Source organism: Pseudocolwellia agarivorans, from assembly GCF_002000085.1.
Classification (GTDB): Bacteria; Pseudomonadota; Gammaproteobacteria; order Enterobacterales; family Alteromonadaceae; genus Pseudocolwellia; species Pseudocolwellia agarivorans.
Window position 1 is genome coordinate 230,687 of record NZ_MUZU01000002.1, and the last position, 57,671, is coordinate 288,357.

Consider the following 57,671-nt stretch of genomic DNA (forward strand, 5'->3'; position numbering starts at 1 on the left):
AATAGAGTTAGTTGTTATAAAAAAACAACCTTTCTTACCCAAACAATGCAATATAACACCTAAAACAAGATACCTAACAATCTTGTTCATATAAATAACTGTTTGAATAGCTTAGCAATATAAGAAAAAAATAATAATTACGTTATTGTAACACGTTTACCTGATCTAACTAAAATCGTTTGTAATAATGACCTTCAAAACCTATATGCTTTATTAATACGGTAAAGAAAAACACTAGTAAATTATCGAAGGAAAAGACAAGAAAACATTCAACAAAAAAACTACTTAGCGATTAAATGATTATAGAAAAAAGGAAGGAACTTATACGGAATTGGAAACGGTCTTGAATCGTTTTATGATTGAATTCGAAGACCGTTTTAAAGATATTTTAAACGAGGTAATTACACAAAATACATTACAGGGTAATCAAAACTTACCTTTCCCTGAAATTTAATACTCTAGTTAAAAACCAGTGAATTGATTATTATCTTCAATAATTACATTATCGCTGTATTGAACATTAAAGAATTCTTTGTCTATTTTTCGTTCTGGATATTCTGATGTTTTATTAATTTTATTGTTTTTAAACGTTAACCCATCCACAGAAAAAAGATTTAAAATTAAGCCTTTGTCATAAACATTAAACGTGTTGTTTTCAATCAAAATATTTTTGTTGTAACGCACCTTATCTCTATATTCTTCGGTGATCCCTGCAGCCACATCAATTACAGCTTTGCCCCACACACCAAAATTTGAATTATCGAAGGTATTATTTCTAATAATGGCATTACTTACACCACCTTGTTCAAACCAAAAAACTGCATCGCCTTCAAATAAAATAGCAGCACCTGGCGAACGGAAATAATTATCTTCAACAATCGTTTTTCCTCTACAGTTAAGCAGCATTCCTCTCGCACGATTACGTCGAATAGTATTTCCTTTGATCAACACCTCAGGATAATCTCTAACTTCAGCAACTGAGTCTCCAACCTTGAAACGTTCATCAATAACATTTTCAAAAGTCACTCGCGTAATTTCTTTACTTAAACGCTCAAAGCTTGCTACTTTATTTAGTCCATATGTCATCATACTTTCTCCATGAACTAATTCTAACGTACCACCTGCTTTGATAAATTCATAACCAAATTGATGTGGGTGTTGAAGCCTTATATCCACTGTTTTGTTATCCACAATATAATCTGCCATAGCATAAATACCGTGAATATTAGTCGCGTCATCTTTTTGGTTTTCAAATAGGTTATTAATTAACGATATTTTTCCCGTACAATTAACAAAATGAGTCGCATCAGCTGTTGTACTTATATATCGATCTTTTGAAGGAGTTACGGCACTATTTTGTACAGTAACATTATGACAATTTTCAGCTAAAATCCCCATAGCGCCTGAATGATGAATAGTTACATTATCAAATATAACGTCTTGACTTGAAGTAAGAATAAAACCCGCATAATCACGACGATCGGGTGCAAACGTCATAATATTTCCTACTTTACCTTGTAATTTAGGGTGTGTAATTCGAACATTTCCTTTACCTTTTATATGTTCAGCTGGTAATGCATTCCCAACCCATATATCAGGTGCCATATACTCAGTTTCACGACGCTCGGCGTTATATTCTAACAAGCTTTGATAACCGTATTTTTTTTCAACATCTTTACGACGCTCTAAGCGCTCAAATACAGGGTAGCCAGGAGGTAATTCACGTATTCCAATAAAGCTTAAAATACCCGCTGGTGTAATTTCATATGGAAATTGCTCACTAAAATGTAAATCCATATAACCTTTACCAACCGCTAATATTTTACCTTCTTGATGAAAAGGTCGTTCATAATCAATAGAGAAGTTTTTAAAGGAAACATTTTTTGAGTTTTGAACAACAAAGGGATTCATAAATCCATGAAAAATAAATTCTGAACCTTGACCATCAATTTCAAGCCCTTTTAATTCATTTAATGGAAAAGCGACGCGTTTTAATCCTTCATCATTATTACTAACAAACAAGTATTGCTCTTTAGCTCTTGTAGGGTAGAAATCATATCGTCCTTTCGGAAATACAATTTTAACTGCACCTGTTTTTTTTGCTTGTTCAATAAGCCTAATTATTTTTAATGTACTATCTGATTTATCATCTTTAGTAATACCGTACTCTTCGACATTAATAACTTTGTCGCCCAAAGAAGAGAGTGCAAAAGCATTTAAACTACACAAGATTGCGGAAAAAAACACGCAATTAGCAAGCTTAACAGGAATAATTTTTTTTAATTTTTTAACCAATTTCATAAAACATCTATCCAAAGAAATTTTTTAATATTCTTTAATATAAAAAGCTAGTTATTTAGCTAGCTTTTTATATACCTAATTGTAATGACAAGATAAAACTAAGGTGCCGAAACTTCGTATATAGCTAAGTTATCTATCAACACTTCTGATGTTGTTGATATTGCTGGAAATCCCCACTGTAACCAAATAACTTCGGTTGAATCCCATGGTTTATCTTGAATAGGATCAAATTCAATATATTGCCATTCACTACTTACAGCTACATCACCCAACAAATTTACAACATCAGAGTGCCATGAGCCAATCCAGCCTCTAGAAAATAAATTAATTTGTGTCGGATCGGTCCCTAAATTTTTCACCCAGAAGGAGACTTTGTAAAATTTCCCAGCGCCTTTACCTATTTCAGGTATCATAGGATTACTGCCAGCCCAATCTATAGCCTTAGTAATACCAACACTTCCGGCTTGAGACTTCATATATAAAGCATTTGAATTCCCAATCCCTTCAGCTGAATCCATCTTAGTTATTTTGTTACCACCATCCCATGGCCAAACTTTAACGCCAGCAAAATCAAAATTACTATTACCACCTAAATTACATGCAATATTTTTAACAACAGTAATACTAACTTGATCACTTAACCCTTGATCATTAGTCGCTGTTATCAATACCGAATCTGACGATTCTGCATCGACAAAACTAGTAAGAACACCGTCATTAGTAACTGAAACCTTTGTTTCATCAGAACTAGTCCAAGTAATAGGGTTAGTGAACCCGTTTACTAGTGGTAATTGATTAGCAGTTAATGGAAAACTTACACATGCAGGCAAGTCCATTGATGCACCAATGTCATTCCCTTTGATATCAACCAGAACCATACCTATTGGATCAGGGATATCAAATGTTACATTCACAGGAACAGTTATAGACACATCTGGATTATCAACTGATGTCGCTGTTAAATCAGTTACCCCTTCTACAAGTCCTGTTACGTTCCCATTTGCATCAACTGTTGCGTAGGTCGTGTTACTAATATTCCAATTTACCGATTTATCTGTGGCATAAACAGGAGCCAAATTAGCCGAAACAGGTAATTCAAACCCAGGAGGAACTCTAACTTCATTATGACTTAACGTTATCGATTCTACAGGGTCTTTAATACCATTAATGGTAATTGAAATATCACGAGAAATTTCATTACCTTCAGCATCTACAATTGCTCCACCGCCATTTTCAATAATATAACTATATTCAAAAGATAAAGATTCGCCAAAAGCGACTTCTCTTGCGAAAACATCTGTATCAATAGTTAACTCTGTTCCCTTAAATAGAACTGCATTTTCAGGAGGTTCTGCAGAGTCAATTTTACGATACACATTTCTCAAAATTATAGTTTCATCTGCACCAACCACAGCGCCAGATAGCAAGTCTTGTACAACCATCCCTGATTCTTCATTTACAGAAACAACAATAGGACCTTCATACTTTATTGGCTCTGAACCATTTAAACCTGTTGAAATTCCTTTGTCTGGGCCACCACAAGCCGTTAAAGTTAAACCTAAAACTAATGTAATTGGTAATTTTTTTAGTAAGTCAATATTCATCTTACTTCTCCAAATTTAATGAAACGGCTGATTAAAAATCAACCATTTAATATTAATCAAAATTAATGTAGTTATTAAAACTTAATACGTGCGCTTATACGGTAATTACGACCAGTTTTGTATTGAGAGAAAATTTTACTTTTATCAACACTACTGTCTTTCATCGGGTTCCCTTCATCTAATAAAAGAACCTCACCGTTTTGGCCTATATCTAAGCTTTTAGAGGTTACAAAACTCTTAGAAACTTCATCAGTCAAATTCAGAGCATGAAAACTAAAACTTACGTTTTTACTGTAATCGTAAGTACCACTAAAATCGAGACGACTAGAAGAATCCTGCCATCTATTCAAGGTTTTATCTTCAGAAATAAATTGAACACCGTTATATCTATGAGCTAAACGTAATTCAACTGAATCAAACTCCCAAAAAACAGTAGTATTAGCACTATGTCTAGGTGTATATGCTTGTGGTACTGGGGTAAAAAATGCTCCTGAGTTCTCTAAAACTTCAGCTTCATTTTCAGAGTCAGCAAAAGTATAATTTACATTTACACCTAAACCAGAGAAAACTCCTGGTAACGAGGTAAATACATCTGTATAGCCAATTTCAAAACCTTCAGTCGTCGTTTTTTTACCGTTACGCCAAATACCGACATTTAACTCATGGCAACCAAAATCAAATGCTTGTCGTGTTTGACTTTGTGTAAGTCTAACGGGCATACAGCCATCTGCTGGTGTTTGTCCATCAGGAGTAATTAGTAATTCATCTACTGTAATAGCTTTTAAATCATAATCTTCTCTTATATCTTTCCAATAAAAAACATCATTAATTCTTTGTAAAAAATTACTCATGTCTTTTTTAAAGTAAGTAAAAGATAACATCCCAGCTTTATCAAAATACCATTCTATCGCTAAATCTAAATTTTTAGATTCAAGAGGTTTCAAACTAGCACTACCTGCTGAGCCAAAACCACGATCTCCCCAAATACTTTCATTTATTGAGGCGCCTGGAGTTAAAGCGTTAAAGTTAGGTCGAGCCATAGTTTTAGACATAGCAAAACGTGCAATAACTTCGTCATTAACTGCGTAATTTAAATTGAAACTTGGTAGAAAAACATCATTCGTTGAAGAGCCTGAAGTAGCAAAATTACGTTGCCAGTTTTGAGATACAGTAGCTCCCGTATGTTTATTAGAACCAGGAACATCGACTTTATTCGTTGTGTTATCTGCCCAACGTCTTAAACGCCAAGGTGCACGAGGCGAACTATAATCTTCAAAATCTGGATGTAATTGTAAAGCGTCATTACGTGCAATGCCTGATACGTTACCATTCGCATCGTACATAACTTGAAGCATATGCTCTGAACTCCCCGGATTAGTTAAAATACCGTTAGCGTCCCAAACCGGTTGCCAATGTACGGGATCAGTTGCAGTGAAATTATCATCCCATAAGTGAGTTAATCTCTCTTCGTAACATCCACCATTTTTAATAACATCGCTAGATAATTCTTCTCCTGCTACCAAACCAAAATCACAATCAGGAAGTGATGTGTTGGCTAGTCCTTTACGATAAATAAGATCATAAGGAGTAAGATTATTATTACTGTCGTTAAACTTAACAGAAGTATAAGAGCTTGCTTCAATATCTGTTTCAACATAACGCACACCAATATTACCCGTTAGGCGTGAATCCATTAGCTCAAAATTCACTTTCGCATAAGCTGATTGATTATCTTGCTTGATGTTTTTAGTACCTGCTGGATTTGGTATTAATGCAACATTTTTATTACCTTTAAAAGAAACTTCTAATGCTTTTTCAGGGTCAATTAATCCCCAACCGCTACCTAAAGGAAAATCGCCAGAAACAACACCATCCATAAAGTTATTTACAGGAAATGCATCACTACTTAAAAATTCAGTGATACGAATATCTTTAGGATCTGTACCACTTAATATTTCTCGTCCATTTTCATCAAATACAGGAATACTTGTTCCTGATAATTCTTGTTTATCAATGAGTACATCTTTCTCTCTAGATGAATACTTAAAGCCAAACTCCAATTTAGTAATAGGCCCAAACTCTACATCCCAATCAAAATCTAAAAATAAAGATTTATTGGTATCTTCGTTGGTATTGTTGTACATATTTAAAGAACCTAAATGATGCACAGGTAAATCAAATGGGTTAAATGTAGTATTGGTTAGATAGTTTGATCGCTCTTCATTTGTGCCTGGAGGTAATGAAGCGATTGATGAACCAAAAACAAAATTACACTTATCAGTGCCCGCAGTACAGTCATAACCAACTGGTTCAACATTAGCACCATCAATAGTATCAAGGTTACCTGCTAGCGTATTCCATGTCGCTGTAGTTGCATCAATATTTCGAATACTCTCATCAGTCGTTTTTGAAAAACCAGCAGTAAAATCAATAACAAAATTATCAGTTACTTGTTGATTAATTTTTAAAGTTACAACATTAGTAGTAACTTCCTTACCACCTGTAGCGCGTTTCATTGATCCCTTCGTTGAGCGAGAAGTATTTTTAAGTAACACGTTATTACTACTATCAACGGTATACCAATCGTATTCAGGATCAGTTAATAAATTTTCAGTACCACTACTAGAAATATTAGTATTGAAACTTATGCTATGTTTATCTTCAGTAATTTCTTGTTTTGCGTGACTTAGATCTAATTGAATATCCGTTGAATCAAAAGGTAAAAACTGGATACCTAATGTAGCTGTTGTTCGATCGCGTTTGTTAAGGTTTAAGCTATAACTGTTGAACGTTTTATGAAAAAACTTTGTATCTTCAGCAAGTAATTCGCCTGTAGCAACGTCAAACGCTCGACCTGCTTTTATATTAGCGGCATTGTTACTATTCCAAGTAGACCATGCTGAATCATTTCGCACGTTTTGTGTTTCTTGAGCTGCCGTAAAAATGAATCCTAAATTGTCATCTAAAAAGTTATTGGAAAATGAAACACTTGCTTTACCATCGCCTTTTTCAGAATAATCGTTATACCTTCCTTGAAGTGTAACGGATCTAATTGGTTCTTTTATTGTTAAAGGTTTTACAGTACGTAATATTACATTAGCACCTAACGACCCTTCATCATGATCTGCAGATGGTGTTTTAATTACGTCAATTGACGATAATATATCTGAAGAAAAAGAGCTTAAATCTACACTTTGATCAAAACCTGCTTCGCCATTACTGCCACTTAACCCACTCGTTAATGCAACACCGTTCAACGATATTTGGTTTAAATGTGAAGCTGCACCACGCACAGAAATACGAGTACCTTCACCATCTTGTTCTTGAACAGTAACACCTGTTATGCGCGATAGCGCATCACCAATATTTTGATCGGTAGATTTACCAATATCTTCAGCATGGATTGTATCCATAACGTTTTCTGAAAATCGTTTTTGATTGATAGATTTTCTTAAACTACCGATAAAGCCTGTTACTTCGATAACTTCAATGCTATCTGTTTTTTCAATTTTTTGTTCAATCTCTTTTTTTTCTTCTTGGGCGTACGCCCCCATTGATACTGATGTTAATACTGCAAGTGCTATAGCACTTTTTTTAAAACTTATGGTCATAATATCTCCCCACGTTTTAGTTGTGTGACAACATAGATGTGAAAATTAATTCTTATTATTGTAATCGTTTACCAAAACATCAACTTCAACAAAGTCGAGTAGAGTGGTTTTAAATCACTTTTATATAAGCTATTTTTTTGTATGGTAAATATATAAAAGCCAAACATAAGGTACACGTTTACCTAAATAAAATAAAGTTTTTTAACACAAGAAGAGTGAAAATATTTTTAAATACTTATTTAACAAAAACATATAAAAAAATAAAACAAAGAAAACGATTAACCAAAAGAACTAAGAACAAGGATCAACTGCGTATTTATTGTATGTATACCCGTTACCAATCAAGAGGCTATTTCAGAGCATCTTGAATGATTACGGGTATATAAATTACGAAACACTTAGTAAGTCATCTGAACTCTGGTCAAACTATTTTTCAGTAATGTTATTTAAGCCTCTATCGCGTTATCTGAATGGATGCCGACAGTTGGTTTTATTGGGAATAAAACTATGTTTTCACTTACCTCAAATTCAGGTTAAATAGTTACTACTGTATGAGTAAAAGAGTAAATTGATATTGGTAATTACCCACAGGTATACGGTATTGCGGCAACGGTTCAGCCCGTTGGCTCCATGAATCAGATCCCCCGACTCCTGCTTGTACAAGATCTATATTTACGGTAAGTTCCTCAGCTTCAATTAAATCACTTGTATATTTGCTGCTTTCAAGTGCCTTAGCGCTCCATGGCCAAACAGATAAGCTTAGTGGCTTATCTCCAATAATTTTCAATCCAGAATGATTATCAGCAAGTAAACTAAGCCAATAAACATTGGTATGATTTCCGTTTTCCTGCGGTTTTACATACTGATGGATAAAGTCATTAACTACACCGGAATAAACATCTACTTCAGCACTGTTGTTTCGATCACTGTAGTTTTCATAAGGGCCTTTACCGTAAAATGACATTTTCTGAAGGTTTTTATTTACTTTAGCTTGCAAACCAATGCGTAATAATTCGGGTAATGACTGTGCTGCACGAAAGTCCATATTAACTTGAATAGAACCATTGCCTGATATTTTATACTGTAAAGCTATTGTTAGCTTATTTTGGTAGTAATAATTAGCGGTAAGCATCACAACATTGGACGATAATTGCTTAATATTAAAAGACTTAAAGGTTAGATTTTCGGGCATATTTTTCCATATACCTAATTTTTTATCCGTCCCCCAACCGCCTTTATCATTGTCTGTTGCTGGTCGCCAAAAATTAGGTAATAACGAGGTCAATAACTCTTCGTTTTTAGCATTTTTTAATGACAATATATGACCTGATTTTTTTTCAAAAACCGTTGAAAAAATATCATTTTTAATAGTTACGCTGGTTAACTCATCAAGTATAGACAAATCGGCTAATTGGTTACTTTGTTCTTGCTCTTCTTGATAAAAAGGTAGCTGAAATTGCTGTTTTGCTAATTCATGCCCAGCTTTTGACCATAAGTTATCTTCTTGTGTTTGTAGACTTAAACGTAGCCAATAGCGAGCACCCGGTTTTATAGTAGGTTTAGTAAACGGCACGGTTAACGCTACGGAATCATTTGGCATAACCGATGGTGTTTTTAGGATCCCTGACTCAATTACCCTACCATCTTCTGATAATTCCCAGCTTAATTTATACTTGGCTAAATCAGTAAAAAAGTAACGATTTTGTAGCGATATTTGTCCTTTTGCTAAATTAACACTAATAAATTTAGCGGGTTGAAAAATATATTTAGCTTCATGTAGTGCTGGTTTAGGCTTGCCGTATGAGTCAACGACACCATTAATACAAAAGTTACTGTCGTTAGGGGTATCACCAAAATAACCGCCATACACTAAAAACGGCTTTCCATTTTCATCTTTTTGCTCTATTCCTTGGTCAACCCAATCCCAAATAAAGCCTCCAATTAGATTGTCGCGTTGCCAAATTAAATCCCAATACTCAGTAACATTACCAAATGAATTTCCCATGGCATGGGCATATTCGCACATTAAAATAGGTCTTTTAATATAAGGACTATCTGATAGGTCACGTAATTCGTCAATTGATGGATACATACGGCTTAACATATCAACCCACGGGCGATCTGTAGGGTTAGCGGCTTGTGCCATTTTTAGTTCTGGGTTTTCAACATGTTCCCATCGATTAATTACAGGTAAATACTGTGGATGTTCTGGATCCCCCTGTGCACCTTCATAATGAATTAACCGAGTTGGATCAAAGTCTTTTACCCAACCAGACATTGAAGCAAAATTAGGCCCTGTTCCCGCTTCATTACCAAACGACCATGAAACAATTGATGGGTGATTTTTATCACGTTCAACCATACGAATAACACGGTCTGTCATCGAGTAGTGCCACTGCGATAATTTAGCCTGTAAACCACCTACAGTATGAGTTTCAATGTTAGCTTCATCCATTACAAACAAGCCATATTCGTCACATAGATCATAAAAATACGGGTCGTTAGGATAATGTGATGTACGCACGGCATTAATGTTAAATTGTTTCATTAATACGACATCACGACGCATGTCTTCTCGAGAAACAACTTTACCTTCTAGCGCATCATGATCATGTCTATTTACCCCAATAAATTTAATGCTTTGACCATTAACTAAGACCTGCCCTTTGTTATTAGTTTTAATATCTCGAAAGCCAACGCGCGTGCTCCGACTTTCAATCAGCTTATTGTTATCATCAATTAACGATAACGTCAGTGTATATAAATAAGGGGACTCTGGTGACCAAAGCTTTGGGGAATCTATATTTGCTTCAATTAACTGAAAAGGAAAAGCATCACGTTGTGGTTGAATAAAACGACTTAATAGCCTGCCACTAACCGTTGCAGGTTTGTTAAGTAGCGCTTCACCTTGTGCGTTATATAATTGTGCGGCCACTGACCAATTTTTAATGTCTGTTCTATTTATATTAGAAAGTATAGGGTTTATCTGTAATTTGGCTGATTGGTAATTGTCGGTTAAACGTGTTCTTACCGCAAAGTCATTAATCGCGACTTTAGGTTGTGCAAGTAATAATACTTCACGATGAATACCGCTCATACGCCAGTTATCTTGATCTTCTAAATAACTGCCATCACTCCATCTAAATACTTGAACCGCTAGGGTATTTTTACCTGCTTGTAAATGCTGAGTAATATCAAACTCTGATGGCAAACGAGAGCCTTGGCTGTAGGCAATATTTTTTCCATTGATCCATAAATAAAAAGCAGAGCTAACACCACCAAAATGCAAAATAATTTGTTGATTGTCCCAATCACTCGGTACTTCAAAACTCTTAATGTAACTGCCTACAGGGTTAACCCGCGTAATATTAGGCATATCCTTGTCTATATTGGTTAGGTCATCTAAAAAAGGGTAAGTTTTATTGCTATAAATGGGCGTTCCGTAACCTTTCATTTCCCAATTAGATGGTACTTCTATATTGCCCCATGACTCGCTATTAAAATGAGTTTGATAAAAGTTGGTAGGTCTACTTTTTGAATCTTCACTGAACTTAAATTTCCATTGGCCATTTAAACTCACAACTTTTGCTTGATCACGATTATACGTTTTAGCTTTTTCTTCGGTATCGAAAGAATATGATGTAGCGCGAGCGGGTAGTTTATTAATGGCAATTACTGCAGGGTTTTCCCAATCATTTAACCGCCATTCATTCGTAAGGATTTCAGTTTGGGTGTTCTTATTTTCTTGACACCCCAAAAGACAAAGTAAACAAATCAACCAAGTAATGGTTAAATTAGAAGGGTTACTAACAAACATATTTGAACCTTATATATTCAAATTTAATTTCACGAAGATTTAGATAAAAAGTGAGAGCGTTCAAATGGGGGATATAAACGCTCTCACAGGACTTTCGTCCGAAAAATAAAGATTACACTTAAAGGTTATTGAAAAGATTAACCTTTATGGAATGTAAGCTTTCTATACCTACTACAGTACCTATTTACTTAGTAATTTTAATGTTTGAGGCAATATTCCTTCACCTGAAATTTCTACCTTTATATCTCCAGCAACATCAGTTGCTTGTACTAAAACCATCAATTTACCATTAAATGCTTTTTTATCGTTTGCACGACTATTTGTAAGATCTAAAATATCACCACTGTCTGTGCCTATTATTTTTGCTGGACCTAACACTTTAATAGTTAAACGATTATCAGCTCTTGGCACAAAGTTGCCATTAACATCCACTACATCAACAGTAATATGTGCAACATCAGTTTGATTTGCAGACAGAGTGGTTTTATCTGCGGATAAAAGAACAGTTTTTGGTTTACCTGCTGTTTTAATTGTTTGTGTTTTAACAATATTCCCTTTACGAGCAACAACTTTTAATTCACCTGCTTTATAAGGTACTAGCCAAACAATTTGCATATCGTTGGTCATTTTTTTACGACCTAATGATTTGCCATCTAAGTAAAGTTCAGCTTCATCTAAATTGGTATACACAACGACAGGGATCTCTACACCCTCTTTGCCAGGATGCGTCCAATGAGGCAGCATATGTACCATAGGTTTATCTGACCATTGGCTTTGATATAAGTAATATGCATCTTTTTCAAAACCTGCTAAATCAATAACACCAAAGTTACCCGCACGTGTTGGCCAACCAGATAACGCCTCACCTAAATAATCAAATGCTGTCCAGCGGAATGTTCCTAAAAGGTAAGGTAATCTATTCGCCATTTTAATTTCGTCACGAATACTCATACGAACAATTTCATTATCGTATGAAGAAGAATAGCGAGGACTTTCGTTCTTAAAAACTTCTTCTTGTGTTAAATCTGGCACCATATTTACTTGGTCTTTAATACGATTCCAAATTCCCTCAGGGTCATGCATTTCCCAAGGAGCTGGGTTATCTTTCGCACGATAAGAGCTCTTTGTTCGATAAATACCGCGTGTTTGCATTGTGTGTGTAATTTCAGTGCCTACAAGTGTTTTTGTTGGATGTTTTTTATGGTAGTCCTCAAGATAACCTTTATATTCGCCATGACCGTTAAATCCAGATATATCATCATGACCAAGCATATAGCCACGACCTTGTGTAACAGGTCGGGTGTTGTCTAGAGACTTAACTAAATCGACTAACTTCTTTTGAGTTTCAGGCGTTTTTTCCTCAACTTCATTACCTATACTCCAAATAACAACACTTGGGTGGTTTCTATCTCGTTTAATAATGGAAGTTAAATCAGTTTCCCACCACTGTTCAAAATGTAATCCATAATCAAATAATGCTTTTTCATCTTCCCAACCGTCAAAAGCTTCATTCATAATGACAAACCCCATTTCATCAGCTAAGTGATAAAATATAGGAGAAAATGGAGTGTGTGCAGGTCGTAATGCATTCATTCCCATTTCTTTTAATTGTACTAATCGACGTCGCCACATATCATCAGGCACAGCAGAGCCAACAGGCCCACCATCATGATGAAATGACATACCTTTTAACTCTATTTCTTTATTATTTAATAAGAAACCTTGGGTAACATTGTAATCAATGGTTCTAATACCCACATTGGTCAGAACAGTATCAACAGTTTTACCATTTTTAATAATTTCAGTTTTTAATGTATATAAGTAAGGATCATCTGTAGACCATAATTTAGCATTATTAATCTCAAACTTGCTTTTTGTAACTTTTTTATCACTCGAAACATTATGGCTTATTTTAGCCACTGTCTTTTTATTTTTATCAACTAATGAGTGAACTAAGCTAACTTTTTCATTCGATTTTTTACTTACATTAAGACCAGTAACTTCAGTGTCGACTAAAACAACAGCATTATTATTACGAAAGTTTACACTGTCTGTTCGAACAAAAATCCCATCGGTAGGAACATGCGTTTGATCAACAACATCCAACCAAACATGGCGATAAATACCTGATCCCGTATACCAACGCCCTGTTGGTGCCATAGAATGATCAACACGAACAGCAATAACCGTATCTTTAATTAATCTACCTTTACGATGTACTTCATTTGTAATGTCGTATTCAAAACTTACATAACCATTGGGTCTATGACCAACATGTTGACCATTTACCCATACATCAGAATTTAAATAAACACCATCAAACTTCAAGATTACACGTTTACCTTTCCACTCAGGTTTTAATGACAAATCTTTACGATACCAACCAATACCCGTAGGTAAATATGCACCATGCCAACCAGAAGGTGCATGTTCATCATATTTACCTTCGATACTAAAATCATGCGGGAGATTTAATGTTCGCCACCCATCATCGTTAAAACCAGGAGAGATAGCTTTAGTTTCATCCCCTAAAAAAAATTTCCAATTAAAATCGATATTTAAGTTACGTTCCGTAGCAAAAACAACTTTTTGACACAATATAAATGAAAAAACAATCATTAAAAAATCAATCATAACCTTAGTAATTAAGGGCCTATTTTTTATAAACATACTACAACCTTATAATAAAAACCAAACTTCATATTGGCAAAATTAACATAACCAAAGCATTAGAGCAAACGTTTGCTTAAATAATACATTTAATATATATTTTATGGCCTGTAGTTTATAAATATAATAGGTTAAGACTAAAGTAAAAAAAGCTATACATTTGACTATCACCTAACAACTAAAAAGATTAAAACATGACGATAAAAAGGCAAAAACAACACATGAAATGGATACTAAATATAAATACTATTTATATAGCAATATTAATATTGCTATCCCCTATCGCTATTGGCAATGAAGTTAATACCGCAACATTAATCAAACAATTACAGGTACAACTATCGATTGCTAAAAGTAAAAACATAGATACAACCAGAGAAGAAATGACCCTACATACCGCTAACTTATTTTTATCATGGGCAAAATGGGATGAAGTAAACGTAGAACAAAATAAAAAATATTATTTAAAACATAAACTTTATAAGAATAAAGCCGCTTTATTAGCTAAATCACTGCCTGAATACGAACGACAATCAGTTGCTGAACTATTAAAGAGTTCGATAAAAGAATTAACACTAGTTAACCAAGGGAAAATAACGAGAAAACCAATTCCTACTTTAGATTATGCCAAAATCAACATTAGTAACGGTCAATTTAAAGTAGATGATGATCCTGTATTTATAGCTGACTACACATGGAAGCATGATGATGAAATATTAAATAAATATTTTGGTGAAACAAATAGCGCCTATATCGCACCATCGCATGTTATAAACGAAAGTGGCGATATTGATAAGAATAACCTAAATAAAATAATTGAAAGCAAATCTAAAAATATTGGTCAAACTTTTATTTCTCATAATAATATTCCTACATGGATAACGGATAAACATCACGATTTTACTGACGGTAGACGTCATTACGGGGTGTATGATATTGATCACCCTGCGGCAAAAACTTTATACAGTGACTTGTTTAAAGCCTTTGTTCCTATATTAAAAAACACTAGAGCAACCGACTTGGGTTATATGCTATTTAATGAACCAAGTTTTTTCACTGAAAAAGGTGTATGGAATTCAGGAATTGTTTCACGTTATACCCATGAAAAGTTTAGACAGTGGCTGCCTTCTCAACATAAAAATATTAATTCGTTAAATAAATTATGGAATACTCGTTTTTCTGACTTTTCCGATATTACTATTGATATTCCGATGGAAGGAAAACTAAGAGGATCAGCAATATGGTATGACTGGATGCGTTTTAATCAAGTACGAATATCTGAATGGTTTCAATTTCTAAAAAATGAAATTACTAAATATGATGCATCAGCAAAAACCCATATAAAATTAATGCCTTGGTTATGGAATGAAAACAAGAGAGATCACGGCATGGATTTCGAAGCGTTATTAGAACAAGGTGATATTATAGGTTTTGACGCAAAGTCTCAATATAACAGCTTACGAAATAAAAAAATGGACTGGCCTTTAAAACGTAGCTTCGACTGGCAAGGTACAGCAATGAGTTTTGATTTTTTTACTTCGGTGCAACCTAACCAAGTGTTGTGGGACAGTGAAAACCATTTTTTTACCAATGTTGACTTTATGGAGAAAGACATCAATGTAGATTATGTTGGGGCTATATATTGGTTAGCAGCATCTCACGGTTTATCTGGAAGTAAAACATGGGTTTGGGGGCGTGAAAAAGACGGTAGCGTACTCTCTCGTGACATAGACGCTTCGTATATTGTTGATGTAACTCATCAACCTAAAGGGCTTCATAAAATAACCAGAACCTTTATGGAACTAAACGCACATGCTCATGATGTAGTTGCCTTACAAAAACAAACAAAACCTATTCGAATATTTTATTCTGAAACCTCAGCAATTAACCTACCTAATTATTTAACTAAAGTACGAGAGTCATATGAGTCTCTTTATTTTGAAGGTATTCCACTTGGTTTTTCTACAAAAAACATTATTAACAAACAAGTTAATTCGTGGCCAATAACTGTAATAAAAGGCACATCGCATGTTAAAGCAGACGAAATAGAGGCATTACAACGTTACATTAATCAAGGTGGAATAGTACTTATTGATGAACACAGTCTTAAATTCAATCAATACGGTGAGCCTCAAAAATCACGATTAACAGGAACAGCAACTAACCTAATAACTTTTTCTACAAAAGAAGAATTAACAAATAAAGTATTATCTATTGCAAAAGAAAAGCATCTTTCACCAAACATTCAAGTTATTGAAAATAAAAAACAGTCATATAAAAATGTTGCGTGGCGTATTGCTAAAATATCAAATAATAGTTACACACTGTTATTAACAAATACAGGTAAAACACCTGCAGAAATTGAAATTGTTGGCGATAAAAAGTTAAATATTATTGATAATTTCACCAGCAATAAACTATCACCTAAAATAACATTACCTGTATATGGCAGTAAATTTTTAACGATTAACACAAAACATTAATGATAATCTCCTAGAACATACTATACCCGTTACCAATCAAGAGGCTATTTCAGAGCACTTGTGAATGGTTACGGGTATATACGTATTAATTGAAAGCCAGCTACCTTTGTAGTTGGCTTTTTTATACCTAGTTGATTTGTTCTCATAACTTATTTTACTGCTAGTTTACGGGATAACGTCAAACTAATAGTTACGTTTATTTTGTGGGTACGAAAGCTCAAAAAGGTCTAAATATCCAATATAAAATTGAATATCACTTTGTTTGGGTAACGGGTAGTGTTATAGGTATGAACAGACGATATATACCCGTTACCACTCAAGATGCGTATTTCAGAGTATCTTGAGTGGTAACGGGTATAGATTTAAAAGATAGGAGGTTTCAAAATAATTAACTAAAGAAGCAAGCAAAGAGTATTTGAAATATCACTTTGAACACCACTTTATTAGAGCTATTCTTCCAATCAAAGGGCTATAAACCACCGCCTAAAGGCGGTAGTTGTATATTGGTACAAGACTTCATTTAAAGAAGTTCGTAGCAACCTCACTGATAAAAAAGCTATAAACTAAAAAAACACCATATTTTTATTTTATTTTCCATGCAGGATCATTAACATGTGCGGCTGTAAACAATAATTCAAACTCTTTAACTAATTCAGGGTGTTGAGATGAAACATCAATATTTTCTTCTGCATCTGTAGTTAAATCGTATAATTCAATATTTCCCGTAAACATAGGTTGTCTTACTGCTTTCCAATTATCTTTACGAATAGCCTGCCTTGAGCCGTGCTCATAAAATTCCCAATATAAATGGTCATGCTGTTTTTGTTCTTTATTCTCTTTTACTATACTAGGTAAAAAGCTAACACTATCAGTATTTTCAGGTACTGCAACTCCAGCAAATTCAGCAGCTGTTGCCATGAAATCACCAAAATAAGAAATATGTTCTGTCACCTTATTCTCAGCAATAAGTCCTGGCCCCCATACAATCATAGGTACTCTTATACCACCATCATATAAATCTCTTTTAATCCCTCTGTATTTACCATTAGAATCAAAATATTCAGGAATATTACCGGCTTCTGCATGTGGGCCGTTATCTGAAGTAAAAATAACAATAGTATTATCATCAATATTTAACTCACGAAGCTTAGATAAAATGGTGCCTACACTTTTATCTAAATGATCAACCATTGCAGCATAACCTTTTTGTGCTTCAGGCCAAGAGGTGTCTGCATATTTATCATAATTAGGCACCTCCATACCATGTGCCCAATCAACCATATCAGCTTCATTATTAGCATGAGGAGTAGTAACAGCAAGATAGAGGAAAAATGGGTTACTAGCTTTAGATTGTTTTTCAATATATTCAATAGATTCGTTTAAAAACAAATCACCAGCATAATCTTTTCTATTTTCAGGCTTTGCAACTCCACCAATAAAGTTAGTATATGAACGTTTTATTGGCTCAACAATATTGTTTAGTTTGACTTTTTCACCATTTCTCCATAGCCACTCAGGATAATGGTTATGTGCATGTACTTGATTTAAAAAACCAAAGTAATGATCAAAACCTTGCTTGTCTGGAGTACCTGTACTACCTATATCACCTAAGCCCCACTTACCTATTAAAGCAGTTGAATAACCTGCATTTTTCAACATTTCAGCAACAGTAAAATCGTGTGGTAAAAGCATTTGAGATTCATTTTTTCCATTTCCACGAATACGATTATGCCCTAAATGCTTTCCGGTCATTAAAACAGCACGAGAAGGCGCACATACCGTAGACCCTGAATAAAAGTCAGTAAACATTGTGCCCTGCTTGGCCATTTGATCTAAATGATGTGTAGTGATTTTTTCTTGACCGTAAACACCTATATCGGCATAACCTAAATCATCAGCCAAAATAAAAATAATATTAGGTTTTACTACATTTTTATTTTCTATATTTTCCGACACTGTCCCTGAATTATAACAACCTGAAGTCCCTATAATAAAAAATACTGAGAGTGAAAGAACACTCATTTTAAATTTACTAATTATCATGAATAAAACCTTAGTGAGTTATTCTCATTAAACAAAAAAGGTAATCGTATAAGTTATATAATACCCATTAAAAACTAAGTAAATCTATCAAAATAAACACTCAACATCAATTAAAATGTAAACGTTTGCCTAAATAAAAAAAGTAACGTAATATCGATAAATATTATTAAAGTCATTATAACGTTTACGATAAAATTAAAATTAAAATTAGGAAGGTATCTCGTGTTAAAAAATAAAATAGCTTTAGGTATTATTTCATCTTTATTACTCATAAATACTAGCCATGCCAGTATTCAAGAAAAAATTGATGAATTAAATGTTTTAATTACACAAGTTGAAAACAAAGGGATTGATGCCACACGAGAAAAAATGGCAATAAGTACAGCCGAATTATTTATTACTTTTGCCCAGTGGGACGAAAACAACATAGCAAAAAATAAAACACTCTATGATATATCTCCTTTCAAAAATGATGCTACAGAACTATCACAAAATTTAGCAAAATTCGAGAGAGACTCTATCGAAGAAGTACTTGACCATGCTATCGAACAAATAACTTTAGTTAACACAGATGTCATTGTTCGAAAGCCCGTTCCTGATATTGACTATACCAAAGTAGACCTTATTGACGGTAAGCTTATGATGGATAATGCCCCCGTATTTATTAACACCTATACTTGGAAACCTTCTTATAATCAAAGTGCTGACAAATACTTTGGAAACCTTAAAGGAGCCTACCTGTCTCCTTCTCATTTAAATGAAAATGATTTTTCAGGAAAGTCATGGAAAATAAATGATCTCACTAATCAAAATTCACAAGAGATTGGTGATACTTTTATCGATCACAATAATATCCCTAGCTGGGCTTACAACAAATATAATGACTTTGCTGTAGGTAAAAGGCATTACGGTTCATTTGATATTGATAACCCTGGTGCAAAAGAACTTTACGGAAAAATGTTCGAAGTATTTGTGCCGCTAATTAAAGATAAACGCTCAACTGAATTAGGTTATATGTTGTTTAACGAACCTAGTTATCCAACTAAAGAAGGTGGTTGGAATTCTGATGTAGTGTCTGATCATACTAAATCCAAATTTAGAAGCTGGTTAGCTACTCAGCACGCATCAATAAATTCTCTTAATACTCTTTGGAGTACGAATTTTAGTAACTTCGATGCAATAACAATTACCATACCAATGAACGGTAATTTACAAGGTACACCTATATGGTATGACTGGATGCGCTTCAATCAGATACGCGTAAAACAATGGTTTGAATTTTTATCAACAGAAATTAAAAAACACGATACTGACGCTAAAACACATATTAAATTAATGCCTTGGCTATGGTCTGAAAATGGACGAGATCATGGTATGAACTTTGAAGAACTACTCGAAATTACCGATATTATAGGTTTTGATGCACAATCAAAATATAGCCTTATACGTGGAACAGCCCCATGGATGGACGACTATAGTTTCGATTGGCAAAGCCCAATAATGAGTTTTGATTTTTTTAGCTCTATTCAACCCGATCAATTATTATGGGATAGTGAAAATCATTTTATTTCTTCAGTTGCTTTTGCAGAAAAAGATCTTGATACAAAGTACTTGCGATCTATTTATTGGTTAGCAGCAATTCATGGATTATCGGGTTCATCTACTTGGGTATGGTCAAGAGATGAAGATGGAGGCATCTCTCGAAATGCTGATAGTAGCTCATATATTTACGATGTAACGCATCAACCTAAAGCCCTACATTCCATCGCAAATACTTTTCTAGAATTGAACGCACATGGAGCTGATGTAGTAAAACTGCAAGAAGTTGATAAAAAAATTCGCCTTTTTTATTCAGAAACAAGCGCAATTAATCAATCATCATACATGGCTTCTATTAAAGACGAATATAATGCACTGTACTTTGATGGTATTCCATTAGGTTTTGCCACTCAAAACATTATTAATAATCAAGAAAATGATTGGTCAATGATTGTGGTAAAAGATGCTCAACGCGTCAAACTTTCTGAAATTACAGCACTACAAAACTATATTGATAATGGCGGCTATGTATTAATAGATAACGTTAGCTTAAAGTTTGATGAATATGGTCGTTCTCATTCCGTTTCACTAGTCAATAAAGAAAGTAGGCTTATTAGTTATTCATCTGAAACAGACATGCAAAGTAAAGTTTCTTTATTATCTAAACAACAAGGGATTTTAAACCAATTAAACATTATTGAAACAGGAAACAATAGCAATAAAAAAATTGCATGGAGATCAGTAAAAAGAACCGAAAAAGTACATGTTTTATCTTTAGTAAATACAGGTAAAGAAACAGTTTCATTTGAAATTCAAGCCCTTGATGATGATAAATCAACAACCGCTATCGATTTAATGACAGGAAAGTTAATGGAAGGTCCTCTATCTTTATCTCCAAGAGAAACATACTTTTTAGAAGTAACATTAGCTGCGGATACTAGTCCTACGACACCGGCTCCAACAACGCCAACAACGCCAACAACGCCAGAGAGTAATTCAGGTAGTGGTGGAAGTATAGGTTTATGGGGCTTATTTTCATTAATTTATTTACAATTAATGCGACGCCAAAGAACTTAGAGTATCTATATAAATATCTCGGTCACAACTACCGAGATATTTATAAGCCCCCATCTAATCCACTTGTGGTTTAAATGTTAAGTCACCTATTTTTAAGGTTTTCCATGTTGGCTGAATCACTTCAATTTGATTATTTAAAATTAAGTCTTCAATAAACTTATTATTATTCGGATTATCAACTTGCATGTAGTTTTGTGTCCAAGTATTACCTTTTAATAACCATATCTGCGCAGAGGTCGAATAGTTGTTCTCTTCAATAACAACGTAATTTAATTCACCGTCGTCATTGAGGTCTTTAGCAATAAAATAATAAGCCTTTCCATTATATGTAGACCAGTCATACTGAGTTGTATTCTTATATACCGAATTAATTAAATCATCAGGAAAGTCACTTTCACTTGGCCAAAAATGAATAAGTTGACGAAATTTATCAATGCTTTTTTCTTCTTTTTCAAGACCTTTTCGGTTTACATACATTCTGTCGATAATCGCTATCTTATCTGGAGCGATATCTTTTAATTCTTCCTTCAATGTTTGTAGTGTTAAATAGCCTTGTCGCCCTAAAGAATAATCAAAGTAAGCGTAATCAAATGCTTGATATGACACCTTTCCGTCATGTAAACGCGCTAACTGGCTTGATGCAGATATAGCTTGAAAATTTAACAATGGGGAGTTAACCAGTAACATAAAGACAAGAACAACAACTCCCATTGAAATATTAACTTTACTTAATGTTTCTAACCACGAATCTCGTTTTTTCACAATACCTAATAAATAGCCAAAAGAAAAACACGACAATAAAAAACACACTAATATAGCCCAACAACGATCAACGGTTAATCCATATTGGTCAATTCTAAGCCACAATCCGTAAGCTGATATAACACTGTAAATAGGTAATAGCGCTACACCAATGAATATGAGCCTATGTAAAATGTGATGATAAGGACGTTCATGTGAAGCATCTTGATATACCGCATTTACAAAAAACAAGGTTAACGCCTGTAACCACATAACCAACAAGCTACCGGTGCCTGTTTTCCATAAAGTATCTAAGCCGGTAAAAGGTAATGTAGCTAAAAAGCCTAAAGATACTACGGTTAACGCGGGTAAAAGAAACTTAATTAAGGTTTGCAGTATGGTAGAAATATTATCGACAGTATAAATTATATTTCTGAAAACAATGATAGCAAAACCAAAAGCCAAATTTAAAACGGGAATAATAAACCATTCTTTATCAAGTAATTCTTTAAAAAATTCAATTTCTAAAACAGAAAATAAGCCAGCACCTAAATGTAATATTCCCCAAAAAATTAAAACAAATAACCAGCACTCTCCAAATATAATAAAGTTTCGCCACGACAATTTAAAAAGAGAACTATAGCTAATCTTTTGATCACTCAAATATTGTTGAACATACATTAACACCTTAAAAGCAGCGACAAGGCTAGTGAAACAAAATATAACAACAACACTACTGTTATTAATTAATGCTGCAGGCTCTTGTTGATAACCCACATAAGCCCCTAAAATCGATAACAAAAAAGTAAAAGGTAATAAATATTTTATTGTTTCAAAACCATTTTCTTTAGTAACCGAAAGTAAAATTAAAAGAGGAAAACTAATCGTAAAAGCAGCTAAAGACACCAACCATAAGGGCTCAGTTCCTGGCCATACTTTATGTTCAACACTTTGATATAGTAGTGTAAGTAAAATCCCTTGAATAAGAGAAATAGAAATAATTAAAGGTTTAGGTAATTGATGGTCCATATCGTTCTTCAGTGTGTATTTTTTACAGTGTGCTTTAATGTATTTAAAAATTCAAACACAAACAAATAAACATTAATTAAGTTTATTGAATCCTTAACAACTAAGCAGCTCTTTTGTATGTGAACACTAAAAGGTACAAATACGTTATCGCTTGAATAAAGTCTGTCATAAGCGAGAATAATATTAACAACCAAAGAGTTACAACAAAAATGAGCGAACAACCTACCATTTTGTGACACGATTAATTGCAAAACAACTCAACACATTGTTTTAATAGCTTAAAATAAAATATTTATTTGATGCATGTTTTGATGGACAATAAAAAAAGTGAGCGGCGCTTTTAGCAATGCTCAGCTGAGTTCAAAAGGGAAAAATAGTGCAAAACTGCCGTATATTTTGCTAATTGACTAATCTGATCCATAACTATTGAATGAACATCCCTATAGCGACAGTGGAATCTTTCAAACCCCATAACAATTGATTTTTAACTCTAAGGCGCTAACGCCCCCTTTCCGCCTTAGAGAGCCAAGTCGCCAAAGCCCCGATACCTAATACTAACAAGCCAGTAATTTTAATCTTTAAAAATTTCAAGCAACATTGAATATTTCAAATTACAGCTATATTAGCGGCTATGCCTTGCTGTAGAACACTATGTTACTTTTATTTTCACCTTAAAATAATAATAATTTATAAAAACTTCTTGACATAATTTTATATAAATGACTAAATGACTATCGATAGACAATTATACTAACAAAATAACATTATTGATCTTAGAAAATATTATTTTTTTACCTCAAAATGTCCATCGTTAGACATTAAGAATGTAGCTATAATATCTAATATAAATAAGTTATAACGTAGAAATAAATCAGGGGAAATCATGAATAAAACCTTACATTATTTAGCTGCAGTGTCTTTATTAGCAGGTTCTAGTGCTGTTTACGCACAAGACCAAGTAAATAAAAACATTGATAAAGCAGCAGAAGAAAGAAGTGAAACTGAAGTTATCATCGTTACAGGTGTTGCTAAAGACACAAGAAAAATTGACGCCACTTTCTCTATCAACACTATTACACCTGCAGATATTCAAAAGCTAGCTCCACATGGTGCTGCTGAATTATTAGGTAATATTCCAGGCTTCTTCCCTGAAGGCGGAACTGCTGGTGAATCTCACAATAACGTACTGGTTCGTGGTTTACCGCAAGCAGGTGGTTATCGTTATGTTCCAAACCTTATTGATGGTTTACCTGTATATGAAGAGCCTGAAGCTCCTTTCATGAACAACGATGTATTCATTAAACCAGATTTAATGACTGTTGCTGTTGAAGCCGTTAAAGGTGGTCCTGGTGCAATTATCTACTCAAACGCTTTAGGTGCAGCAGTAAACTACATTACACGTACAGGTACACAAGATTTTGAAGGTGCTTACAAGTTTGAAGTGGGTGATTGGGGTCATGTAAGAAATGATTTTTATGTTGCTGGTCCAATCAACAAAAACTTAACTTTTGCTTTAGGTGGTTTTTATCGTGTAGCTGATGGTATAAGAGATCCAGGTTACACAGGTAATAGCGGTGGTCAAATTCGTGGTAACTTAATGTACATAAGTGACGACGGTACTACCCAATTAAAAGTACAAGCTCATAGCATTAATGATAAAACTAACTTTTATCAAAACATTCCTTACTCAATTGATAACACAAGAGCTCCAGGTACAGAAGACAATCCGTTTACTGTTTCTCCAGGTGAAGTAAACAGTTTAGGTGTAGATTTTGGTGACGGTACGGTTATGTCTTACCAAACAAGTAACTACAACTTATTTAATAAAGACGGTACTGCGCTTAATTTAGATATTACTGACGGTATTGCACCAAAGTTCAATATTTACACAGCTGAATTTATCAAGGATTTTGCTAACGAATGGAGCTTTAAAGCGTCATTACGTTCAACTTCTGGTACAAATGGTTTCAACGCGCTATTTAACGATCCGGCAAGAGAAACATCAGCATTAACTGCAGAACAATTTGCCCGAATTCAAGGCCTTAACGACAGCTTAGATGGCGCATACGATAATGCTACAGGTGTTAAAGCTTACTTTACAGATACTGTAACAGGTACTGATTTATCAACAGCTGTTGAAGCACCAAGCATTTTAGCTCACAACATTCCTGTTTACGGTAAAGTTGATGCAACAAGCAGCACAGGTGATTTCCAATTAAGTAAAGAATTTGAATTAGCTGATACTTTCCATCAAGTTACATTTGGTCTTTACACAAGTCACTATACATATGACGTATCATCTGTATTTGCGAGTGCATGGAGTGATATCAGTGAAAGTTCAAGACTAGTTGACCTTTATGCTGTTGATGCAAATGAACAACAAGTTGGTCCTTCAATTACATTAGGTGGTGTTGATCAACCTGCACTATTTGGTTTAGGTGCAGACTCAACAATGCGTACAAATGCAATTTACGTACTTGACCATGTTTCATTACTTGATGATACATTACAGCTTGATTTTGGTTTCAGATGGCAAGAGCTTTCAGTTGACCGTGTAACAACCAACTCATTTGACCCAGGTAACACTTCAAACGACTTTACTCCTAGTGATGTAGTTGTTGGTTCAACCAGTGACACATTATCTGATAACTTCGTAAACGTTCCTGACGGCACACCACAATTTGCTTCTGAAGAATACGACGATATTGGTTGGTCAATAGGTGCAAACTACAAAGTTAATGACAACTACTCAGTTTATTTAACAGTTTCTGATTCTTTCCGTTTACCAGGCTTTGAAGATTACATCTTCGGTGGTCCAGCAACAAACCCTTCAACAGGTGAAATTGCTCGTGGTGACTTAGTTGAAAGTATTAGCCAAATTGAAGGTGGATTTAGATTTTCAGACAAAGAACTTACGCTTGGTCTTAGTGCTTTCTTCATCGACTTTGCTGCTAAAGAAAACTTATCACCAGTACTTGATGACCTAAGCGCAACGGGTACAGGCGGTATTAGCTGTTCAACATTCCCTGAACCAGCTAACTGTCCTAAAATTAGAGATAACTTTAGAACAACGCTAGAAACTGTTGGTATTGAGTTAGAAGCTTCTTATTCACCTGATGCTATCGAAGGTTTAACTATTCAAGGTAGTGTTGTTTGGCAAGATCCTGAACAAAGTCAAAGTAACGAAATCAGAGGTGGTATTTCAGAAATTGATACCAACAATGACAATATCAATGACACACGTGTTTATGATGTTTCTACAGGTGACAAACGTCGTCCAAGAAGACAATCACAATGGTTAGTTAACATTCGTCCTTCATATAGCTTTGGCGAAGTTCCATTAACGCTATACGGACAAGTAATGTACTACAGTGATCGTTTCGCTTCAGACGCTAATACTAACGTAACTATTTACCCTGCTTACACACAAATTAACGCAGGTGCTCTTTACTCGTTTACTGACGATTTAGAGTTTCAATTCCACGTTAGTAACTTAAATGATGCAGATAGTTTCACAGAAGGTTCTTCAGTTGAGAGTGGTTTATCATTCTCAGATGGAAGTTACTCTGGTGTAGCTAGACCATTATTAGGTAGAACAATGAAAGCTTCATTAACATATAGTTTCTAATTTTTAATTAGATTAAAGCTTCACCCTTTTGGGCCGCTATTACTAGCGGCCTTTTTTTTGAGATTTTTAATAGTTTTAACCTAAAATCACATTACCCTTTAGCTATTGAACATTAGCTATCAACCAAATAAAGAATAAATATTTATGAAAAACGCCTACTGCTTATTCGTTATTTTAACAACTCTTGTTAACACAAATTTAGCCCATGCAAAGTCATTACTCCATTTAACTTATAATGAAAAAAATGGCAGCGTTACTACACAAAATAAAATAGATAACACACCTTTTACAGTACAACACACAAACAACCCGCCTGAACGCGTTCCTGGTGTATCAGGTAACGCTTTTCGAACCGATGGCTATTCAACATGGATAACAGGAGCCTTTAACTCACCTAACCTCAATGCCATAACTTTAGAAACTTGGGTTGCATTAGAAAGTTATCCATCAACGGAAGAGTTAAACCTTAAAGAGTCTTCTTTATTACATCAAAGCTCAGATAATGAAGGCTTTAATTTAGCTATAAATACCTACGGCCAATGGTGGTTAGATATCAATATTAACCAGCAAAACTTTCGAGTTAACGCACCAGAGAACTTTCCTCTTTATCACTGGAGTCATGTTGCATTTACTGTAAATAATGGATTAGTACGCTTGTTTCTTAATGGTGAAATTATCGCCGAAAAAATGACAGTTAATGGCAATATTCAACTAGCACAAAATACTAAACTTGTAATTGGCCGAGCGTTAACACCTCAAATTTCATTTAATGTATTTGAAGTAAACGCTATTAATGCTGCTTACGACGAAACTAAAATAAACGATAAAGCTAAAAGTACGTATGAGTTGTTAGGCGAATATAACAAAGGTAAAAATACACCATGGCAAGTCTCACTTGCAGTGCCTACTAGTCGTTTTGAAGACGACCATTTACGCCCTCGTTATCATGCGATGCCACCAGCTAACTGGACAAACGAGCCTCATGGTTTGGTCGCCTATCAAGGTAAATACCATATGTTTTATCAAAGAACGCCTAACGGTCCTTATAAGTGGATGATGCATTGGGGCAATATGGCCAGTGAAGATTTTGTCAATTGGACCCACCTAAAAGATGCATTTTATCCACGTGTTAATACTGATAAAACACTAGGCTTAGGTTCAAAAGGAATTTGGTCTGGTGATGTTGTGATTGATAAAAAAGGTAAAGCTCATGCATTTTATACCAGCGTAAATTTTGATGGTGTTTATGATCCCGGTATTGCATGGGCAAGTAGTTCAGATCCTTTACTTGAAGAATGGACTCAACACGGTGGAATAATAGATAAAAACACTCCTAATACAGGTAATATTACTGACTTTAGAGATCCCTATATTTGGCAAGAAGGCAAAACATGGCACATGATTATTGGCAGTGCTGAAGGCAACAATGGTGGCGTAGAGTATTACACCTCAACAGATATAAATTCAGGTAAATGGCAACGCGCTGAAAATAGCTTTTCTTCAGTGGCATTTTCAACAATGGATATTGGTTCAGCTATTTGGGAAATGCCTGTATTTGAATATTTAGGAATGCACAAAGGTGAAAAGAAATATGCTTTAATTGTTAGTCCTATAGGTGGTGAGATGAAAAAAAATCAAGCTCCATATGTTCGTAGTGTTTACTGGACGGGAACATGGAAATCTAACGGCAAAGGTAGACCAGGACAATTTACACCTGATTACACCACACCTAAACACCTAGATATTATTCATGGTCATATATCACCTTCTGTCGTTAGAAATAGCAATAATGAATTAGTTGCTATTGGAATAGTTGATGAACGCAGTAATGCACAATTTCAAAACGACCTCGGTTGGGCACATACCTTTAGCTTACCGCGTATTTTACGTTTACTTGAAGACGGGCAAACTATAGGCCAAGTACCTGCTCCTCAACTTAACTCATTACGAAAAAACACCCAAGCTTACAGCGAAAGTAATCTAAAAGTGAATGGTGAACACAAGCTTGCTGAAAGTGGTAACCAACTAGAAATGACCCTAACACTTGATGCAAATACACAAGCCAGTGAATATGGATTTTTAATAGCCACCTCCCCTAATAAAGAAGAGTTTACAAAGGTTTATTACGATGGAAAAAATATCGTTATTGATAAACTAAAATCGACATTAACCCAAGGACTCGAAGAAAGCGCTATTTATAAAGGTGACTACGATGAGGAAGTATTTGGGAAACCTGAAAAGTTCCAAGTGTTTATTGATCACTCTATCATTTCAGTGTTTATAAATGACAAAGCTGTTTTTGCTAACCGAATATATCCAAGCAGAACCGACAGCACCGGCTTATATTTATATTCAAAAGGTGCAGAAACTCATTTCAAAAACGTTGAAATACATCAGTTAAAATCAGCCAATTAAATATCATATTACAGTAATAACTGAGAATAATTTAACTGGAAAGATGAAATAAAAAAGTCGCCCTATAAGGCGACTTTGTAGTATTTAACGTATGTAAGCTTAAGTCATTTGGCACAAGTAACTTACAACCTAAAACTCAACTTAAAGTTCAATGCAATCGTCTGTTTAAAAGCGCTTAACTTGTTGCTTTATTTATTAACGTAAAGCACTCAAGTTGGCTTGTACGAGTCGTTGTAAATTCACTATATGGCACTTTAGGGAAAATGTTTGACGTTAACGTTGTTAAACCTTTTTCAGTAAATACTTCTACTGACGATTGGTCGATAATAATTGAACATTCAATTGTGTTTTCATCTGTCATTTTTAAAGGTGCTGTAGCCACACGCCCGAAGTCTTTCTCATTCCAACCCGACTGTGTTCTATCAAGTTGAATTTCATTGTTTTCGGCAACATAACTTATAACTAATTTTTCATCTTCTGAATTGAAAAACGTTATGCTGTTATCACCTAACGACTTATCAAATTTCCATACTACTTCATAAGCGCATGACTCAGGCAGCGTATTAGCGTCAGTTAAAGAAAATGCAGCTTTTAACGAAGTAATATCATCGCTCGGTAAGTTTGCTAACATTATGCCCTTGCTTGAATTAACTAGAGTTAATTCTCTCGGTAAGGTCATGCCACCACGCCATGGGTTTGTCGGTAAATCGTTAGCGTATACCCAGTTAGACATCCACGCGATAAAAATGCGTTTATTGCTTGTTGGTTGTAATCCATCCCAAGTAACGCCAGCATAATTGTCTGGTCCGTAATCTAACCAGCGAGTTTCTGTATGATCAGAAATAAACTGTTTACCGTCAAACTCACCAATAAAATATTGAGTTCCAGTTCCACCATTAGGCCCCGCGGGATCTAAACTAACAATTAACACCCATTTAGTTATTCCGCATGGTGTTGTTAATGGGAATAAATCTGGACATTCCCAAACACGCCCGTGCGTTCCGTGACCTTCTCCAAACTTACTGGCAAAGGTCCAATCAATTAAATTTGATGAAACATAAAAATAAATAAAATGTTCAACGGCTAATGCCATAACCCATTGGCTATTTTCTTCATCCCAAATAACTTTAGGATCACGAAAGTCTTTTAAACCCGGGTTAGCTATAACAGGGTTATTAGCATATTCAACCCAAGTGTCTCCACCATCTTGACTATAAGCAAGGCTTTGTACTTGCACTTCATCTTTTGAGTGATGAGTAAAAGTAGCAACTAACGGCGGTACAGTTCCATCACCTAAGCCACTGGTATTGTTAACATCAACAACAGCGCCACCAGAAAATACATAACCTAGGCCGTCAGGATCAGCATAAATTGCGATATCTTTTTCTTGCCAATTAACTAAGTCTGTCGATTGAGCATGCCCCCAATGCATATTGCCATGCTTATCGCCGGTTGGGTTATATTGAAAAAACAGATGGTACATATCATTAAAATACACCATACCATTGGGATCATTTAGCCAATTTTTTTCTGGTGTAAAGTGAATAAATGGACGCCACTGTTTCGTCATCATTGTTTCTGTATTTTTCATAACTCTCCAGAGAGGTAATTTACGTATGATGTAATTTACCTTAAAAAAATAATTTTGTCTAACGTTAGACATTATAAATTATAATTGCTAATCTAATCCAATAGAAATTTGTTTAAACGGTTTAAATAAATAATCGCTGAAAGATAATTTTAGCTTGATATACTTGCAGAAACTTCACCTTAATATGAAGAAACATATGAATTCAATCAAAGATGTAGCAGCACTTGCAGGTGTTTCAGTTAAAACCGTATCGCGAATTTTAAACGGCTATGAAGGCGTTAGCCCTAAAACAGCTGAGAAAGTAGATAAAGCCATGAAGGAATTAGAATACTACCCTTCAGCGGCGGCTCAAGCTTTAAAAGGTGTGGGCGCAGGTATTGTGAGTTTAATTACTGATAGCTTAACAACAACGCCTTATTCATACGGCATTGTTGCTGGTATACAAGACATTTGTGAAAAGAACGGCCTACTACTAATGATAGGTGAAACCGGCGGTAACATGGCTAACTTTTCTAAACTTGTTGATGACTTTAGAAGACAGAGAGCACAAGCAATTATTCTTGCGACGGTTTACCACAGAGAAGTAGAAATAACGCAAGCGTTCAAACAATGCCCACTTATTTTAGTGAACTGTTTCGAAAAAAATACCACGCATCCTACTATTTTGCCGGATGATGAAAAAGGTGCTTTTGATGCAACGTCACATCTCATAAGTAAAGGCCATACAAGAATTGCATCGTTAACACTTTTTGAAGAAATGGTAGCAACTAATTTACGTTTACAAGGTTATAAAACAGCTCATAAAGAACATAACATTGAGATTGATAATGACTTAATTCGCCGTGGTGTTTTTAGAGATGACAACGACGAATTTGTAGATTTAGAAGATGTTTTAAGAGAGTTAATGGCATTACCAAACCCACCTACTGCAATTATGTGTGGTAACGACAAAATGGCAATGCGTGTATTTATGCTAGTTAGAGGAGTAATGGGCTACAAAATACCAGAGCAAATATCTATTGTTGGATACGATAACTATAAAATGATCGCCGAAAACTTAGTGCCAAAACTAAGTACTGTAACACTACCTTATTTTAGCATGGGTCAGTTAGCAGCAAAATTAGCAATATCAGAAGATCAAACGGCAGAAACACATAAGGTTAGCGGCGAATTTGTTGAGCGGCTATCCATTTTAAACAAGCATAATTAATGTAAAACAGGGGAAAAATGAACACTTCAAATAACACTAAATACTGGCTGCTGAGTTGCGCCCTCTTTTCATTTTTCCTCACATGGTCTTTTGGCTTTTCATTATTTCCTATTTGGTTAAACCAAACCATAGGATTAACCGGCGAACAAACCGGCATTATTTTTAGTATTAGCGCACTCGCTGCATTAGCCGTTATGCCTTGCTACGGCTATATACAAGACAAACTGGGCTTAGGTAAAGGCTTATTATTTACAGTAGGTGCATTACTCTTTTTATCAGGCCCCTTCTTTATTTTTATTTACGGCCCGTTACTTATTAGCAACTTCTACTTGGGTGCTATTTTAGGTGCAATATTTTTTAGTGCCGCCTTTTCTGCAGGTGTGGGTGCTGTTGAAACCTATGTTGAACGCGTTAGCCGAGCAGCCGACTTTGAATACGGTAGAGCAAGAATGTGGGGGTCATTAGGTTGGGCCACAGCGACTTTCTTTGCTGGTTACTTGTTTAATTTAGATCCCTCATACAACTTTATTTTAGCCAGCATATCCGCTTGTATATTTTTAGTGTCTATCGCGCTGTTAAATAGTGATGAACTTAAAAATGATAAGTTAGATGTTGATACAACAGTAACTAAAGATAGTGAAGTGAATTTTAAAGATGCTGTAAAAATTCTTACCCTAAAAGAGTTTTGGGGATTCGCCACTTTTATTATGGGCGTGTCGTGTGTGTACGGCGTTTACGACCAACAATTTCCTATCTACTTCTCGTCTTTATTTCCTACTCAAGACGAAGGTAACGCTATGTATGGTTATTTAAATTCCTTCCAAGTATTTCTTGAAGCTGGAGGGATGTTTTTAGCGCCGTTTATTGTTAACAAAATTGGCGCTAAGAATGGCTTATTATTAAGTGGTGTTATTATGGCAATGCGTATTGTAGGTTCAGGCTATGCTGACGACACAGTAACCATCTCAATTATGAAATTACTCCATGCTGCAGAATTACCTATTATGTTAGTAGCCATCTTTAAGTATATTTCTATTACATTTGACAATAAGTATTCTGCAACCATTTACATTGTAGGCTTTCAGTTTATGTCACAAGTTATCGCCAGCGGCTTATCAGTTGTTGTAGGTGCTATGTACGATAGCATTGGCTTTCCGGAGACTTATAAGATTTTAGGTGCCATAGTCAGTACTTTTGTAGTGATTTCATATTTTTCACTAGGAAAAAGTAATCATGCTAAGAAATCATCACCCCAAGTCCAGACGTAGTTGATATTTGTGCCGTGTTAACACTGTAGCCATCATTGTGGTAATGACCTCATCCCACTCGTTCTCTTTTTTGTTGATAACTACCAATTCCTTTTATCGGGATATCAATTAAATGAGAATGTTTGATTTGACCTCTAGCTTTCGCCCAATTAGCTACAGCTTTAAATCGTTTTAAAACACTACCAGCATTAGCCGAACTGGACTCCTTTTTAACTCAATCAAAGTAAGCGCTCCAATCTATATCCTTCAATATCCTTCAATATCAATGTTTTGATAAGGTGTGACATATTTATAAAAAGTAGATTTATATAATGTTTGTGTTTTAGGCCGCAATTCTGTCGATATTTATTAACTTTTTTTCTGGCATCAATTAGTTTCAACCTTGGATACCTACCAAGTTTAATTCTTTGTTGCTTACCTTTCCATCTAAAGCGATAATTGAAAGTTATTAGTGTTTTAGGACTGACTCTTACGGATAAACCATCTCTATCGGCTAGTTCAGCTTCTTCATTATATGGTGCTTTTATTTTTCGTAATTTGGTATCGGAGAATGCCATTATTATATTTGGTCACAAAGTAAATTAATTTGATGCACTAAAAATATTATCACAGTGAAACAACAAAATCGGTGTAACCCACAAGAATAAAGAGATAAACATGCAAGACAGAACATCTCAGAACAACACAGCACAGGCGACGATTCTCTGGCACGATTATGAAACGTGGGGAATTTCTCCCAAGTTAGATAAACCTTCTCAATTTGCGGGTATTCGCACTGATTACGATTTAAATATTGTTGGCGAGCCAGAGATGTTTTATTGCCAACCTCCTCAAGATTACTTGCCTCATCCTGAAGCCTGTTTAGTTACAGGTATTACGCCGCAAAAAGCGTTACAAGAAGGGTTAACTGAAGCTGAATTTGCTGATCGTATTCATACCTTATTTACGCAACCTAATACTTGTGTTGCTGGCTATAACAATATTCGTTTTGATGATGAAGTGACTCGTTATTTACTTTACCGTAATTTTTACGACCCATACGCGCGGGAGTGGCAGAATGGTAATAGCCGTTGGGATATTATTGATATGGTTAGAGCTTGCTACGCGCTAAGACCTGAAGGTATTGAATGGCCAGTTAACGACGATGGCGTAGTTAGCTTTAGGTTAGAACTATTAACCAAAGCCAATGGTATTAGCCACGAAGCAGCCCATGATGCTATGAGCGATGTGTATGCAACCATTGCGATGGCTAAACTCATTAAAGAAAAACAACCTAAGCTTTACGATTTTATTTTTAATTTAAAAAATAAAAAACAAGTGTTAGAACTGATTGATGTATACAACATGACACCTATTGTTCATACATCAAGTAAGGTTTCTTCAGCTCATGGTTGCACAAGTTGGTTCGCCCCCATCAGTTATCACCCCACTAATAAAAATGCAGTTATCGCGATAGATCTAGCCAGAGATCCACAGCCTTTATTCGATCTAACTAGCGAACAAATTAAAGAGCGTTTATATACTAGACATGATGAACTAGAGGAAGGCGAGTTACCTATTCCTGTTAAGCTTATTCATGTAAACAAATGTCCTATTGTCGCTCCGGCTAAAACACTATTACCTGAAAATGCAGCAAGGTTAGATATTCCACGTGAGACATGTTTAGCGAATTTAGCAAAACTTAAGAAAAATACTGAGATTAGAGACAAACTTACCGATGTCTTTGCACAAAGTTATGATAACGATACTGTTGTAGACGCTGAGCAATCATTATACGGGGGAAGTTTCTTTTCTCATGGCGATAAAGCGCAAATGGAAATTCTTCATCAAATTAGCCCAGAACAATTAGCTAGCCACCCTTTTGAGTTTCAAGACACCCGATTACCGACTTTATTATTTAGATATAGAGCAAGAAACTACCCATATACCTTATCAAGCGATGAGCAATATAAATGGAAGAATTATTGCGAGAATAAACTACAATATGGTGAAGCAGGTTTATTAAGTGTTGATGAATTTATCATGAAAATTGAAAATTTAGCCCTTGAACATGAAAACAATCCTGAAAAAATGAAAGTGTTAAAAGCACTGTATCAATACGTTCAAGCGGGTTAGTTATTTTATAATTCGCATGGGGAAGTTAAAGGAAGTCAAACAATGCATACTCGAATTTATCAATTTACTGCCGACAATTACCGCGGTGAAAAAGTTGAGTTGTCACAATACGTCGGAAAAGTCGTATTAATCGTTAATACCGCCAGCGAGTGTGGTTTTACCGATCAATATAAAGGTTTACAAGCGTTATACGAACAATATAACGAGCAAGGATTAGAGATATTAGCTTTTCCTTGTAATCAGTTTAAACAGCAAGAAAAAGGCAGCAACGCCGACATAAAAGCGTTTTGCGATTTACAGTTTAATATTAAATTTGATTTATTCAGTAAAATTGACGTGAACGGACTAAACGCCCATCCCCTTTACAAGTTTTTAAAAACACAAGCACCTGGAATTCTAGGCACTGAAAGTATTAAATGGAATTTCACAAAGTTTTTAATTAATAAAGAAGGTGAAGTCGTTAAACGCTTTGCAACTATAACTAAACCTTATCAACTAGAATCAGCTATCAAAAGCTTGTTGTGAGTCATATTTTTTGTATGTCTTTTATGCAAAACAAAAAATATTACAATATTCTTTTCCACTCACTCTTTTATTTATCTCTTTTTAATGAAGTACTTAAAGTTTTATAGATTTAATTACTTCATATAACCGCTGTTTATACTAAATTTATATAATATTTTTCCACCTAGCTTCTACACTTAACATGAATCAATAATGTAGACGAGGTATATAGTATGAGCGGCATTTGGATAAATCATTCCGGTGATTTTTTAAATTTAATAAACGAACAAAAATACCTCCAACAACTTTTATCATTCCCTTTAGATATTCAAGATAAAATTATTGAAGATATTAGTAATGCTCCTCTATGCACAAAAGAGGAAATCGCAAACATTTTAACTTACTACGCTATGCTAGAGCGCAATAGAATTCACTAAAATAAAGCTATATAAATAACATATGCCTTGTTAGCCTCAATTAAAATTAAGTGGATAATTGTTGAGTACGCAATGAAGCAATTTCATCTCTAGCTTTAGCAGCAAGTTCAAACTCTAGGTTTTGAGCATGTTTGATCATTTCAGCTTCAAGTTGTTTAATTTTGTCATCTATCTCTTTAGTCGACATTATTTTATAAGATGCATGTTCCTCAGCGACTTTTCGCAACTCGACTCGACTCGTGCCATTTCCTAGGCCCATTACATCAGGTATTTTACGTTTTACGCCAGTAGGTGTAATACCATGGTCAACATTATATTGGTGCTGAATAGCGCGTCTTCTTTCGGTTTCATCAATGGCTTTTTTCATTGAACCTGTAATGCGTGCTGCATATAAAATAGCTCTACCATTAATGTTTCGCGCTGCGCGACCTATGGTTTGAATAAGTGAGCGTTCAGAGCGTAAAAAGCCTTCTTTGTCAGCATCTAAAATTGCCACTAGAGATACTTCAGGCATGTCTAAACCTTCACGTAATAAGTTGATACCTACAAGTACATCAAATTTACCTAATCTAAAATCTCTTATAATTTCAACACGCTCAACAGTATCTACATCGGAATGTAGGTAACGTGTTTTTATACCGTGTTCATCTAAATAGTCGGTTAAGTCTTCGGCCATACGTTTGGTTAATGTGGTAGCAAGTACCCGTTCTTCAATAATTACTCGTTTACGAATTTCAGATAATAAATCGTCAACTTGTGTTTCAACCGGTCTTACCTCGATAACAGGATCGAGTAATCCTGTAGGCCTTACCACTTGTTGAGCAATATCATCACCTGATTTTTCTACTTCATAATTGCTCGGTGTTGCTGAAACATAAATGGTTTGAGGTGCTAAGGCTTCAAACTCTTCAAATTTCATTGGTCGGTTATCTAAAGCTGATGGCAGCCTAAATCCGTATTCAACAAGGTTTTCTTTTCTTGATCTATCGCCTTTATACATAGCACCAATTTGCGGCACAGTAACATGAGATTCATCAATAATAAGTAGGCCGTCATTCGGTAAGTAATCGAATAACGTAGGTGGCGCTTCACCTGTCCCTCTGCCGGAGAGGTAACGTGAGTAGTTTTCGATACCTGAGCAATAACCTAATTCTGTCATCATTTCGATGTCGAATTGTGTACGTTGAACGATACGTTGCTCTTCAACTAATTTATTGTTTTCTTTTAGTTGTGTGGCTCTGTCTTTTAACTCAATTTTAATATTTTCAACAGCGGCTAATATTTTTTCACGTGGTGTGGCGTAGTGAGTTTTAGGGTAAATAGTTACTCGCGCTAGTGTTCGTTCTATTTGTCCTGTAAGTGGATCAAACTGTCTTATTTGCTCTATTTCTTCATCAAACAATTCAATACGTATGGCAAGCCTGTCAGATTCAGCAGGAAATACATCAATAACATCGCCTCGCACACGATAGGTAGCTCGCTGAAAGGCTACGTCGTTACGTGTGTATTGTAATTCGGCTAAACGTCTTAATATATCTCGTTGATTTATAATGTCGCCTTGGCTAATGTGCAACATCATTTTTAAGTAAGAGTCAGGATCACCCAAACCATAAATAGCAGAAACCGAAGCAACAATAATAACGTCTCTACGCTCAAGCAAAGCTTTTGTTGCTGATAAACGCATTTGTTCAATATGTTCGTTTACCGAGGCGTCTTTTTCAATAAACGTATCCGTGGTTGGTACATAAGCTTCAGGTTGATAGTAATCGTAATAAGAAACAAAGTACTCAACGGCATTATTCGGAAAAAACTCTTTCATCTCCCCGTATAACTGCGCGGCAAGTGTTTTGTTAGGTGCAAGCATCATGGTAGGACGATTAAGCTTAGCGATAACATTAGCAATGGTATACGTTTTACCTGAACCGGTAACACCTAATAAAGTTTGATGTGCTAAGCCTGATTCAATACCATCAAGCAACTTTGCAATCGCCATAGGTTGATCACCACTGGGTGTATAATTAGATACCAGCTCCATATCTTTCATCATTAGATTGATGCCTCTTTTGTTTCAATATTAAAAGCTTCGGTTTTAAATTGTTTACTGAACAAGCCATAAGAAATAAATGCCATCAATAAATTACCAATTACTCCGCCAATAAAGAAACCTTCTAATCCATATAAATAACTCCCAAAGTAAGCGATAGGTACATAACACACAAATAAGCGAATAATGCTTAGCGCTAAAGCTACCATGGGTTTGTGTAAAGCATTAAACGATGAGTTAGTTAAAATAATCACACCTTGAAAACCATAACCTAGAGGTAGAATCCAAATAAATAACTCAATAAGTTCAGCAACTTTTTCTTCTTTGGCAAAGGTATGACTGATAAATGGAGCAATAAGTATAAGTACAAGATAAATAAGTACCTGCCACGCCAATACAAACTTAATTGTAGATTTATAGCTTTCTTTCACCCTACTCATGTTTGATGCACCAAAATTTTGGCTAATAAATGGAGGGAGTGTCATTGATAAAGCCAGCACCACTAAGCAAGCAATTGACTCAATTCTTGAACCTACGCCAAATGCAGCAACAGCAGAGTCTCCAAAGGTTGCCGCTATTGCAGTTAAAACAGCCGTTGCAATTGGCGTTAGCATATTAGCACCCGCCGCAGGTAAACCAATGTTTAGAATTTCTTTACATGAGACTATAAATTCCTTTAAGGGAATGAATGTCGCATGTATGAGGTTTTTCTTACGAATAAGAATATAAAGCACTAACCCCGTGCTAAACATCCAAGAAATAAAGGTTGCAATAGCAGCACCTTCTAGGCCTAACGCAGGAACAGGTCCAAAACCAAAAATAAGAATAGGATCTAGTACGGCGTTAATTAAGCCAGCACTTCCCATGATAATACTCGGTGTTTTAGTATCACCGGCAGAGCGTAGTACCGCATTACCAATCATAGGGCCAATTAAACAAACACTACCTAAAAACCATACGTCCATATATTCATGAATTAGCGGTAGCAAGTCATTATTGGCACCTAATAATAAAAAGATTTCATCAATAAAAATATAACCAACATATGACAAAAGCCCAACAATAACGGCTGTCATATACATAGCCGATGTTGCCAAATTTTTTGCCAAGGCATGATTACCTCTACCTAAAGCTTTACCAATAACGGCAGAGGTTCCTATACCTAAACCAATAGTTAAACTAATAACCGTAAATGTAATAGGAAAGGTAAAGCTTATTGCCGCTAGAGGCAGCGTTCCTAATAAACCAACAAAAAAAGTATCAACAAGGTTAAAAGTCATTAAAAGGATCATTCCGTATATCATAGGAACAGTCATTCTTTTTAATGCTTGGGGCACGGGATCTTTTAAGAGATCAATTTGATTTTTTTTTACTGATGTAGTCATTAACAACGAATACCCGTGGTATAAAAAGCGGAAGAGCTTATATTGTAAAAGATAGCCCCCCGAGTCGCTATGCTTAAATTTTATTTAACGTCATTAATTTGAAAATAAATGTGAATTAATTGACTTAATAAAAATAAAAAAACATTTGCAATATAAAAATTATCTACAACCCAATAGGTAATAGTATAAAACTATCACTTTGAACAAAAAACGAACCGAGACGTTCACTTTAGCGACAATAACAACACAAACCATTGTTATAAAAGAATTAAATAAAAATACACAAAAACATATTGACTTGACTCTACCCCTTATTCCTTTGTTTTAACCGCCCCTTTCTACACTTTCATACACACAGTTATCCACAGCATTAGTGGATAACTGTAATCAAATAACGTAATTAATTAACATGGCTAAATTTACAACAAAAATAGCTGTTAAAGTTCCCAGTTTGCCTGCAAAATAAGCAAACAAACAAATATTTAATTTTTTTAGAATTTTATATTGACAGTTCATCGCGCGGCCTTTAATATTCCGCCCCGTTAACGAAGTTGGTTAGCAAACAATTCCTCAATAGCTCAGTTGGTAGAGCAACGGACTGTTAATCCGTTTGTCCCTGGTTCAAGTCCAGGTTGAGGAGCCAAATTTTAGTAATGGCTTTTTAAGCGGTTACGTGAGTAGTAAAAAGAACAATTCCTCAATAGCTCAGTTGGTAGAGCAACGGACTGTACTATTTATTAGAACAGCGTTTGCCTCCTGATTCTAGAACAAGTTGAGGAGCCAAATTTTAGTAATGGCTTTTTAAGCGGTTACGTAAGTAGTAAAAAGAACAATTCCTCAATAGCTCAGTTGGTAGAGCAACGGACTGTTAATCCGTTTGTCCCTGGTTCAAGTCCAGGTTGAGGAGCCACATTTAAGTAAGTGCTTTAAGCGGTTACATTAGTAGTAGAAAAAAACAATTCCTCAATAGCTCAGTTGGTAGAGCAACGGACTGTTAATCCGTTTGTCCCTGGTTCAAGTCCAGGTTGAGGAGCCACATTAAAAAACCTGCTTTTAGCAGGTTTTTTTTCGTCTTTAATTTTTATTTTGCTATAAATTAAAGACGAAAAAAAACCAATGAAGATCATTGGTTTAATCTGTTTATCATTAAATATTAATTAATGATGATGACCACCTACTCCGTGAGCATGGCCATGTTTAACTTCATCTTCAGTCGCTTCTCTTACATCAACTACGTCTAAATCAAACGTTAATACTTTACCCGCTAATGGTGGATTAATATCAACTGTCACCATAAATTTACCTACTTTAACAACAGTCACTTGACGTTGACCTTGTTCTGTTTGAACAACGGCTGTCATACCTGCTTTCCACTTAGCTGCACCTTGTAAATGTTTTACAGGGATACGTTGGATCATATCTTCTTGACGCTCACCGTAGGCTTCTTCAGGTTGTAATGTTACTGAGAACTTATCACCAGCTTCTTTACCTGCTAAAGCATTTTCAAGACCCACTAATGTGTTATTAGCACCATGTAGATAAGCCATAGGATCATTACCATGCGACGATTCAATTTCAGTACCGTCTTCTTCTTTTAACACATAGTGAAACTGAACAACTGTTTTTTCTGCTATTTTCATTTTTTACCTATTTATTTTGATTAACGCTAATTTTAATGGCGCTATATTACAATATTTTATGCCCATAACAGTAAAATAAATACACTTAATAAAATTAAAAACATTCCTAAGTATTCCATTTTGCTAATTGACTCTTTAAATATTCGATAGGTAATAAAGAGAGTGATAAAAAATTCAATTTGTCCCAACGCTTTAACATAAGCAGTATTTTGATAACTAGACGCCGTATACCAACCAATAGAGCCGATAACACTTGTTAAACCAACAAAGGTACATACTCGCCAATGTTTAAGCATTAAAGGAAGCTGTGAACGATTTTGTAAAGCAACATAACTTAATGACATGACCGATTGCACTGTTACCATAAATACTAAAGTAACAGCCGCACTTACCATTAGGTCAGTATTTAATGCTAAGCTAGATTCTCGCACCAACAACATCGTAATAGCTAACCCCAAACCAGAAGCTAAGCCAAAGCCTGCTCCGGGGTTTTTAAATAAGTCGTCGTAGTTAAATTTAACCTTTGATACGATTATTACCCCTAAAACGCCAATAATAACAGACACCCAGCCCCAACTACTTAACGAAGAAGAGAAGACAGTAGCACCTATTATTGCAATTTGAACCGCCTCAGTTTTAGCTAAACTGGTTGCTACTGAAAAATTTCGATACCTAAAAGCAGTAATTAAACAAGCTGTCCCAATAATTTGAGCCACACTGCCTAATAAAGCGTATTGAATAAATGAAGCGTTAAGATCTGGAATTTCGACAGATCTATAGTCGAGTAACCACCACAAATATCCCCAAGCAAAAGGTAAAGCATAAACATATCTAACAGAGGTGGTTGCCATAGAATTTAAATGGCCTGATAATTTTTTTTGACCAGCGGTTCTCACTGCCTGCATAAATGCGGCAAGCAAGGTGAAATAGATCCAGATTTCCAAGATGTTTCCAAATATAATTGTTTTACGCCATATGAAATAGCATAAGTAAACGGGCAACAATTATAAGTAAAATGCCGCAATAAAACTACGCTAGTACTTATTGAAAATAGCCTCTATTACAAAATAATCGTTTGATTAATCACAAAAATAAAAATAACTTTTCTTTAAATTAAGGATATTTTTCACATAAAATAAAAAAAACGTTACACTTAACGTATTGAAATAGATAAAGTAGTTTATGACTAAAAAACGTTCGTACAAACATACAAACAACGCCTTAATACTTACAGGTGGTGGAGCTAGAGCTGCCTATCAAGTTGGCGTGTTGTCTGCTATTGCTCAATTTATCCCCCGTAATCACGGTTGTCCTTTTCCTATAATTAGTGGGACATCCGCAGGGGCAATAAATACAACAGCATTAGCGTGTTATGCTTCTTGTTTTCAATTAGGAGTAAAAAAACTCGAGTGGGTGTGGAAAAACTTAAATACCAGTCGTATCTATCATGGCGATCCCTATAGAGTATATAGTCATATAGCTAAAGGAATATTTGGCAGCTTTCAAGCAGATTACGCTAGCCGACCAGCAAGAAGCCTCCTTAATAATGATCCTTTACGCCAGCTACTCAACGAAGTTATCGACTTTAAACGAATAGATAACAATATTTTAAAAGGTTATTTATCTGCCGTTTCGGTTACTGCTTCAAGTTACAATACTGGTGACTCGATAAGTTTTTATCAATCTGAAGAACACATTTCACCTTGGTTTAGAGCAAACCGAAGAGGCGAACCTACTCAAATTAATAGCGAACATTTGATGGCATCTGCTGCTATCCCTATGGTTTTCCCTTCAATTAATATTAAACGACAACATTTTGGTGATGGTTCTATTCATCAGTTATCGCCTCTAAGTCCAGCGATTCATTTAGGTGCTGAACGTATATTTATTGTGGGGGTAGAACAACCAACAGAACCTGTATATGCTAATGAAAACAACCCTCACCCACCAACCGCATCAAGTGTAGCCGGGCATTTACTCGATTCTATATTTTCAGATACATTACAAAGTGATATAGAAAGAGCTAAGCGTATTAATGAAACCATCGCCTTAATCCCTGAAGATGTACGTAAAGAGAAATCAGGATTAAAGAAAATAGATACGTTATTACTTAACCCTAGTCACGACTTTAATGCTATGGCAATTGAATATTTTGACGAACTCCCTCTTTCTATCAAAATATTACTGCGTTCAATTGGTATCACTAACGATTCAGAGTCGAGTATTATTAGTTACTTATTGTTTGAAAAAAACTACTGTAAACAACTTATTAAGCTAGGTTTTGAAGATGCTATGGAAAAAGAAACCTCAATTAGAGGCTTCCTTAGTTTATAACGCTTATTAATGAATGACCTGCTACAAGCCATAAAAGAACTCTAGTAGGTCAATTAGCTCTGTGAATTATCTCCCCTCTTGAATATAGCGCTCGGTTAATTCAACTCGGCGAGGTTTACCTCTTACTATTAGCGTGTCTTGATTTTGTAATACAATATTATCATCAGGTTCTTCTGTTTCGACTTCGCCACGTTTAAGCGCAACAATAATCATATGTGAATTACCTTTCTTTAATTCTGCGATAGAATGTCCTACAGCATATGAATCATTCGTTAACTGTATCGCATGAGCAAATTCAATACGCTCAATCGCTTCTGGACTCATATCAGTATGTTCCCCTTGATAGAAGCCATGTAAATGATTGTAGTGATTATTACGCTCTTTTTGTACGCGTTTGAAAATTCGTGAAAATGGTACGCCTGTTAACGATAATACTTGAGAAACTAACATTAAGCTTCCCTCTAAAATTTCTGGTACAACTTCATTTGCCCCGGCATCTTTCAATATTTGTAATTGATCGTCATTTCGAGTTCTTACTAAAATCGGAACATCTTTTGATAATCGCCTTACTTTTTCAATAACGTCTAATGATTGCTTATCTTCACCGAAAGCGATAACAACTAATTTGGCTTCCGATAAATTAGCCGCATGTAACAACTCTGTTTGCCTTGAAGACCCAAATAAAACGTTCTCTCCAGCATCTCTTGATTTAGTAACACGTAAGGGATCAATATCTATTGCAACAAAATCAATACCTTCAGGTTTTAAAAAACGACTTACCGTTTGCCCTACTCGACCAAAACCACAAATAATAACGTGATCTTTTAACTGACTATTATCGGGTAATGTTTCTAATTCAGTTGTATCTACCCCTTTATCTCGCGTTAACATTAACGACCATTTACGCGCGTTATTAATCATAAAAGGCGTTATCGCCATACTAAGAACACCAACACCTAATAAGATAGAAGCTACATCCATAGGTAATATTTCAACTTGTGTGGCGAGAGCAATTAACACAAAACCAAATTCGCCCATTTGCGCCAACATAAAACCTGAAGCCCAACTGTCTTTGGGTAACTCCCCTGCTTTTACGGCTAAAAACCTTATAACGCATACTTTAACTGCCATAAAACTCAACATAACACCTAGAACAACTAAAGGAGAATCAATCAACACATTAATATTTAGCTTCATACCGACAGTTACAAAAAACAGGCCTAATAAAATATCCCTATAAGGCCTAATGTCTGCTTCTAACTGATGCTTATATTGGCTTTCGCCTAACATCATACCCGCTAAAAATGCTCCCAAAGCCATAGATAAACCAAACCATAGCGTTAAAGCTGATGCTAATAAGGTGACTAGTAACGTGGTTAATACAAATAACTCATCTGTTCTAACTTGAGCAATAACATTAAACAAACGTGGTAATAACCATTTACCTGTAAACAATAATACACCGACTACAAACACACCTTTTACTAACGCAATAAGTAAGGCTAATCCCATAGAAGTATCTGAATCCATGGCAAACATAGGGATAACAATAAGGAGAGGAACTACCGCCACATCTTGAAAAAGTAAAACCGACACTGAAATTTGACCCGATTTACGTTTCGTTGCCCCTGCTTCACTTAATTGTCGGATAACAATAGCAGTAGAAGAAAGCGCCAAAACACCGCCTATCACCAGCGCACTAGGAAAAGATTGTCCTAAAGCTAAAGCAATTAAAATAAAAATAACGAGGGATATACCAACTTGTAAGCTCCCCACAGCCAATACCAACTTCCGCATAGCAAGCAGTTTAGGTAATGAAAACTCCAAGCCTAAAGTAAAGAGTAGAAATACAATGCCCAATTCTGCAAAGTGTTCGTAATCAACATGATGATGTGCCCATGCAAAACCATGTTCGCCCACCAACATTCCTGTAACTAAATAGGCTAAAATAGCAGGTAGATTTAGATATCTAAATAACCAAACAATAAAAACTGCACTGGTTAAAATAGCAAGAATTTCAAAATAGCCTTCCACGAAAACTCCTTAAATAATGATGAGCATGCTAAACAACAGAATATAAAAGCATAGTGTCTCATTTTACAGACATCAAAATGATTTAAAATCTATTTATAAAAAACAGCAGAATAAAAGCGGCAAAACATTGCCGAATTTTACTTTGACAAAAAAATGACTGTGCAAACAACCAAAATTAAAAATTAAAAATCAAAGGGTTATACATAATAAAAAAACAAAATCACTTTAGGTACAGAATTTGCTAATTAATAACCATTAAAAAAGAAATAGGTGGTTACATGCAAACATTAAATTTACTCGAAAGCCAAACATATGAGTATAACGCCTTTAAAATATTTGATTTAAACAATAAAGATAACGCTCATCGTAAATTAGCTCTTATGGAGCAATTACAATGTACACTTGAACTTGACAAAATTTTGAATATTTTTGCGATAGAAGCTACAAAGTATGTTTCTTTTTCTGGGCTTTATTTTACCCAAGGTGATGTAAGAACAGCTATACGTGGTAGTAGACCTGGTAGATCTGAACGTCAATTTGAGTTAAAGATAAATAACGAATTTTTAGGTTTGTTAACGTACGCAATTAATAGCCCGATCAGCCTTACTAACTTTAACGTGTTAGAAGAACTACATCAGTACATTGTACATCCTATTAATAATGCTATTCAGTATAAAAATGCTATGTCGCTAGCCATGCAAGATGGTTTGACTGGTTTAGCTAACCGACGTTACTTTGACGAACAATTAAAGCGTGCTATGCATCATGCGAATCGTCAAAAGCATCAAGTAGGTTTAGTGGTTGCCGACTTAAACAAATTTAAAGTCATTAACGACACATTTGGCCACCATGTAGGTGATGAAATCTTAAAAGGTTTTGCAAAAGCTTTAGAATTAAGCGTACGTGACTCTGACAGCGTGTTTAGATTTGGTGGTGATGAGTTTGCTATTATTGTAGAAGAAGCAAGCCAAGAATCTTTATGTATGATTGAAGCTCGTATAAAAAAAGCTCTTGCTACAGACGCACTTCTCACTAAATATGATGTAGGATGCAGTTTAGGTTATACCTTTATGCATAGAGCTGACGACGAAAAAAGCTTTTTTGAAAGAGCCGATCAAGCGTTATACCAACAAAAATTTAGTCAACCTACCGCTTTAAGTTTAGTGTAATTGGCTTTTACTTAAGAGAATATATATACCGGTTATCATTCAAGATGCAGGTTTCAGTCGGAACTAAAATACGCATCTTGATTGGCAACGGGTATAACACACAACTAAATGGTTAATGAGCGCTAGCGAACTTAACTATTCCCCTTACTTTACCCTTTTCTTAATATCGCTTTTTTACCTCATTATTCTCGAATGATTATGCTGCTATTTAAATAAATAACTATCTGATAAAATGGCCGAAAATTTCAGCTAAAAAGGATTTATATGAAATATTCTTATGGGATAATCATTTCTCTATTCTTTACTCTTTTTCTTAATGTGAGCTTTGCTAAAGAAGCCAACACCGTATTAAGTAAAGAAAAAATACATTTTTTTAGCCAAAAACTTAACAGAATTAATAACGAAAACATGCAAGACTTTTACGCTGTTTTGTCAAAAGATTTTACTCTAGAATTTAATGTTGGTTCTAGCGTACATGGTTTTATTTTGTCATTTGATAATGAAAACTTAATTTACTTTCTTAAAAAAATTGCTAACTACCCTGAAGATGAGTCTGAAATAAAAGAGATATACGATATAAAGCTCACTAGCCCAACAGAAGGTGAGTTCAAAGTTATTCTTTATTCTGAAAAATATAGAAAAAAAATATGGACACATTATTTTGTTCGATTAGAAGGTAAGGAAATTAAAGTGATTAAAATATTAGAAAAGGTTTAAACACTTAAAGATTAATAGATATATCCGCTAACGCCGCTCTTTGCTCTTGTGGTGTAGCTCCTATGTATATTCGTGAATACCTAATCGCTTGAGAAAACTTAGCATCGCCGACTCTGGCTAATACTTGCTTAAAGAAATTAAGATTTAAATCAAATATTTTTACATAATGGTTAATTGCATCATCAATTGTAGGGTAACGCATCCCATCAAAGTAAAAGGTTTCTTTTTCATCTATGTACTCTAATGTAACGCCGTTAACAATAAGAGGCCAAGGTTTATAGCTAACTCGACCTTTTGCAACTTCGTACATAAACCACGCACTTCTTTGAAAACCATCAAAAGTACCGCCTTCAAATCCACTATTCTCTAACTCTTCTTTTGTCCAGTTTAAACCGATAGCAAGGTCTTTATGATAATGCTTCATTAATTGCTGTTTAACATGTACATGAACTTGCCAAATGCTATCGACTTTAGCTGAATAAGCGAATTGATAACATTCTTTACAGCTAGGGATCTGAATTGGGATATGAGGACAATTAAATACCAGCCAATTATTATGTGGAAAACCAAACAATAAATGCTTGGGCTCTCCACAAAACCAACAAAAATGACGATATTCAAAAGGTGTTTCTGTTAAACAATAATCAACATTCATAAGTTTAAGTAACACCCCTTAACATTGAATGATTTAAATAAGAAAACGTTAGCGTTTCTTCTGTATTTTTTTGCTGTATTTTTTAGTTACGGCTGGTTTTACTTTTTTCTTTTTAGCAATCGCTTGGTTTTTATCTTGAGTTGCTTGATAGCGGTTTTTCTTAACTGGCGCATCTAAGCTTTCTTTGTATTGCGCGGGTAATGGTCTATCTATTTCATAACCGGGAGCCACTATACGCTCAAATTTACGACCAATTAGCTCTTCAATATTTTCTAAAAAGCGCTCATCTTTTGGGCTAACTAAAGAAATAGCCGTACCAGATTTACCTGCCCTACCAGTTCTACCTATACGATGTACGTAATCTTCAGCTAAAAACGGTAAATGAAAATTAACAACGTAAGGTAAATCGACAATATCTAAACCTCGTGCAGCAACATCCGTTGCAACTAAAACTCTCACCTTACCTTCGGTAAACTCCTCTAACGCTCTATTTCGAGCGCCTTGCGTTTTATCACCATGGCAAAGTGCGGCTTTAATACCATCGAGTTTTAGCTCTTTAGCTAATAGATTTGCGCTTTCTTTTGTACCTGCAAACACAAGTACTTGTTTCCAGTTATTTACACCAATAATTTCAGATAAAAGTTCGCGTTTACGTGTTTCAGACACCCAATAAACTGATTGTTTTACTTTACCTGATGTAGAATTTTGGCGAGAAACTTCTAATGTTTTAGGGTTTCTTAACACTTGTTTGGCAAGTGTTTTAACCTTGTTTGAAAAGGTAGCTGAAAACATTAAGGTTTGATGTTTTTGTTTCATTGCTTCAATAAGCTTTTCAATATCAGTTAAAAAACCCATATCAAGCATACGGTCGGCTTCATCTAACACTAAATATTTAACATGCGAAAGATCAACACTACGCTCAGTTAAATGCTCAAGTAAACGACCAGGTGTTGCCACTAAAACATCGACCCCATTTTTCAACATTGTTTTTTGAGGTGGCATATTTACACCACCATAAATTACACCCGATTTAATGGGTAAAAATTGGCTGTACGTTTCAATATTTTTGGCAACTTGTGCTGCAAGTTCACGGGTTGGCGTTAAAATTAACGCTTTAATCGTTTGACCTGTAACTTGAGTGTCGTCTTTAATATTACGACTAATCGCATCTAAAATAGGCAAACTAAAAGCAGCGGTTTTACCTGTACCCGTTTGAGCACTAGCTAATAAATCTACGCCTGTACGAATAACAGGAATAGCTTGTTGCTGTACTGGCGTTAAATTTTTATAACCACACGCCTTTACTGCTTTTAATAAATTAGCCGATAAGCCAATTGCATCAACACTCATTTTTTCACCAAATATACACTAATAATTTTCGAACACATGTTCAATTTTCGCGGATTATAACAGTTTATCTAAGCAACAGGTTACTTATCTTTCTGCCAAATACCTCGAGTTAAATTAAGACTTTTATGCTCATTTTCAGACGGACAATAAGTCGGTATCTTACCTTGCATTTTTTGCTGATGATAATCTTTAGTTACCATTGCAATAGCCTTAGTCAGTAAGATCAATGAAATAACATTAAACACTGTCATTAATCCTGTAGAAAGATCCGCTAAAGCAATCACTTCAGGTAAGGTTGCAACAGAGCCAAACACTAACATGGCTAAAAAGCCTACTTTTAAAAATGAATGACCATATAAGTTATCTAAATTTAAGTATTTAAGATTATTCTCAGCGTAAGCAAAATTACCCACAATGGAAGTAAAACCAAATAACATAATTGCAAAGGTAATAAAATCACTTCCCCAACCGCCTACTTGAAACGCCATAGCTTGTTGCGTTAATTGAATACCTTGTGCCTGTGACCCCGTATCTTTAAAAAGTAAAATAAGAAACGCAGTACATGAGCATATAACAATGGTGTCAAAAAACACCGCCAACATTTGTATATACCCTTGAGCAACTGGATGAGGAGGATTAGGCGAAGCTGCAGCTGCTACATTGGGCGCACTACCCATACCTGCTTCGTTTGAATACAAACCTCGCTTAACACCTTGCACAATAGCAGCACCTACAAGCCCGCCACCGGCTTCTTTTAAACCTAAAGCAGAGGCAAAGATATCAGCAATAATATTAGGAATTAATGTAATATTTATTGCTATTACATACAAACACACAAGTAAGTATGCAACGCCCATAAAAGGAACAGTAAACTCAGCAAAACGCGCTATTTTCTTTAAACCACCAAATATAATAAAAGCCGCGCAAATGGTAATAACAATACCTGTAGTGAGTTTGTCCAAACCATACGAGCCATAAAAAGCATCAGTAATCGAATTAGCTTGAACCGAACTAAAAACAAAACCGTAACCAAAAAATAAACATAATGAAAATGTGATAGCGAGAGCTTTACTGTTCAAGCCTTTACGCATGTAATACGCGGGGCCACCTCTAAAATTTCCATGTTCGTCTTTCTCTTTATACAGCTGGCCTAATGTACTTTCTGCAAAAGCGGTTGCCATTCCCACTAACGCAATTAACCACATCCAAAATACAGCGCCAGCACCACCTAAAGTAATAGCAACAGCAACCCCCATTAAATTACCGGTTCCCACTCTAGCCGCTAACGATGTACACAAAGCTTGGAAAGAAGATATACCCTCTTTAGAACTTGAACGACTTAACTTTAACAAGGTAAACATGTGAAAAAAATGCGTAAATTGCAGCCCTTTCAAACGTAGCGTAAACCATATTCCACAACCACTTAAGAGGTATATAAGCACACTTCCCCATAAATAACCGTTAATCGTACCAACCCATTGTTCAATCAAATTTTTATACTCTATTCATACTTTGTCGGTATTATAACTAAAAAAACCTACATAATTGTCAGCTTTTTCATTATTTACAACAATTGCTTAACCACCTTATTAAAGTGATATAATAAAATGACAACTACCTCCCTAATTTATCAGGAACTGCGAATATAAATGCATAAGAAAATGATCTGCTATTCCAAATTGCCCGTAAGTAAGGTATAAAAGCGCCATGAAAATACCAAAACGCATACAGCCCCTTGTTGATGAGGGGATCGTTGATGAAGTACTTAGCCAACTCATGAGTGGCAAAGAAGCCACCGTATATACGGTGCGCTGTGGCGATCAAGTAAAATGCGCTAAAGTTTATAAAGAAGCAAACAAACGCAGCTTTAAAAAAGCCGTGCAATACCAAGAAGGTCGTAAAAGTAAAAATAGCCGTCGAGCAAGAGCCATACAAAAAGGTTCTAAATATGGTAAAGCCCAGCAAGAAGAAGCTTGGCAGAACTCAGAAGTTGATGCGCTTTATTTATTAGCTAGCTCTGGCGTCAGAGTGCCTGAACCTTACGGATGTTTTGACGGTGTGTTAATTATGGAGCTTATTACCGACGATGAGGGTAGTGTTGCTCCCAGATTAAACGACATAACCATGGATGCAGAGCAAGCCCGCGAAGATCACGCGGTTGTTATGGTTTATATTATGCGCATGTTGTGTGCAGGTATTGTGCATGGTGACTTATCAGAATTTAATGTGTTAGTTGATGAATACGGCCCTGTTATTATTGATTTACCGCAAGCCGTAGATGCCTCGTCAAATAATAACGCAAAAAGCATGTTAATACGTGATGTTGAAAACATGACAACCTATTACGCTCAATACGCACCTGACTTAGCACAAAGTAAATATGCTCAAGAAATGTGGGCATTATATGAAGATGGTGAGCTTACGCCTGATACAGAATTAACAGGCCTATTTACTGAAAGTACAGAATCTGCTGATGTAGATACCGTATTAGAAGAGATAAAAGCCGCATTTGAAGAAGAGCAAAATCGATTAGAGCGTATAAGAGAAGCGAACGAAGAGTAACTTAACTTTCAAATATAAGTCATTTAAAAACAACAAAGGTTGGCATGTTCATTACGCCAACCTTTTTTAGTTGTATAACTCAGTATTTATTTGCTTAATGCATCTTTTAACGCCGCTAAACATAACGCGACATTCTCACTACGCGCTGCATATCCCATCAAACCAATACGCCAAGCTTTACCGGCAAACTTACCTAAACCGGCACCGATTTCTAAGTTGTACTCTTCAAGTAAATAAGAGCGAACTTTCGCGTCATCAATGCCATCAGGAATATAAACAGAGTTCAACTGAGGTAAGCGTTCATCTTCAGGAACAATATAACTAATGCCTAAGTCAGCAAGGCCAGCGGCAAGTGCCTTATGTTGTTTAGCATGGCGAGCCCAGCTGTTTTCTAACCCTTCGTTTTTAAGCATAAGTAACGATTCATGCAAAGCATACAAAGAATTAACGGGTGCGGTATGATGATATGAACGCTTGCCTTCGCCCGACCAATAATCCATCACTAAAGACTGATCTAAAAACCAACTAGGTACAGGTGTTGTTCTTTCTTGCACAATTTTAGTGGCACGCTCACTAAAACTCACAGGAGAAATACCCGGCACACAAGACAAACATTTTTGGCTGCCTGAATAAATAGCGTCTATGCCCCACTCATCAACACGTAACTCAACACCACCTAACGAAGTAACTGCATCAACTATTGTTAAACAATCATGTTGCTGAGCTATTTGACATAAAGTTTTCGCGTCAGACAATGCACCCGTTGATGTTTCTGCGTGTACAAAAGCGACAAAATTAGCGTTTGGATTTTGTTTTAGCGCAGCTTCTAGCGCTTGTGGATCAACGGCTCTGCCCCATTCGCCTTCTACTACAACAAGTTTAGCGCCTAAGCGTTTAACATTTTCGGTCATTCGCATGCCAAAAACACCATTGACACATACAACAACCGTATCTTCAGGCGTTACTAAGTTAACAAAACATGCTTCCATACCTGCTGAACCAGGTGCTGATAAAGCGATAGTAAAAGGGTTGCTGGTTTGAAAAGCATATTGTAATAACGACTTAACTTCGTCCATCATTCCAACAAAAAGAGGATCTAAATGTCCAATAGTCGGACGAGATAAAGCCGACAAAACTTGCGGACTTACATCAGAAGGACCCGGTCCCATTAAAGTACGTGGTACAGGAATAAAAGATTTAATAGACATTACGCATCACCTAAAAGAGTTAAAATATATTTATATGAATATCACAAATAAACACGAGCAAAAACCTGACACAAGTGTCAACTAAGAACATAATAATACATCAACTGTAAACATATACCAGCGTCAATGCACAATAATTATGCTTATACTCAATATATCCAAATATACATTAAGATAATTTAGGTATAGTAATACCAATCGCAATAACCAATTGATCATTTATACTTGTTTAAATGGCCAATTACATCGTTATTTATTTAATAATTAGAACAACTAGTTATTAAAATAAATGCCTCGCCTACAGGACGTAGGTGCTTAGGTTCCGTCGGGAACGGTGAACCTGTGTATTTGACCATTTATTCTTCGTATAAAATAGGTCAATTCATTAATGCGTTTGGTATAAGACAAATACAGAGTATAATTACTCATTCAAAAAATGTGATGAACTAAACATGGCGTTAAAAGCAACAATTAACAAAGCAACAATTCATTTATCAGATATGGACCGTAACTATTACGACACCATTAACCTGACCATTGCTCAACATCCTTCCGAAACAGACTCTCGTATGATGGTTCGTTTAATCGCCTTTATATTAAATGCCAATGAAAACCTGCAATTTGGCAAAGGCGTAAGTGATGAAGACGAAGCCGCTATATGGCAAGTCAATTACTCTGAAGAAATAGAACTATGGATTGAACTAGGCCAGCTTGACGAGAAACGCATTAAAAAAGCCTGCAATAGATCACAACAAGTAAAACTGTATTGCTATGGCAGCAGTGTTGACACTTGGTGGAAACAATCAGAAAGCAAACTACGCCAGTTTGATAAATTATCGATTGAACAATTCAGCGAAGAAACAACAGAGGCTCTAGCGCAATTAATATCAAGAACAATGGAGTTTCAATGTAGTATTCAAGATGGTCAGCTATGGTTAACAGCGGGTGATGAAAGCTTACTGATTGAAACCACTAAACTACTTTAACAACTCCTCACTTTACACCAGGTAACAAGTCTATATATTGCCAGTAGTTGCAAAGTTATTATTTTTGCTCAATAGTAGCTCATCATTACTTTTCAAAACTGGCAAATTCACATGTTAAAAACCAATAAAATACGTAGCTTAACCTTAAGCATAACCTCATGTTTAGCTTTATTATCAGCACCTTTACTCGCTGACAATATTTCAAAAAAACAGATGACAGCAGACATCACTTACCTAGCCAGCGATGATCTAAAAGGTAGAGCAAGCTTTTCGCCTGAAATAGATATTGCCGCTAACTATATAGGCCAACGTTTTTCAGATATTGGTCTAAAACCCCTCAATGGTTTATCAACTTACAAACAAACCTTTACCATTACCAGTATTACACCCAGTGCATTTTCAGTCAGCTTAAATGGTAAAGAAATACCTAAAAATAACATTACCGTAGCTAGCACCATGAAAGATCTGACATGGACAACACCTAAAGCAATGAAAACTCATATTTTAGGTAAAAAAGACAACTTCAGAGATTTACTGCGCAAGGTGAATAATGCCGGCGGACAAAATCTCATCTTAGTGAATACCGCACATAACGATATTTTTCAAAAGTACCAACAATTTTTAAACCGTGGTTTAACTAAACTTGTGGTAGAAGATAATGAGGAAGATCATCAAGGCGCAATTGTACTTGTACTAACAAATGAAACAGATGTTGAACAAATTCAGGTTCAAGCTTCAACCACTATAAGTAAAAAATCATTAACGAATGTAGTGGGTATATTACCGGGTAATAGTAAAGCAGATGAAATTGTTATGTTTTCAGCGCACTACGACCACTTAGGCACAACGCCTGATGGTAAACAAATATACAATGGTGCCGACGATGACGCTTCAGGCACTACAGCCGTTATTAACTTAGCTGAACATTTTGCTAAACAAGGCAATAACGCCAGAACCTTAATGTTTGCCGCTTTTACTGCTGAAGAAATTGGTGGTTACGGTTCACGTTATTTATCTCAACAACTCAACCCAGATGATGTTGTTGCTATGATAAATATTGAAATGATAGGTAAACCATCAAAATTTGGTGCGGGTACTTTATGGATGACAGGAATGGAGCGATCTAACCTAGGCGAGTTATTAAATAAAAGTTTGGCACCGCACAATATGGAAATATTCACCGACCCATATCCTGAACAAGGTTTATTCTACCGTTCAGACAACGCAACATTAGCGCGTTTAGGTGTGCCTGCTCATAGTTTTAGTAGTACACAACTTGATAAAGACCAACATTATCATCAAACGTCAGACGACATTAACAGCTTAGATTTGAACTCTATGCACAAAGTTATTGAATCATTATCAATAGCCAGTAAAGATATCGTTAATGGTAAAATAACGCCAACTCGAGTTGACGTATCTAAAGTAGATGCTCACGGGAAAATATATTAACTCACTTTCTGTCCATGAAACCTAAAGATGCAGAGTTCAGCTAAAGTTACAAATATTTTGGTGCCTCTTAACAAAATACAAAAGTAAACATCTCTGCATCTATACACAAGTTCCAAGTCAGTCAATTATCTTGGAACGCGAAACTTACAGTTATTTTTTAATAGAATTATCATGATATAAAGCTCACGCAGCAATCACATTAATTTTGAATTGAATAAAATTTAGTTTTAAAAATCAATCAAAAAACACAGATATTTCAGCCGTGATACCATCCCAATCAGATCCTATTTGCCCAGCAGAGGCATTACCTTCAGACTGCTTAACATATTCAGCTTTAACTAACGTGCCCTTTGCTACCCACCAACCTAAACCGACTTGAAAGCGTGTTAAATCTTTATCGCCTGAAACACCATCGCTTGCGTTAGTAATAGAACTATAACGCGTCGCTAAATATAAACTTTCTGGCTTTATGTATTGTGTCGCTTCAATCGCATAGTAATGAATTTTACTTTCTATTTCTTGGTAGCCTATCGCTTTACTCGCTACAGTTTGTTTACCGTTACTGTCTACAAAGCTGTAATCGTCTTTCGCAATTCCTGCCCAAGCTCTTAATAAAGTACTAGCACTTGCTTGGTACTGAGCATTTATTTGTAAAATATTGGCATTTAAACCGGGTAGTAATCCAGCATGAGTATCACGTGAATTAGTGCCTGATGAAACAAAATTATAATTATCGCCATCACCTTGAATAAGCCCAGCGGTTTGAATATTGGCAAATTCTCGGCTAGCAACTTGGTCACCTAAATCACTCACAAACCAACCTAAACCTACATCTAAACCTAAATTGGTATTAATAGATGCTCTACCAAATACGTTATATCCCCTGTCGCTACCATAGTCTTCAAAAAAAGTCGGTACTGAAAGTCCAACATCAGCATTCAATTTAGTAATAGTAGAACCCATGATTTTTTTCGACCATAACGTTTGAATACCTGATTCAGCCGTTACAAAATCGATAGGTGAATTACCAATAAGAGGATTTTTTTGTACTGCAGCCCCATCAGAATAGCCACGATAATCAAATACAGTAGAAACAATGTTCCCAGCTCTAAATAACCATTGCGTATTTTCATCGGCTTTGTCGGCTAGGCCTAGAATGTCTAAATCGATATAAGCTAAATCTTGCGATATTTCAAACTGGTCGTCTGAACCAAAGTCGTTAGGTTCTTCGCCAAGATCTGCATAAGCAGTCACATAATCATTAATTTTAACAGCTAACTCTAAGTTAAAGCGTAAACGCTGAAAACCTGACGACATATTTGTGTTTATATTTTCAAATGCGCCAGCGTCAGCCTCTATTGATTGGTAGCCTTGCATAAGTAAAACTTTAGCATCAACTCTCCCATCAAAAAATTCTGCGGCGTTTGCTGAATGTGTTAGTCCAACCGCCAAAATACTGGTTGAAATTAAAGTACGGGTCGATTTCATTAGTTTTGTTTTAATCATCATTATTATCCTAATTTTTTAGTTTGGCAGTATGAATTCTTCTGTTGTTTATTTTCACAAACACCACTGAGCACAAGCTCTTTTTGCGGGCATATTCCCAGAACAAATTTATATCGTCAACCAATAATAATTAAAAAATAGATTCCTTATAAATTTTAAAAATATATTTCACTTTAAATTCAATAAATTAAGAATTTAATTTTTAGAGTAATAATTTTTTATACGTTAAATATCCTCTTAAATTTAAAAATTTGAGCCAAACCTCAGGTTAAAAATGTCAAAAAAGGTGCAAAAAAGTAAAATAAACGGATCTTTTTTCATAAATAAACCTGTAATGATCAAATATGAATATATTTTTAATAAACACTAAGCATATGAAATTAAATAACTTTACTTGCATTCACGGTTTTTTAACTTTTCTTTTGATTAAAAATCACACGATAAAAGATTGACATTGCACTTTCTTGGTGGGATTATGCCCAACATTAGAGCTTACGCCCAAATTGGTAGCAGATGCTTATTACAGATATTTAATTGCGTTAAAGT

34 protein-coding genes and 3 tRNA genes are annotated in these 57,671 nt (G+C 35.3%); 18 read left to right on the plus strand and 19 right to left on the minus strand.

Translation table 11 applies throughout. The features are described 5' to 3' along the window. Positions 1-462: 462 nt before the first annotated feature. From B0X80_RS04105 to B0X80_RS04125, 5 genes are all read right to left on the minus strand, one after another. On the minus strand, positions 463-2,301 hold the full coding sequence (locus B0X80_RS04105) for an alpha-1,3-galactosidase-related protein (RefSeq protein WP_077338541.1): 1,839 nt from the start codon (positions 2,299-2,301) through the stop codon (positions 463-465). Positions 2,302-2,399: 98 nt separating this feature from the next. Next, positions 2,400-3,905 (minus strand): Ig-like domain-containing protein, encoded by a 1,506-nt coding sequence (locus B0X80_RS04110; protein WP_077338542.1) that lies wholly within the window; start codon positions 3,903-3,905, stop codon positions 2,400-2,402. A gap of 74 nt (positions 3,906-3,979) precedes the next feature. Next, the gene (locus tag B0X80_RS04115) at positions 3,980-7,516 is read right to left on the minus strand and encodes a TonB-dependent receptor (RefSeq protein ID WP_077338543.1); all 3,537 of its coding nucleotides are present in this window, start codon (positions 7,514-7,516) and stop codon (positions 3,980-3,982) included. Between the two features lie 544 nt (positions 7,517-8,060). Then, positions 8,061-11,333 carry a glycoside hydrolase family 2 gene (locus tag B0X80_RS04120; RefSeq protein ID WP_077338544.1) on the minus strand — a complete coding sequence of 1,091 codons (3,273 nt, stop codon included), beginning with the start codon at positions 11,331-11,333 and terminating at the stop codon, positions 8,061-8,063. 180 nt (positions 11,334-11,513) lie between these two features. Further along, positions 11,514-14,003, minus strand: a complete 2,490-nt coding sequence (locus B0X80_RS04125; protein WP_077338545.1) for a glycoside hydrolase family 2 protein — start codon at positions 14,001-14,003, stop codon at positions 11,514-11,516. Between the two features lie 221 nt (positions 14,004-14,224). On the opposite strand from B0X80_RS04125, the gene B0X80_RS04130 reads away from it, so the two are divergent. Next, positions 14,225-16,486: a beta-galactosidase gene (locus tag B0X80_RS04130; RefSeq protein WP_175623870.1), complete on the plus strand. Its 2,262-nt coding sequence runs from the start codon at positions 14,225-14,227 to the stop codon at positions 16,484-16,486. Between the two features lie 582 nt (positions 16,487-17,068). Here B0X80_RS04130 and B0X80_RS04135 read toward each other — a convergent pair. Continuing rightward, on the minus strand, positions 17,069-18,529 hold the full coding sequence (locus B0X80_RS04135; protein ID WP_217697128.1) for an arylsulfatase: 1,461 nt from the start codon (positions 18,527-18,529) through the stop codon (positions 17,069-17,071). 222 nt (positions 18,530-18,751) lie between these two features. Here B0X80_RS04135 and B0X80_RS04140 point away from each other — a divergent pair, with 222 nt between their 5' ends. After that, complete coding sequence (locus B0X80_RS04140) at positions 18,752-21,145, plus strand: beta-galactosidase (protein ID WP_077338547.1); 2,394 nt, start codon at positions 18,752-18,754, stop codon at positions 21,143-21,145. 54 nt (positions 21,146-21,199) lie between these two features. Here B0X80_RS04140 and B0X80_RS04145 read toward each other — a convergent pair whose 3' ends face one another. Then, the gene (locus tag B0X80_RS04145; RefSeq protein ID WP_077338548.1) at positions 21,200-22,915 is read right to left on the minus strand and encodes a DUF4153 domain-containing protein; all 1,716 of its coding nucleotides are present in this window, start codon (positions 22,913-22,915) and stop codon (positions 21,200-21,202) included. A gap of 883 nt (positions 22,916-23,798) precedes the next feature. On the opposite strand from B0X80_RS04145, the gene B0X80_RS04150 reads away from it, so the two are divergent. Beyond that, entirely contained in the window at positions 23,799-26,543 is a 2,745-nt protein-coding gene (locus B0X80_RS04150; protein ID WP_077338549.1) for a TonB-dependent receptor domain-containing protein, read from the plus strand. A 144-nt stretch (positions 26,544-26,687) separates the two neighbouring features. Beyond that, positions 26,688-28,958, plus strand: coding sequence for a GH32 C-terminal domain-containing protein (locus B0X80_RS04155; RefSeq protein ID WP_077338550.1), 2,271 nt, complete (start codon positions 26,688-26,690; stop codon positions 28,956-28,958). Between the two features lie 175 nt (positions 28,959-29,133). Here B0X80_RS04155 and B0X80_RS04160 read toward each other — a convergent pair whose 3' ends face one another. Then, positions 29,134-30,549 carry a glycoside hydrolase family 32 protein gene (locus B0X80_RS04160; protein ID WP_077338551.1) on the minus strand — a complete coding sequence of 472 codons (1,416 nt, stop codon included), beginning with the start codon at positions 30,547-30,549 and terminating at the stop codon, positions 29,134-29,136. A 196-nt stretch (positions 30,550-30,745) separates the two neighbouring features. Here B0X80_RS04160 and B0X80_RS04165 point away from each other — a divergent pair, with 196 nt between their 5' ends. Together B0X80_RS04165 and B0X80_RS04170 are read left to right on the plus strand one after the other, a co-directional pair. After that, complete coding sequence (locus B0X80_RS04165; RefSeq protein WP_175623871.1) at positions 30,746-31,759, plus strand: LacI family DNA-binding transcriptional regulator; 1,014 nt, start codon at positions 30,746-30,748, stop codon at positions 31,757-31,759. Positions 31,760-31,776: 17 nt separating this feature from the next. After that, a complete protein-coding gene (locus tag B0X80_RS04170; RefSeq protein ID WP_077338553.1) occupies positions 31,777-33,027 on the plus strand; it encodes an MFS transporter in 1,251 nt (416 codons plus the stop codon). A gap of 218 nt (positions 33,028-33,245) precedes the next feature. Here B0X80_RS04170 and B0X80_RS20700 read toward each other — a convergent pair whose 3' ends face one another. Beyond that, a complete protein-coding gene (locus B0X80_RS20700; RefSeq protein WP_077338554.1) occupies positions 33,246-33,584 on the minus strand; it encodes an Arm DNA-binding domain-containing protein in 339 nt (112 codons plus the stop codon). 100 nt (positions 33,585-33,684) lie between these two features. Here B0X80_RS20700 and sbcB point away from each other — a divergent pair, with 100 nt between their 5' ends. From sbcB to B0X80_RS04190, 3 genes are all read left to right on the plus strand, one after another. Further along, a complete protein-coding gene (gene sbcB / locus B0X80_RS04180; RefSeq protein ID WP_077338555.1) occupies positions 33,685-35,142 on the plus strand; it encodes an exodeoxyribonuclease I in 1,458 nt (485 codons plus the stop codon). Between the two features lie 42 nt (positions 35,143-35,184). Continuing rightward, positions 35,185-35,667: a glutathione peroxidase gene (locus B0X80_RS04185; RefSeq protein WP_077338556.1), complete on the plus strand. Its 483-nt coding sequence runs from the start codon at positions 35,185-35,187 to the stop codon at positions 35,665-35,667. Positions 35,668-35,879: 212 nt separating this feature from the next. Beyond that, positions 35,880-36,083: a hypothetical protein gene (locus tag B0X80_RS04190; RefSeq protein ID WP_077338557.1), complete on the plus strand. Its 204-nt coding sequence runs from the start codon at positions 35,880-35,882 to the stop codon at positions 36,081-36,083. 46 nt (positions 36,084-36,129) lie between these two features. Here the strand turns inward: B0X80_RS04190 and uvrB are convergent, their stop codons facing one another. Together uvrB and B0X80_RS04200 are read right to left on the minus strand one after the other, a co-directional pair. Next, positions 36,130-38,130, minus strand: coding sequence for an excinuclease ABC subunit UvrB (gene uvrB, locus B0X80_RS04195; protein ID WP_077338558.1), 2,001 nt, complete (start codon positions 38,128-38,130; stop codon positions 36,130-36,132). Then, on the minus strand, positions 38,130-39,512 hold the full coding sequence (locus B0X80_RS04200) for an MATE family efflux transporter (protein ID WP_077338559.1): 1,383 nt from the start codon (positions 39,510-39,512) through the stop codon (positions 38,130-38,132). The genes uvrB and B0X80_RS04200 overlap by 1 nt, the downstream gene beginning before the upstream one ends. Positions 39,513-40,079: 567 nt before the next feature. Between B0X80_RS04200 and B0X80_RS04205 the strand changes: the two genes are divergently transcribed. The 3 genes from B0X80_RS04205 (at position 40,080) to B0X80_RS04215 (ending at position 40,548) form a co-directional block, all read left to right on the plus strand. Then, positions 40,080-40,155, plus strand: a tRNA-Asn gene (locus B0X80_RS04205). 191 nt (positions 40,156-40,346) lie between these two features. Then, positions 40,347-40,422 (plus strand) — tRNA-Asn (locus B0X80_RS04210). A 50-nt stretch (positions 40,423-40,472) separates the two neighbouring features. Next, positions 40,473-40,548 (plus strand) — tRNA-Asn (locus tag B0X80_RS04215). A gap of 121 nt (positions 40,549-40,669) precedes the next feature. On the opposite strand, the gene B0X80_RS04220 is transcribed toward B0X80_RS04215, so the two are convergent. Further along, on the minus strand, positions 40,670-41,152 hold the full coding sequence (locus tag B0X80_RS04220; protein WP_077338560.1) for an FKBP-type peptidyl-prolyl cis-trans isomerase: 483 nt from the start codon (positions 41,150-41,152) through the stop codon (positions 40,670-40,672). A 56-nt stretch (positions 41,153-41,208) separates the two neighbouring features. Beyond that, on the minus strand, positions 41,209-42,096 hold the full coding sequence (locus B0X80_RS04225) for a DMT family transporter (protein ID WP_077338561.1): 888 nt from the start codon (positions 42,094-42,096) through the stop codon (positions 41,209-41,211). Positions 42,097-42,334: 238 nt separating this feature from the next. On the opposite strand from B0X80_RS04225, the gene B0X80_RS04230 reads away from it, so the two are divergent. Continuing rightward, positions 42,335-43,486, plus strand: a complete 1,152-nt coding sequence (locus tag B0X80_RS04230; protein WP_077338562.1) for a patatin-like phospholipase family protein — start codon at positions 42,335-42,337, stop codon at positions 43,484-43,486. Between the two features lie 66 nt (positions 43,487-43,552). Here the strand turns inward: B0X80_RS04230 and B0X80_RS04235 are convergent, their stop codons facing one another. Next, entirely contained in the window at positions 43,553-45,520 is a 1,968-nt protein-coding gene (locus B0X80_RS04235) for a monovalent cation:proton antiporter family protein (RefSeq protein ID WP_077338563.1), read from the minus strand. 278 nt (positions 45,521-45,798) lie between these two features. On the opposite strand from B0X80_RS04235, the gene B0X80_RS04240 reads away from it, so the two are divergent. Both B0X80_RS04240 and B0X80_RS04245 read left to right on the plus strand, forming a co-directional pair. Next, positions 45,799-46,689, plus strand: coding sequence for a GGDEF domain-containing protein (locus B0X80_RS04240; protein ID WP_077338564.1), 891 nt, complete (start codon positions 45,799-45,801; stop codon positions 46,687-46,689). Positions 46,690-46,953: 264 nt separating this feature from the next. Then, a complete protein-coding gene (locus B0X80_RS04245; protein ID WP_139345288.1) occupies positions 46,954-47,406 on the plus strand; it encodes a hypothetical protein in 453 nt (150 codons plus the stop codon). A gap of 4 nt (positions 47,407-47,410) precedes the next feature. Here B0X80_RS04245 and B0X80_RS04250 read toward each other — a convergent pair whose 3' ends face one another. From B0X80_RS04250 to B0X80_RS04260, 3 genes are all read right to left on the minus strand, one after another. Next, positions 47,411-48,061: a hypothetical protein gene (locus tag B0X80_RS04250; RefSeq protein WP_077338566.1), complete on the minus strand. Its 651-nt coding sequence runs from the start codon at positions 48,059-48,061 to the stop codon at positions 47,411-47,413. A 48-nt stretch (positions 48,062-48,109) separates the two neighbouring features. After that, positions 48,110-49,411 (minus strand): DEAD/DEAH box helicase, encoded by a 1,302-nt coding sequence (locus B0X80_RS04255; RefSeq protein WP_077338567.1) that lies wholly within the window; start codon positions 49,409-49,411, stop codon positions 48,110-48,112. Positions 49,412-49,491: 80 nt separating this feature from the next. Beyond that, positions 49,492-50,901, minus strand: coding sequence for an alanine/glycine:cation symporter family protein (locus tag B0X80_RS04260; protein WP_077338568.1), 1,410 nt, complete (start codon positions 50,899-50,901; stop codon positions 49,492-49,494). Between the two features lie 217 nt (positions 50,902-51,118). Between B0X80_RS04260 and B0X80_RS04265 the strand changes: the two genes are divergently transcribed. Then, positions 51,119-51,973, plus strand: a complete 855-nt coding sequence (locus B0X80_RS04265) for a PA4780 family RIO1-like protein kinase (protein WP_076419012.1) — start codon at positions 51,119-51,121, stop codon at positions 51,971-51,973. An 86-nt stretch (positions 51,974-52,059) separates the two neighbouring features. Here B0X80_RS04265 and B0X80_RS04270 read toward each other — a convergent pair whose 3' ends face one another. Then, on the minus strand, positions 52,060-53,181 hold the full coding sequence (locus tag B0X80_RS04270; protein ID WP_077338569.1) for a pyridoxal-phosphate-dependent aminotransferase family protein: 1,122 nt from the start codon (positions 53,179-53,181) through the stop codon (positions 52,060-52,062). 452 nt (positions 53,182-53,633) lie between these two features. On the opposite strand from B0X80_RS04270, the gene B0X80_RS04275 reads away from it, so the two are divergent. Then, on the plus strand, positions 53,634-54,167 hold the full coding sequence (locus tag B0X80_RS04275; RefSeq protein WP_077338570.1) for a YaeQ family protein: 534 nt from the start codon (positions 53,634-53,636) through the stop codon (positions 54,165-54,167). A 111-nt stretch (positions 54,168-54,278) separates the two neighbouring features. Beyond that, positions 54,279-55,619, plus strand: coding sequence for a M20/M25/M40 family metallo-hydrolase (locus B0X80_RS04280; RefSeq protein ID WP_077338571.1), 1,341 nt, complete (start codon positions 54,279-54,281; stop codon positions 55,617-55,619). Positions 55,620-55,853: 234 nt separating this feature from the next. On the opposite strand, the gene B0X80_RS04285 is transcribed toward B0X80_RS04280, so the two are convergent. Beyond that, positions 55,854-57,128, minus strand: coding sequence for a hypothetical protein (locus B0X80_RS04285; RefSeq protein WP_139345289.1), 1,275 nt, complete (start codon positions 57,126-57,128; stop codon positions 55,854-55,856). Between the last annotated feature and the right edge of the window lie 543 nt (positions 57,129-57,671).

What these genes read in the sequence shown, in the direction of transcription:
- B0X80_RS04105 (WP_077338541.1), bottom strand. Translation starts at nt 2,301, where the DNA reads ATGAAATTGGTTAAAAAATTAAAAAAAATTATTCCTGTTAAGCTTGCT.
- B0X80_RS04110 (WP_077338542.1), bottom strand. Translation starts at nt 3,905, where the DNA reads ATGAATATTGACTTACTAAAAAAATTACCAATTACATTAGTTTTAGGT.
- B0X80_RS04115 (WP_077338543.1), bottom strand. Translation starts at nt 7,516, where the DNA reads ATGACCATAAGTTTTAAAAAAAGTGCTATAGCACTTGCAGTATTAACA.
- B0X80_RS04120 (WP_077338544.1), bottom strand. Translation starts at nt 11,333, where the DNA reads ATGTTTGTTAGTAACCCTTCTAATTTAACCATTACTTGGTTGATTTGT.
- B0X80_RS04125 (WP_077338545.1), bottom strand. Translation starts at nt 14,003, where the DNA reads ATGTTTATAAAAAATAGGCCCTTAATTACTAAGGTTATGATTGATTTT.
- B0X80_RS04130 (WP_175623870.1), top strand. Translation starts at nt 14,225, where the DNA reads ATGAAATGGATACTAAATATAAATACTATTTATATAGCAATATTAATA.
- B0X80_RS04135 (WP_217697128.1), bottom strand. Translation starts at nt 18,529, where the DNA reads ATGATAATTAGTAAATTTAAAATGAGTGTTCTTTCACTCTCAGTATTT.
- B0X80_RS04145 (WP_077338548.1), bottom strand. Translation starts at nt 22,915, where the DNA reads ATGGACCATCAATTACCTAAACCTTTAATTATTTCTATTTCTCTTATT.
- B0X80_RS04150 (WP_077338549.1), top strand. Translation starts at nt 23,799, where the DNA reads ATGAATAAAACCTTACATTATTTAGCTGCAGTGTCTTTATTAGCAGGT.
- B0X80_RS04155 (WP_077338550.1), top strand. Translation starts at nt 26,688, where the DNA reads ATGAAAAACGCCTACTGCTTATTCGTTATTTTAACAACTCTTGTTAAC.
- B0X80_RS04160 (WP_077338551.1), bottom strand. Translation starts at nt 30,549, where the DNA reads ATGAAAAATACAGAAACAATGATGACGAAACAGTGGCGTCCATTTATT.
- B0X80_RS04165 (WP_175623871.1), top strand. Translation starts at nt 30,746, where the DNA reads ATGAATTCAATCAAAGATGTAGCAGCACTTGCAGGTGTTTCAGTTAAA.
- B0X80_RS04170 (WP_077338553.1), top strand. Translation starts at nt 31,777, where the DNA reads ATGAACACTTCAAATAACACTAAATACTGGCTGCTGAGTTGCGCCCTC.
- B0X80_RS20700 (WP_077338554.1), bottom strand. Translation starts at nt 33,584, where the DNA reads ATGGCATTCTCCGATACCAAATTACGAAAAATAAAAGCACCATATAAT.
- sbcB (WP_077338555.1), top strand. Translation starts at nt 33,685, where the DNA reads ATGCAAGACAGAACATCTCAGAACAACACAGCACAGGCGACGATTCTC.
- B0X80_RS04185 (WP_077338556.1), top strand. Translation starts at nt 35,185, where the DNA reads ATGCATACTCGAATTTATCAATTTACTGCCGACAATTACCGCGGTGAA.
- B0X80_RS04190 (WP_077338557.1), top strand. Translation starts at nt 35,880, where the DNA reads ATGAGCGGCATTTGGATAAATCATTCCGGTGATTTTTTAAATTTAATA.
- uvrB (WP_077338558.1), bottom strand. Translation starts at nt 38,130, where the DNA reads ATGATGAAAGATATGGAGCTGGTATCTAATTATACACCCAGTGGTGAT.
- B0X80_RS04200 (WP_077338559.1), bottom strand. Translation starts at nt 39,512, where the DNA reads ATGACTACATCAGTAAAAAAAAATCAAATTGATCTCTTAAAAGATCCC.
- B0X80_RS04220 (WP_077338560.1), bottom strand. Translation starts at nt 41,152, where the DNA reads ATGAAAATAGCAGAAAAAACAGTTGTTCAGTTTCACTATGTGTTAAAA.
- B0X80_RS04230 (WP_077338562.1), top strand. Translation starts at nt 42,335, where the DNA reads ATGACTAAAAAACGTTCGTACAAACATACAAACAACGCCTTAATACTT.
- B0X80_RS04240 (WP_077338564.1), top strand. Translation starts at nt 45,799, where the DNA reads ATGCAAACATTAAATTTACTCGAAAGCCAAACATATGAGTATAACGCC.
- B0X80_RS04245 (WP_139345288.1), top strand. Translation starts at nt 46,954, where the DNA reads ATGAAATATTCTTATGGGATAATCATTTCTCTATTCTTTACTCTTTTT.
- B0X80_RS04250 (WP_077338566.1), bottom strand. Translation starts at nt 48,061, where the DNA reads ATGAATGTTGATTATTGTTTAACAGAAACACCTTTTGAATATCGTCAT.
- B0X80_RS04255 (WP_077338567.1), bottom strand. Translation starts at nt 49,411, where the DNA reads ATGAGTGTTGATGCAATTGGCTTATCGGCTAATTTATTAAAAGCAGTA.
- B0X80_RS04265 (WP_076419012.1), top strand. Translation starts at nt 51,119, where the DNA reads ATGAAAATACCAAAACGCATACAGCCCCTTGTTGATGAGGGGATCGTT.
- B0X80_RS04270 (WP_077338569.1), bottom strand. Translation starts at nt 53,181, where the DNA reads ATGTCTATTAAATCTTTTATTCCTGTACCACGTACTTTAATGGGACCG.
- B0X80_RS04275 (WP_077338570.1), top strand. Translation starts at nt 53,634, where the DNA reads ATGGCGTTAAAAGCAACAATTAACAAAGCAACAATTCATTTATCAGAT.
- B0X80_RS04280 (WP_077338571.1), top strand. Translation starts at nt 54,279, where the DNA reads ATGTTAAAAACCAATAAAATACGTAGCTTAACCTTAAGCATAACCTCA.
- B0X80_RS04285 (WP_139345289.1), bottom strand. Translation starts at nt 57,128, where the DNA reads ATGATGATTAAAACAAAACTAATGAAATCGACCCGTACTTTAATTTCA.